Source organism: Staphylococcus sp. HMSC036D05 (assembly GCF_001836225.1).
Classification (GTDB): Bacteria; Bacillota; Bacilli; order Staphylococcales; family Staphylococcaceae; genus Staphylococcus; species Staphylococcus caprae.
Genome location: NZ_KV827781.1, coordinates 227,682 through 285,352, shown reverse-complemented (window position 1 = coordinate 285,352; position 57,671 = coordinate 227,682). Strand labels below are relative to the sequence as shown.

Below are 57,671 nucleotides of genomic sequence, written 5' to 3'. Positions count from 1 at the left end.
TTCAATAATATTGTAACATAAAACGTCTCTTAACAATTACTAAAAGACCGTATTACTCAGTAACAAGTTCAATGATTTTTAAGATTTGACTAGCTAGCATATATAAATCATTTGTTGAAATTCTTTCAGATGTTGTGTGGATGTTTTCATAACCTACACCTAATATGACGGATGGAATACCATATCTATTCATAATATTACCATCAGAGCCACCGCCAGCAATGCAAGTGTCCCCTTTAAGACCTAAAGCAACGGCACTTGCTCTAGCAAATTTTGTTACGTCCTCATCATCTTCAACTTTAAATCCTGGATAGCTCGTTTCGATTTCAACATGTGCTTCTCCGCCGAATTCTTTAGCTGTCGCCTCAAAGGTTTCTTTCATATGTTGGACTTGTGTGTGAATACTTTCATCATTATGAGAACGTGCTTCAGCTTCAAGAATGACTTCGTCCGCAACGATATTTGTAGCCGAACCACCGTGGAATTTCCCAATATTAGCTGTAGTTAATTCATCGATTTGACCTAATTTCATTCTGCTAATAGCTTTAGCTGCAATATTAATCGCACTAACACCTTTGGTTGGCGTACTCGCATGCGCAGTTTTACCTTTAATGGTTGTGTAAATCTTCATTTGAGTAGGAGCGCCAACTACAGTTGTTCCTACATCCTTACTTGCATCGACTGCATAACCAAAGTCGGCATCTAATAATTGAGTATCTAACGCTTTAGCTCCAACTAATCCTGACTCTTCACCTACAGTGATGACAAATTGAATTTGACCATGAGGTAAATCTCGTTCTTTAATTTGTTCAATCGTTTCAATTAAAGCAGCTAATCCAGCTTTATCATCAGCGCCTAGTACCGTTGTTCCATCAGAATAAATGTATCCGTCATCTTTAACTTGAGGCTTGATATTTATTCCTGGCACGACTGTATCCATATGACTCGTAAAATAAAGTTTCGGAACTTTCTTATCTGAAATGTTACTTGGTAATGTACATATTAAATTATTAGCTCCTAAACCTTCTATACTTGAAGCATGATCCTCTTTGACTTGTAAGCCTAAACTTTCAAATTTATCTTTTAAGATAGGTTGAATCGTTTGTTCATTGCCTGTTTCTGAATCAATTTTCACTAATTCTAGAAATGTGTTAAGTATACGTTCTTTGTTAATCATGAATGCAAAATCCCCTTTCGTATATAAACTTATTTTAACTGACTTTAAAGTTTATCAAAAATAAATTGATTGCTTTTTAGAAATAAATCATTTATGGTTACTTTATAATAACGTATTTTGAATCGCGTTTGATGTTTAGAAGCGATTTGACCATATGTGGAGGAATTTAGAATTGAATAACAAAGTTTTACGTATCATTATTGTTGTCATGCTCGTTGCAGTCGTTTTAGCTTTATTATTGACAAGTTTAGCACCAATAATGAATTAATGAGAAAACCGTTACATTAGACTCAATCATCAAGTTTAATGTAACGGTTTAATTTATATTTCACTATGCAGTTTTAAAGAACCAAATTGAGATTTAATATTCAAATACTCTTCCAGTTCATTCAAGATTTGAATAATATTAGCACGTGAATTTAATGCTTCGTGTGTAGTTGGTAGTGGTAATTTGTCGAGGGATAGTCGAATCTCATAAAGCGAATGGAGTCGCAAAGCTGTATAATCGTTACTATTAACGTTGCTACCAATCTCTGTCATTAATTGAGATATTTTACCAAGTATAGGATCATCAGTTGATATGCTTTCGATAAGATGGGTCATTCTTTTTAATAACTCAACTTGCTCTTCTCTCATATCAAAATAGTGATAATAAGAGTTTTCATTTCTAACAAAGTGATTTTTAACATCCCTAAAAGCTAATGACTTCGCCTTTTTAATATTAAATAATAAAGCTTCAAATTTTATATCTAATTGATCTTTACGTATAGAACAAGCGTTACTAAATATCGTAAATACATCTGTGATTTGATGTTCGATATCGTTTTTATATCGTTTTAATTTTTTATCTAAACTAGGCATCATAAGGTTCATAATGAACGCAATACCTAATCCTACTGTTAATAACAATATTTCATTAATAATGAGGTGGCCATTAATTGCTTTAGCATTAAATACATGCAGTAAGATAACGCAACTCGTTATCACACCTTCTTGCGCGTTAAGCACAACTGTTAAAGGTATAAATAACAGTACAATGAGTCCTAATACTAATGCATGTTGACCTAATAAACTAAATATAGCAGCGCCTAAAAACAAAATTAATAAACATGAGACTAAACGTGAAATAATAGCTTGAACAGAATGCATTTTAGTATGTTTGATACATAGCACAACTAAAATTGCACTTGAAGCATAGTTGTCTAATCCTAGTAGTTTACAAATGATGACGCCGAGCGTCATACCCACAGCGGTTTTAAGAGTTCTAAATCCAATCTTATAAGGATTTAACTTTAACATGGGTTACTTGCCTCTTATCTTTCTTCACAATATTTATCGAATAAGCCTTGCAGTTGATTGATAACATCCATAACATCATGACCTTCGATTTGGTGACGTTCGATCATTTCTGTGATTTTACCGTCTTTAACTAAAGCGAAAGAAGGGCTTGATGGTGCATAACCTTCGAAATAATCTCTTGCTTGTTGTGTCGCTTCTTTATCTTGACCAGCGAAAACTGTTACTAAGCGGTCCGGTAATTTATCATAATGTAAAGCATGTGTCGCAGCTGGACGTGCAATACCACCAGCACAACCACAAACTGAGTTAACCATGACTAATGATGTGCCATCTTGTTTTAATACATTATCTACTTCATCAGCAGTTGTTAATTGTTCGTAACCAGCATTTTCAATTTCGTTACGTGCTTGTTCTACAACCCCGTTCATATATAAATCAAAATTTAAATCCATATTAGGTCACCTTTCATTCCATTGTTAATTTTAACTTCTTTTATTCTACTAATTAAAAGTGCATTGTTCAACAAGCTTGATTGATGAATTTATTTAGTGTGTATGAAACTGATAATAAATCAATGTAATGTCATCACGTATTTGATGAATAAAAGTTGAACGAAGTATGTATATAAACATAAAAAAAGTTCTAAGAGGCTTAGACATAACGAGTTCGATTTCACCTAAATCCTAAACGTTTGTGTCTTATTCTCTTAGAACTATTATTTTGGGAGGAACTTCCTAATTTGAGATTAAATATTTATTAAATATTTATCATTATAGGCAATGACTTAATAAATATTAGTGTTTTCAATTGAGTATTGTTCAATACGTTTTTTAATATGGTTCATAAATTGGCCAGTTTGTAGTCCATCTAAGATTCGATGATCTATTGAAATACACAAGTTAACCATATTTCGAATTGCAATCATATCATCGATGACAACTGGCTTTTTAACCACAGACTCAACTTGTAATATCGCAGCTTGAGGATGGTTAATAATTCCCATAGAAGATACAGAACCAAATGAACCTGTGTTATTGACAGTAAATGTACCGCCTTCCATATCTTTTTGCGTAAGCTGTCCATGACGTGCTTTGTTAGCTAAATCGTTGATTTCACGTGCAATACCTTTGATAGATTTTTCATCAGCGTGTTTGATGACTGGAACATATAACTTGTCTTTGTCTGCAACCGCGATGGATATATTAATATCTTTATGAATAACGATTTCTTCGCCTTGCCATGTACTATTAAGTAAAGGATGTGCTTTCAATGCATCTGCAACTGCTTTAACGAAGAAAGCGAAGAATGTTAAATTATAGCCTTCATTTTGCTTGAATGTATTTTTATGATGGTTTCTTGTTTTAACTAAATTTGTAGCATCTGCTTCAATCATCATCCAACCGTGTGGTATCTCAGTCACACTTGTCACCATATTTTGGGCGATAGCTTTACGTACGCCTTTAACTGGAATTGTACTACCTTGATTATATGTTGGACTTTGATTGTTTTGACTTTGTGATTGATGCGTTGTTTCATTTGAAAATTGAGTATTGCTATTTTTCTCTTCGTTGTTAGTTTCAGTTTCATTTGAGCGGCTAACTGTTTCAGGATGTTCAATGGCATGTTGAATATCTTTTTTAGTTACGCGGCCTTCGAAACCAGTACCTTGTACTTGAGTTAAATCGATATTGTGTTCAGATGCTAACTTAAATACAACGGGTGAGAAACGACCATTATTTTTCGGTTTCACAGAAGATTCTTCTTTTTGATCTTTATTATCACTTGATTGCTTGCTTTGTGTCACCTCGTTACGTGCGCCATCATTTTCAGGTTGAGTATCATCGGTTTGACTTAATTCAGATTCGTCTTTTTCATTACCGGTATCAATTTTACAAATGACAGCATCAACATTCACCGTTTCGCCTTCATTTACAATGAGTTCAGTTACAACACCTGATACTGTAGAAGGAACTTCGGCAGTCACTTTGTCAGTAATGACTTCGCATAGTGGCTCGTACTCGCCTACTTCATCTCCAACAGAAACCAACCATTGTTCGATAGTACCTTCATGTACACTTTCACCTAATTTAGGCATTTTAATTTCCAATTGACACCCTCCTTAGAATTCCGCTAATTCTCGCATTTTATCTTGTATTTTTTCAGGACTCATCATAATTTCATTTTCGAGGACAGGTGAAAATGGCATAGATGGAACGTCAGGTGCCGCTAATCGCATGATTGGCGCATCCAAATCAAATAGACAATGTTCAGCAATGATTGCTGAGACTTCTGACATTACACTACCTTCTAGATTATCTTCTGTTACTAAAAGGACTTTACCTGTTTTACTTGCGCGTTCAATAATCGTTTCTTTATCAAGTGGATAGACGGTTCTTAAGTCTACTACTTCCACATTAATACCATCTTCTGCTAAAATATCAGCCGCTTGTAAACAGTAGTTAACCATTAAACCATAACAGAATACTGTTATGTCATCACCTTGTCTTTTAACATCAGCCTTACCAAGTGGCACTGTGTAATATGCTTCAGGAACTTCTTCTTTTAAGAATCTGTATGCCTTTTTATGTTCAAAATATAATACTGGATCATTAGATTCAATCGATGATAATAACAGGCCTTTAGCATCATATGGTGAAGAAGGAATAACAATTGTTAAACCAGGCGTAGAAGCAAAAATGCTTTCAATACTTTGTGAGTGATATAATCCACCGTGCACGCCACCACCAAATGGTGCTCTTATTGTAATAGGACAACCCCAATCATTATTAGAACGATATCTCATTTTAGCGGCTTCACTAATAATTTGGTTCGTTGCCGGTAAAATAAAATCAGCAAATTGAATTTCAGAAATAGGACGTTTACCTATCATCGCAGCACCTATAGCAGTTCCAATAATGTTAGATTCTGCGAGTGGTGTATCAATCACGCGTTCAATTCCATATTTACTTTGTAAACCTTGTGTTATGCCGAAAACGCCACCTTTTTTACCAACATCTTCTCCAAGAATAAATGTGTTTTTATCTTTTTCGAGAGCTAAGTCATGAGCTTGTCGAATGGCTTCTAAATAAGATAATTTAGTCATTGTCTTGCACTCCTTCTTCATAGACATATGCATATGCTTCTTCAGTTGAAGGATATGGCGCTTCTTCAGCAGTCTTAGTTGCTTTATTAATGATATCTTTATGTTCTTGTTCTAACTCAGATAACCATTGTTCATCGATAATGTTATTTTCGAGTAGATACGATTTGAATTTAAGATTGCAATCTCCTTCTTTTAACGAATCACGTTCTTCTTGAGTACGATATTTATCATCGTCATCTGAAGAGTGTGGTGTCATACGAGAGGTAACAGCTTCTATTAAAGTTGCGCCTTCACCATTTAACGCACGTTCTCTAGCTTCTTTCATCGCTTTATAAACGGCAATAGGATCATTGCCATCGACATGTTCTCCGTGCATACCATATCCTAATGCACGATCAGATAAATTTTCTGCTGCATATTGAAGAGAATCTGGCACAGAAATGGCATATTTGTTATTAATAATCACGCAAATAAAAGGTAAATCATGTACACCAGCAAAGTTAAGTCCTTCATGGAAATCACCTTGATTTGAACTTCCTTCCCCTACTGTAGCAGTAGCGATGTTTTGTTTTTTATCCATTTTTAACGCTAGTGCTGCACCGACAGAATGAGGAATTTGTGTTGCGACTGGTGAACTTTGCGATAGGATTCCTTTTTCTCTATGACTAAAATGAGAAGGCATTTGTTTACCACCAGAGTTGATATCATCTCGTTTGCCAAATGCAGAGAGCATTGTATCTAATGGCGTAATACCCATGTATGTAACAAACGCTAAATCTCGATAATATGGTGAAGAAATGTCTCCTTCTTTCATGGCGTATGCCATGCCTATTTGAGTTGCTTCTTGACCTTGACCGCTAACTACAAAGGGGATTTTGCCTGCGCGATTCAGTAGCCATAATCTTTCGTCTACTTTTCTTCCTAAGTCCATCCATTTATACATATTCTTGAGGTCTTCTTCTGTAAGGCCTGCAGACTTATAATCAATCATCTTTTTTCCTCCTACTATACGTGAATCGCTCTACCTTCTACTTTTAGACCTAGTTCCATTAATACTTCTGATAAAGAAGGATGTGCATGTGTGGTTAAACCAAGTTCTAAAGAAGAGCCATTCATAAACTGTAACAATGAAACTTCATTAATTAATTCCGTTACATGAGGTCCAATCATATTAAGACCAATAATTTCATCTGTTTCTTGATTAATAATCATTTCACAAAAGCCTTTTTGCTCGCCAATATCGTCTATCATTGCTTTACCAATAGCTTTGAATGGTACTTTATAAGCACGTGCTTTAATATTTTGAGCTTTAGCTTGTTCTAAATTCTTACCTATAGAGGCAACTTCTGGATACGTATATACACATTTTGGTACCAGGTCATAATCAACAGGTATAGGTGACCCTTCAAACATGTGCTCTACTGCTGCCATACCTTCTTTAGAGCCAACGTGCGCAAGTTGAAGTTTACCTATGCAATCGCCAGCAGCATAGATATGTTTATCTTCCGTTTGTTGAAATTCATTTGTAAGGATATGACCAGCTTCGTTTGTTTTAATTTTAGTGTTGTTTAATCCAATATCGTGTGTATTGGGTTGTCGACCTATAGATATTAAAACTTTCTTTACATGGATTTGATTATCTCCAAAATGAATTGTAACACCATCATCGTCTTTTTGAATACTATTTTCATCGAGTTGAACATCTTCATGGAATGTCACGCCACGTTGTGTTAATTCGTTCTTCAATGTGGATGCGATTTGCTTACTTTCAGTTGGCAATATACGTTCGTTTGCTTCAATCACTGTTACTTTTGTTCCTAAATCATTTAAGAGAGATGCAAATTCTAAACCGATGACTCCCCCGCCTATAATAGCTAAATGTTCAGGTAGTTCTTGTAATGCTAAAATATCATCACTCGATAGAATACGTTCATGATCAAAATCAATAAAAGGTAACGACTTAGGCGTGGAACCTGTAGCGATAAGTACAAACTGATTTGGTATTAAGTCAGATTCGCCATCGTCATATTCTACAGAGATTGTTCCACTCTGAGGAGAAAAAATTGATGTTCCAAGTATTCTACCTGTGCCGTTATAAACGTCAATATGATGGTGTTGCATTAATTGATTAACACCTTGATACATTTGACTTACAATGGCATCTTTACGTTTTAAAATATTTTCAAAATTAATATTAAAATCATTTACATCAATACCGAATGATGTGGCATTCTTAATTGTATGGTGTACTTCAGCAGATTTTAATAACGATTTAGTAGGTATACAGCCTTTATGCAAACATGTGCCACCTAATAAAGATTTTTCAACGATTGCAACGTTTTTGCCTAATTGTGAAGCTCTAATAGCCGCAACGTATCCGGCAGTGCCTCCACCAAGGACGACTAAATCATATTGTTTTTCTGACATGGTCTTACTCCTTAAATACTTAGAAGACTAAATATGCAAGAACAATTGCTCACCAGTGCATTTTAGTCCCCTAATAGATTTGCTCATTTAGACATTGATACGTTTACAAATTTAATAAAATGTAACTATCAAGGTGCTAATAAAAAATAATACTTTCCTATTCTACATCAATTTGCATTGTTAATACATTTAAAAATAATGAAATTTTTGAATATCCTTAATGACAATTGTTTTAGGATAATGTGTTCAAAATTAAAATTTGAGAACTTGTGACATTTAGGATTGATGATTTTGGGCAATCATTTCCTTAGCATTTTCTCTAGTTAATTCAGTGACGCTAGCGCCTGAAATCATACGTGCGACTTCGTCAATTCTATCATCTTCTAATAATTCTTTAACTTGGGTTGTTGTTCTATCGTCATTAGAAGCTTTACTGATTAAAAGATGATGATCACTCATTGAAGCAACTTGTGGTAAGTGAGAAATGCAAATGACTTGTATATATTCGGCAATATCTCTCATTTTTTCTGCCATTTTTTGTGCCGCTTGTCCAGAAACGCCTGAATCGACTTCATCAAATAGTATCGCTGTTTGTCCGCGTGATTTAACAAAAATACTTTTTAGTGCAAGCATAATTCTAGATAATTCGCCACCTGAAGCAATTTTGTTCAAGCTTTTTAAAGGTTCTCCTTTATTCGGACTAATTAAAAATTCTACAAATTCTATACCTTCTTGATTAGGTTCATCAAGTGGTTTGAATGAAATTTCTAAATTAGCATCTTTCATTTGTAAATTTTGAATTTCTGAAACAATATGGTCGCGTAATTCTCTTGCAACACGTCTCCGTTCTTTAGAAAGTTCTTTGCCTACTTCAAATACTTCTTTATAAAGTTGACTGATTTCTTCTCTAAGTTGTGATGTGCTTTGTTCGTAATTTTCAATTTTATTAATTTCCTCTTCTAATTTACCTTGATATGCAATGAGTTCAGATATATCTTTTCCATACTTACGTTTAAGGTTGTTTAAAAGATTCATCCTAGATTCAAGTTCGTTAAGTATTTGTTCATCAAATTCAGTGTTAGCCATTTCGTCGTAAATTTCGTGCTTTGCATCTTCAAGAATATAGTAAAATTGATCGACGTCTTCTTTTAATTTTTCATATTTCTTTGGAACAATATCATTAATAGATTGTAAGTGGTTACTTAATTCATATAATCGATCTGGAATTGCATTTTCGTCAGTAAGTACTTGATGTGCACTATTTAGAGCTAAACTCAACTTTTCAGAGTTTTGAATGCGTTTTATATCGGTTTCGAGTTGTTCAACTTCGTCTTCTTTAAGTGAAGCTTCAGTAAGCTCTTCAAATTGAAATTTCATTAGATCAAGTCGTTGTAATAATGCTTGGTCTGCCGATTCCAACTCTTCTAATTCTTTTCTTTTATCTTTATATTTTGAAAAAACATCCTGATATTGATGTAACAAATTAGAATATTGATCTTCAGCATAATCATCCAACAATTTAAGATGATACTTCTGTTTAAGCAAAGATTGCGTTTCGTGTTGGCCATGTATATCTAATAGTTCTTGCATTACCTTTCTCAAATCTTGAAGCGTTACAGTTTGATTATTGATACGACAAATACTTTTACCTGAACTAAATATCTCTCTTTTTACTAGAAGAAAATCTTCATCCACATCTATAGATAAATTTTCAAGAATTGAAATGGCATCTTTACTTTCATCGATATCAAATATACCTTCAATAACGGCTTTCTTTTCGCCGTGACGCACATAATCTGAAGATGCACGCATACCGATTAATTGTCCTATTGCATCAATAATAATGGATTTACCTGATCCAGTTTCACCACTTAATACGGTTAACCCACCTGAAAAATGAATTTCAAGTTCATCTATAATCGCAAATTGCTTTATTGATAAGGTTTGTAACATAAATTCATCGCATCCTTATAATAAATTGAAAATTCGTGTTTTAATCTCTTCACTAGCTTCTTCATCACGGCAGATGAGTAAACATGTATCGTCGCCGCAAATCGTACCAAGTACTTCTTCCCAATCAATTTGGTCTAAAATTGCTCCAATTGATTGTGCGTTACCTGGAAGTGTTTTAAGTACAAGTAAGTTTCCAGTTCCTTCAATATTAACAAAGGAGTCCATAAGGTATCTTCCAAGTTTCTCCAATGGATGATATTTTCTATCATTAGGTAAACTGTATACATATTGACCTGATGGTGCTGGAACTTTGATTAATTGTAATTCTTTAATATCTCTTGAAACTGTCGCTTGTGTCACGTTTAAATCATACTCATTTAATCGTTTTACCAATTCATCTTGTGTCTCTATTTGTTCGTTTGAAATAATCTCTCTAATTTTTATATGTCTAACCGATTTTTTTGGCACAATAAACACCTCTAGTTACGAATATTTATACAATGATTTTAACACATGCATCTCATAACTACTACTAAACACTATTTATCTATTACTTTATTATATTTTTTCTTTGGCATGATAACAGTATTTATTGTAAAATTTAAACTTTTTAAAAGTAAAGTCCAGCCGTTTGTATAAAAATTAATTTATGAATATTTTTTGTATATGCGTATAAAGTTAGAATAAAAAGAAAAACGATTGATGCAATTTTTCATCAATCGTTAATTAATCTTAATGGTCTCTATTATAAAATAAATCTACAATTTCCTTTAATTGAGCAGTGTCAAATTGTGATGGTAAACAATCTAGACAATATAATGCTTGCTTCATATGATAATCTAATTTATCTTCTGCGCCTTCTTTTCCTAACAATGAAACATAAGTGCTTTTATGATTCGTTTCATCGCTTCCAACAGCTTTTCCAAGTTTTTCTTCATCACCATAAACATCTAATAGATCATCTTTGATTTGGAACATCAGTCCTAAATGTTGACTGAATTCTTCTAAGTGATCAGATGTCTCTTGATCGACTTGAGCGATATCAACTGCAGCCATTACTGCAAAAGTAAGTAATGCACCAGTCTTTGCTTTATGGATCGCTTCTAAAGTAGTTAAATCAACCGTTTTATTTTCACTTTGCATGTCTAGAGTTTGACCGCCTACCATGCCTAGATGACCACTTGCCTTAGATAACCTTTGTACTAATTTGACTTTAACTTGATCTACAATTAATTCATCGTTAGAAACCAATTCAAAAGCTTTTGTTAGAAGTGCGTCTCCAGCTAATATTGCTTTCCATTCACCGTATACTTTGTGATTGGTTAGTTTACCGCGGCGATAGTCATCGTCATCCATTGCAGGTAAATCATCGTGAATTAAGGAGTAAGTATGAATCATTTCAAGTGCTAAGGCACTTTGTACCCCTTTATCATAGTCACCTTTTAACATATTAAGTGTTAATAATAATAAAACGGGTCTAATTCTTTTGCCGCCTGCTTGAAGAGAGTACATCATGCTTTCTTCTAAATCAGTGTTTAATGATGAATTTTGAATTGACTGATTTAATTTAGTATTAATTTGTTCAATTAAATTAGTCATTGTCGGCTTCTTCATTTTCTTGATCCTCAGCTTCTTCTTGCATTAATTTATTCACTTTCTTTTCAGCATCTTTTAAAGTTGAATCACAAGCGGTTGATAATTTCATTCCTCGTTGGTACAAATCTAGTGACTCTTCTAAAGAGACAGTTTCATTATCTAGTTTTTGAACAATACTTTCTAATTCTTGCATCATTTCTTCAAAACTTTGCTTTTCTTTACTCATCATTACACCTTACTTTCTTGACAATTGCGTCGACATTTCCATCTTTCATTGTTAAAGAAATTGAATCATTTTCTGATATATCATGTGTGCTTGTAACAACCTTATCATCTTTATTCACTATTGCATAACCACGTAACATTGTATTAGTAGGACTTAAATTATTAAGATTTTCAATTTTATTTTTTAAATCTGCTTTCATTTTGGATAAATCATTGTTTATTTTTTGAGACATTCGAGAACGAAGTTGTGAAATATTTTGTTTATCCTGGTTAATATGTTGGCTGAGTATTTTTAAATTAAAATTTTGTCTTAATAACTTAAGATGCTGGTGTTGTCTTTCAATGTTTGTGAGTGTGATTTGTTTCAGTTGCTTTTCCAAATCATCACGTTTTTGAATCTGTTGATCATACAATAAAGAAGGTTGTTTAAATTTATAATAGGATGATAAATGACTTAACTGTTTCTTTTGTTGCTCAATGTATTGTTTGATAAATCGTGTCAACGAGAATTGATACTGCTTAATTTGTTGCATTAATTCATATTGATCAGGTGTTGCAATTACGGCGGCTTGAGTTGGTGTTGCCGCTCTGACATCTGCCACAAAATCACTTAAAGTAAAGTCAGTTTCATGTCCTACAGCTGAAATGATTGGTGTAGGACATTGATAGATAGCTTTAACAACCTCTTCTTCATTGAAATTCCATAAATCCTCAATTGAACCGCCACCACGACCAACAATAATAGTATCTACATTTAGAGAGTCGGCATATTGAATTTTTTCGATGATATCTTCTTTAGCCTGAGTTCCTTGTACTAAGGTACTAATTTGAATTTGTTCCACTAAGGGATATCTACTGTTAATTGTAGAATGAATATCTCTAATTGCAGCACCAGTACTTGCAGTGAGTACAGCTATTTTCTTAGGAAACTTTGGTATAGGTTTTTTGATGTTATTATCAAAATATCCCTCTTTAGCAAGTTTCTTTTTGAGTTCTTCTAACTTTTGGTATAAGTTTCCTATTCCATCAAGTTGCATTTTATTCACATAAATTTGATAGTTACCTCTTCTCTCGTAAACAGAGACTCGAGCTTCCAATAGTACTTCGTCCCCCTCTTTGGGTTCGAAACCTAATTTGGAAGCATTTCCTTTGAACATCATTGCACTAATCACAGACTCTTTATCTTTAACATTAAAGTATAAATGGCCACTTGAATGTTTCTTGAAATTTGAAAGTTCTCCTTTTAATAGAACAGATTGTAAATGAGGATCTTGATCAAATTTATATTTGATGTATTTAGTTAGAGTAGAAACACTTAAATATTCAGTCATAAATATCACTCATTTTAATTAATTTATATTACTTAAAACACCATTGATAAATTTGTAGTGATCATCGTCGCTAAATTGTTTAGTTAGTTCTACAGCTTCGTTGATAATCACTTTTTCCGGTGTGTCACTATGTAGCATTTCAAAAGTCGCCATTCTAAGAATAATGCGATCGGATTTAAGTAGACGTTCAATAGACCAATCTTTTAAATATGGTTTAATTTTTTCATCTAAAACAGATTCATGGTCTTTAACACCTGTAACCAACCAATGAATAAAATCAAAATCTAATTCTGGATGATCATCTTTAATGAAATTAATTGCTTCAGTAATTGTTAAATCTGTATCTTTCATTTCTAATTGAAATAAAGTTTGAAAAGCTTGAATTCTAGATTCTTTACGACTCATATTTTACTCCTTCAAACGTATTAATATAATTAATAAGGCTGGGACATCATTTATTATCTCAGCCTTATTTATATTGTGGCGAATATGTCTGAATTGAAAGTGTGCTTAAAGCGAGCTACACTCAATTCTAGCCATACTTGCCGTTGGATGTGGGATAACAAAATTAATTCTCCTATGTTATGTTTCTGACCCACTTCCGCATTAAAATTTATTTATTTTTCCACAACGATTTGTGTAATATGAATGTTAATTTGATTTGGTTCAATTGCTGTCATAGTCGTTATTGAATTGAAAATTGAAGCTTGAATTTTCTTTGCCGTTTTAGATATATTCACGCCATGTTTGAGTGCACAATATACATCTATATAAATACCATCATCTTTAGCTTCAATTTTTACATCTCTATAGAGGTTCTTTCGACTAATTTTTTCTAAATTTGTCTTTTTTAATTCAGCAAAATGGCCTGTAATTCCATCAACCTCTGATGTCGCAATACTTGCGATAACAGATAATACTTCGGGTGCAATTTCAATTTTTCCTAGATTAGATTGAGAATAATCTGCTACATTGACCATTCTATAACCTCCTATGATTGATTATCACTCATAATATTATATTTCTCTAAGAATTTAGTGTTAAATTCGCCACTTCTAAATATGTCATTATTTAAAAGTCTTAAATGGAATGGAATAGTTGTATCTATCCCTAGTACTAAATATTCACTTAAAGCTCGAACACCAGTCATAATTGCTTCATCTCTCGTAGGTTCGTGTACGATGAGTTTAGCTACCATGGAGTCATAATACGGTGGTATTGTGTAATTAGTATAACATGCTGATTCGATTCTTACTCCGAAACCGCCTGGTGCTAGATACTGAGTGATTTTACCAGGTGAAGGCATAAAGTCTTTATATGGATTTTCAGCATTGATACGAAATTCTATTGCATGACCATTAATAGTAATTTCTTCTTGTTTAAATGGTAAAGCTTCACCCATAGCTACTTTTAATTGTAACTTAACTAAATCCACACCCGTAACCATTTCAGTAACTGGATGTTCTACTTGAATACGTGTATTCATTTCCATGAAATAGAATTTATCATCATCAAGGTCATAAATAAATTCGATTGTACCAGCATTTTCATAATTGACAGCTTTTGCAGCTCTTACAGCAGCATTACCCATCTCTTGTCGTTTTTCTTCGCTAAGAATTGGAGAAGGTGCTTCTTCAACTAATTTTTGCATTCTACGTTGTATTGTACAATCACGTTCCCCTAAGTGAATGACGTTACCATAACTATCTCCAATAATTTGTATTTCTATATGTCTAAAGTTTTCAATGAATTTCTCAAGATATAAACCACCATTACCGAAAGCAGTTTCAGCTTCTTGTTGGGTCATACGGTAGCCAGTTTCAAGTTCTTTTTCATCACGTGCCACGCGAATCCCTTTACCGCCGCCACCTGCAGTTGCTTTAATGATTACAGGATATCCAATTTTTTTAGCGACTTTCTTAGCATCATCTATACTTTGAATAAGTCCTTCACTTCCTGGAACAACAGGAACATTCGCTTTAATCATTTCTGCTTTAGCTACATCTTTAATTCCCATTTTTTGGATAGATTGATAACTAGGTCCTATAAATTTAAGTTGACAAGCTTCGCATAATTCTGCAAAGTCTCCATTTTCAGCTAAAAAGCCATAACCAGGATGGATACCATCACAGCCAGTAGAAGTTGCTATAGATAAGATATTAGGTATATTCAAATAAGAGTCTTTAGATAAAGTAGGTCCGACGCAATAAGCTTCATCAGCAATTTGAGTATGTAATGCGTCTTTATCTCCTTCAGAATATATCGCTACTGTTTGAATACCTAAATCGTGAGCTGCGCGAATAATTCTAACAGCAATTTCACCACGATTAGCAATTAAAATCTTATTCATTATTTCACCTTAAATAACGGCTGGCCATACTCTACCATTTGTCCGTCTTCTACTAAAATTTCTACGATTTCACCTGATGTTTCAGCTTGAATTTCATTGAATAATTTCATTGCTTCTAAAATACATACAGTTGAATCATTTGAAACTTTGTCCCCTACTTGAACATAAGCATCTTCTTCTGGTGATGGTGATTTATAGAATGTACCTACCATCGGTGCATTGATTGTTTCGTAATTATCACTAGCTGATTCTTGTGTATCATTCCCTGCATCAGCTGACACTTGAGGTTGTGGTGCCGCTTGTGGTTGAGCAATTTGTTGTGCTGGTTGTTGAGCGACTTGTGGCGTAATAATTTCAGTTTCCTTTTCTTTTTTAAGATTTACTACGCTACCTTTATTATCCTCAATATTTATTTCTGTTAAGTTAGATTGATCAAGAATTTCAATTAATTCTTTTATTTCTTTAAAGTTCATTTCGTACTGACTCCTTAGGTTTGTTTTCATCTACCCGTCTATTTTACTTGAGTAAATGACTCAATTCAAGCATGTTCATACGATGACACATGGATAACTAGCATAATAACTTATGATTTTGGAAAAGGATAACCAAAATTAAAAGACTGAAGCATTTACGCATTAAATTATAAATATAAAACAATGCGCATGATTTCTTCAGTCTTAAAGTATAAATGGGCAATTTCTTATTTATTGCATAACTCATAGTTATTATTCTAAGTCCAGTTCATTAAAACTTTCCTTAAGAATTGAAACGCCCTCTTCAATTTGTTCATTTGTAATTGTTAAAGGTGGTAAAAGACGGATTACATTTGTGCCGGCAGTTAAAACAATTAAACCTTTTGTTCTTGCTTTAGAAACTATTTCGTTAATATTGCATGTCGTTTCTATCCCTATCATTAATCCTTTTCCACGAATATCAGTTACACGTGGATGATTGATGAAAGCTTTATTTAAACAATTTAATAAATATTGACCTTTATGATAAACACTTTCTAGAAAATTTGAATTATTAACAATTTCTAGCGTTTTAAGTGCTGCCGCCATTGCTAGTCTATTGCCACCAAAAGTTGTACCATGGCTACCATAACCAAACGCACCACTAATATTTCTTTTACCGAGTAGTGCACCTACAGGTATGCCATTACCTAAACCTTTAGCTAAAGTGATGATATCAGGACTTATATCATAGTGCTCATACGCAAATAACTTTCCAGTTCTGCCTATACCTGTTTGAATTTCATCTATAATCATAAGTATGTGATGTTGGTTACAAAATTCTACCAATTGCTGAATGAAGGTTTTGTTTGCAGGCCTTACACCAGATTCGCCCTGAATAAGTTCGAGCATTACTGCTGCTGTATCCTTCGTGACTAAAGATTTAAATGAAGAGAAATTGTTGAATTCAGCAAATTTAAATCCTGGAACAACAGGTTCAAAATTTAATTTGATCGCATCTTGACCAGTAGCTGACATTGAACCATATGTACGTCCATGAAAAGATTGATGAAAAGCAATGATTTCAGTTTTGCCAGTCGTTTTTCGAGCAAGTTTAATCGCTGCTTCGTTTGCTTCAGTTCCACTATTACAAAAGAATGCCACATAGTCATCAGTTCTAATTAATTTTTCAGCAACTTTTTCTTGTAGCTGACTTTTGTAAATATTTGGCGAATGCCAAATGAGTTGTAATTGTTGTTCTACGGCTTCTTTTACATCTTCGTTAAATCCTAAATTGGTTACGCCAATTCCTGATGAGAAATCAATATATGAACGACCAGTTTGATCGATTAACTCATTGCCATTTGCTTTAATAAATTCTATATTTGCACGCAAGTAATTTTTAAATAGATAGCTCATTTTATATCACCTCTGATTATCGTACCTGATTTCAAGTTGTTACTAATCATCACCCGTGCTACACCTGATTGGACAGTATGGATAGCACTTTCTACTTTCGGTATCATGCCACCTTTAATAATATTATCTCGAATTTTATCTTTTGCTTGATGGATTGTTAACGTATCTATGACGGAATTATTATCAATTACTCCAGGTACATCAGTCATTAAGATGAGTTGTTCAGCTTTCAAAGTTATTGCTAATGAAGTTGCCAAATAATCGGCGTTAATATTTAACCATTCATCATTGTCGTTGACGCCTAAACTTGCTAACACTGGAATTGCATTGTGAGAGGTGATTGTTTTGAGGATATCAATGTTAATTTCTTTTACTTTTCCAACATATCCATACAAATCTTTATTCAGAAATTCAACTTTGACTAAGTCTTTTAAAATGTCTGTACATTGAACGATATTTAAGTTGGTCGTTTTCAATTGATGGATAAGATGTTTGCCTACTTTATCTACTAAAGCATGATAAATCAAAGGTAAGTCTTTTTTAGAAGTAATTCTAATGCCATTTATTTTATGATTTGTATGATTATGTTCTTGAAGGGTTTGACTAATCACTAAACCTCCTCCATGAACTATAATAATTTGTTTATTTTGTTCATGCCATTTTACAATTTGTTCTTTAAACTCCGAGTTCAAATTTTCAGTAGCTATACCTCCAATTTTTATGACTATAATATTCTTCATGTTGCCCTCCTATGTTGTATATAATGCATTTATTTTTACATAATCATATGACAGGTCGCATCCCCAAGCTTTTCCCTCGCAATGACCATCATTGAGGTTCATATGTATAGTGACTTCATCCTTACTCATGATATCTTGCATTTCTTCTTTGTCGAAATGGATTGGAGTAGATTTAGAAAGCACGGGAATGTTTCCTATTACAATATCTATTTGATTAGGATTGAAAGTTGTGTCTGCGTATCCTGCTGCAGCAATAATTCTTCCCCAATTAGGATCTTCGCCAAAAATAGCAGTCTTAACTAAGCTCGACCCTACGATACATTTAGCTATCATACGTGCTGATTCTGAATTTTGTGCACCTGTGACATTGACTTCTATTAATTTGGTTGCGCCTTCCCCATCTTTTGCAATCTTTTTTGCTAAATCTTGCATAACATGAAAAAGCATAGCTTTAAACTTAGTATAGTCAGATGTGTTAGGTAAAATTTCTTTATTGTTTGTACATCCATTAGACATGACAATGACCATATCATTTGTTGAGGTATCTCCATCTACAGTAATCTGATTAAATGTAATCTGTACGATTTCGCTAAGCGCTTGTTGAAGTGTTTGGGTAGATATGTTTGCGTCGCAAGTAATGAATGCTAGCATTGTAGCCATGTTTGGGTGTATCATTCCAGAACCTTTAGCAACACCTGCCATCGTCACGATATCTTTATCAAATGTTTCTGTAACAACACACGTTTTTGTATCTTTATCTGTAGTTAATATTGATTTTGCGAAATCATCAGCATTACCGTTGATAACAAGCTTTGAAAAACCATTTTCAAGAATATTCATTTGCATCATTTCACCGATGACACCTGTAGAGGCTACACCGACGTATTCTTTTTTAATTTGTAGTTTTTCAGCAGCCCATTGTTGCATTGTATGAGCATCTTGTAGTCCCTGTTCACCAGTACAAGAATTAGCTATTCCAGAGTTAACGACAATTGCTTGCATTTGACCTTCATTTTCAATACAAGATTGAGTTAAAATAAGAGGTGCTGCGATGACTTTATTAGTTGTAAAAACACCTGCAACATTTGCAGGGACTTCTGATACTATCCATCCAAAATCTAATTTCTTTCTTTTAAATCCTGCATGAAGTCCGTCGGCTGAGAAACCTAATGGACTAGCAATATTACCTTCAATCACTTTCATATTTCATACCACCTAACTATAGATAAAATGGAGAAGATTCTAGACCTTCTGTTTCATTAAAGCCGTACATTAAATTTAAGTTTTGTAGTGCTTGACCTGCTGCGCCTTTTATTAAATTATCAATAACAGAAACAATTGTGAGTACTTGTGTGTGTTTGTTATATTGAAAGCCAATATCTGTATAATTGGAACCAACAACATCATGTAATTCTGGAATTGATTCTTTAATTCTTACGAAAGGTTTGTCTTCGTATATTTTTAAATAAGCATTTCTAACATCTTCAAGGTTGGAGTCTCTATTAAGTCGACAATAAATTGTTGCGACAATGCCTCGGTTAAGTGGTAATAAAGATGTAGAAAACTGAATATTCTGTATATTTGGATTAAAAATTTTTAACGCTTGAATAATTTCTGGGATGTGTTGGTGCGCATTTAACTTATAAGTAGTGTAATTATTATTAACGTTTACATAATGTGAGATGTTCGATAATGCTTTTCCTGCTCCAGACAATCCACTCTTTGCATCCACAATAATTGAATCGATATCAATTAGGCGGTTTTTTATTAAAGGAATTAAAGCCAGTTCAGTTGCAGTCGCATAACATCCAGGATTTGCAATGAACTTTTGATGATTTAAGTCAGTAAATTCTGCTAAACCATAAACAAATTGAGTCTGAATGTCTTTGTCGACAGGTGTTTTATGATACCAATTTTCATATAGATCAGTACTTAAACGATGGTCTCCTGATAAATCAATGACAGGAAAATTTGCTTCTACGAAATCTCGTGATAAGTTTTTAGCAACGCCACTTGGTGTAGCGAAAAATACTAAATCAGATTGATTCATAATATAACTACTATTAAACGGTTCTATTTTTAAGTCACATATCCCTTTTAAATGTGGAAAGATATCGGAGATTGATTTACCAATCTCTTTAGTAGCATGTATCGAAGCAACAGTGATACGTGGATGATTGAGTGCTAAGCGTAATAGTTCTAAACCTGAATAACCTGTAATACCAACAATAGATATATGCATATTTAAACCCCTTTATGTATTATTATGTAATTATATACATATATTATACTATTTTACAACGTTAAAATTGAATGAATATACATCACAAAAGAAACCCCTAAAGTTTACTACATCTATTGATGCAGCCTTTAGGGGTTGGAAAATTATAAAGTATTAAAAGTTATCCTCTAGAGATATAACTTCCATCACCAGTATTAATTACTAAAATATCACCTTCATTAACGAATAAAGGTACATTTAAAGTATATCCAGTTTCCACAGTTGCAGATTTAGTTGCACCTGTAGCTGTATCACCTTTGATACCTGGTTCTGTTTCAGTTACTTCTAGTTCAACTGTCTTAGGTAGTTCAACTCCAATGATTTCACTTTCATATGATTGAACTTGAACTTCCATATTTGCTTTTAAATAATTTAATTCATCTTTTAAGTAGTCGCCAGGTAATTCGATTTGATCGAATGTTTCATTGTCCATGAAAATATGATTATCGCCATCAGCGTATAAGTATTGCATACGACGATTTTCAATCATCGCTTGTTCAACTTTTTCGCCAGCTCTAAATGTTTTTTCTTGGATTGCACCTGTTCTTAAATTACGTAATTTTGAACGAACAAATGCTGAACCTTTTCCTGGTTTTACGTGTTGGAAATCAATTACTTTCCAAATTCCATTATCTACAGAAATTGTTAAGCCTGTTTTAAAATCATTTACTGAAATCATTCAGTCTCCTCCTCAATTATACGCGCTTACTCTAAAATAATAAGGTCTTTTGTGCATTTAGTAAAGACATCACAGCCATTTTCCGTAATTAAAATGTCATCTTCAATTCTAACGCCACCAAGACCATCGACATAAATACCGGGTTCAATTGTAACACAGTTATTGACTTGTAACTCGCCTGTGCTATTTTTAGATAATAATGGTCCTTCGTGAATATCTAAACCAATGCCATGCCCTAATGAATGACCAAATTCTTGACCAAACCCATGTGCGTCGATGTAATCTCTTGATAATGCATCGGCTTCTTGAACAGTCATTCCAGGGCGAATTTCATTAATCGCTTTAATTTGTGATGACAACACGATGTTGTAAATCTCTTTCATCTTAGGATCAGGTTCTCCTACCGCAAACGTTCGTGTAATATCAGAGCAATAACCTCTATAGTATGCTCCGAAATCTAATGTAATCATATCGCCTTTTTCGATAAGTTTATCACTTGCAACACCGTGTGGTAAGGCACCTCTATATCCTGATGCTACTATTGTATCAAAAGATGGTCCATCTGCACCTAATTCTAACATTTTACTTTCAAGCAATGCCTTGATTTCTCTTTCGCTCATACCCACTTTTACTACAGTTAAAATATAGTCATACGTTTTGTCTACAATTTCTGCAGCTTTTTGTATCAGTTTAATTTCCTCTTCACTTTTAACTTCTCTAATTTTATCGATAGAATCAGAAATACTAATTAAGGTAATCATCCCTTTATTTAATTCAACATATGTATCATAACTAATATGATGGCCTTCAAATCCAATATTAGATAATTGTGCTTGTTCTAATATATGTTTAATTTCTGTGATTAAACCATTTTGGCGATTGATTATTTCAAATTCTGGAGCTTGTTTAGTCGCCTGTTCAATATATCTAAAATCAGTAACCAGATAATTCTTATTATGCGTGATAATTAACGCACCACTTGTACCAGTGAATCCTGAAAGATATCTTCTGTTGAAATCAGACAAAACAATCATTGCATCCAAACGTTTATGATTTAAGATTTCATGAACTTGTTCCAATTTATTCATTTATATCACTCCTATGTTAACGTTTGTACATTTTTATTTTATACATTAAAATGATAGCATAATTAATAATGAGAATAATAGTTTTTGGTTTAGGGAGAATACAATGAAAAAGTTTATATTAGTGCTTGGAGCATCTTGTTTGTTAGCGGGTTGTGGGAGCCAAAATTTGGCACCCTTAGAGGATAAAACCACTAAATTACGAGATAATAACCACCAACTTAAGTTAGATATACAGCAACTTAATGAAGATATAAGTAACCAAAAATCAAAAATTGCTGGATTACAACAAGATAAAGAAAATAGTAAAAAAACGTCCTCTAATAAATTAAAAATAAAAAATTTAAAAGCATCTTCTGATTATTATGATAAAATCGCTAATGCGATTGGTGATTATAGAAATGTTGAGTCTGACGTTTCCAAGAATAAAGGTAAGAAAGATGTACAGGATAAGTTAGATAAAATTTCAAATGAAATTGATGAAGCATATTCTAAATATAAAAGTTCTATAGATAGTGATTCAAAATCTGAAGAAGATAAACAAAAAAGAAAAGAAATCAGTAAATTTGATAAAGATTTATCTAGTGCTATGGATAAAATCCGAAATGGCTATCAATCTAAAGATAGTAAACAAATTAAAAAAGGTCAGCAAAAACTTGCGACTGTAAGTTCCAATATAAGTTAATAGGAGTTTTTAAATGCGTCATATCATTTTTTATATCGTTTTAGCAATAGCTGCTTTTGGTTTAATCATGAATTTAGATGAATTTCTATTTTCTATTGTTAAAACTTTAATCAGTTTTGCAGTGATAGCGTTAATCATTTATCTTATATATTACTTCTTCTTTTTAACAGAAGACCAAAGAAAATATAAAAGAGCTGCAAGAAAATATAAACGAAGAAACAAGAAACATTAGTATATAAAAGCATTGAAGTTAATTCCATGTTCCCTTTTCAAAGTAAATTTGAGGGTGAAATACATGTAGAACAATCAACTTCAATGCTTTTTTATTATTATAATTTTATTTTCGATACATCCATTCGTCAGAACGATACTTTTCTTCTAATTCTTTGACTTCAGCCATTTGTTGGTCAGAGAGTTTTAACGGTTTGAAATCAATATTTAACCCAGTCTTGAACCCTTCTTCAAATGCTTGTTCCATCTCTTCTAGAGTGATGTGCTTTTCTGATATGTCATTGATGGCTACTGCTTTTTCTACAAAAGCCTCTTTCATTTTTGCTTTTAATCGGTCATTTTTAAAAATAAACATATCAAATAACTCGTCTATATCAATATCTTGTAAAATAGACCCGTGTTGCAAGATAACCCCTTTTTGTCTTGTTTGAGCACTTCCAGCAATTTTTCTACCTTCTACAACTAATTCATACCAACTTGGTGCATCAAAACAAACGGAACTTCTTGGTTGTTTTAATTTTTCACGTTCTTCTTTTGAACGAGGTACAGCAAAATAAGTTTCAAAACCTAAATTTTTGAATCCTTCAAGCAAACCCTGAGAAATTACACGATAAGCTTCAGTTATAGTTGAAGGCATATTTGGATGAGATTCAGGTACAATAACGCTATAAGTTAATTCTTTGTCATGTAAAACGCCTCTACCCCCAGTTTGACGTCGAACTAAACCAAATCCTTTTTCTTTAACTTTTTCAATATCTATTTCTTTTTGTAGTCTTTGGAAATAGCCTATTGAAAGTGTTGCAGGATCCCATGTATAAAATCGTATTACAGGATCAATTTCTCCTCTTGAAACAAAATTAAGCAGTGCTTCATCCATAGCCATATTGTAATATGGATCTTGGCTACCTGTATTGATAAAATTCCAAGTTTCAGTCATAAAAAAACCCCTAACAAAATGTTTGCAATCTAAACCATTAAGTATATCTATGTATATTAAGATTATATGATTAAAACATAAACTCACACGTAAAAATATTTTGATAAATTGCCCTAACAGTCTTATAATTATAATATCGGTTAATTAGGGAGGATGCAAGATGAGTATCTCTTTGTACATTGCAATTGGAATCATAGTGATTATCATTGCATATATGGTCGTCCAACAGATTTTTAATAAACGAGCTGTAAAAGAATTAGACCAAAATGAATTCCACAAAGGCTTGAGAAAAGCTCAAGTAATAGATGTTCGGGAGAAAGTGGATTATGATTATGGACATATTAATGGTGCACGAAACATTCCAATCACAATTTTTAAACAACGTTATCAAGGATTAAGAAAAGATCAACCTGTTTATTTATGTGATGCAAATGGAATTGCAAGTTATCGTGCCGCTCGTATATTAAGAAAAAATGGATTTAAAGATATCTATATGCTAAAAGGCGGATATAAAAAATGGACAGGTAAAATTAAATCGAAAAAATAATTTTACGATAACATTTATCCGTGAATTAAAATTTACCCTCGAAGATGATATGACAATGTCATCATTTTCGAGGGTATCTTTATATCTATTTGAATATACAAAGTTCGTTGTGAACTTGGATTAAGTGATACTTTAAGATAAGAGAAAAATCCAGTATTTGATTATAGAAGAAGCCAATAAATGAACTTGATTTAAAAATTCATTTATTGGCTTTAATTTTTTAGGGGCGACGTTTCCCCTATTTATTTAGTGTTCGATAGTCTTTTCTTCTTTTAATTCTTCAAATTTAAGAATTGGTTTACGTGCTGCTGTAGTTTCATCTAATCTATCAATGATAGTAGTATGTGGTGCTTCCAGTACTATATCTGGGTTTTCTTTGGCTTCCTCAGAAATTTGAATAAGTGCATCTATAAAGTGATCTAATGTCTCTTTAGATTCTGTTTCAGTCGGTTCAATCATCATGCCCTCTTCAACATTGAGTGGGAAATAGATTGTTGGTGGATGTACACCAAAGTCCAGTAACCTTTTAGCCATATCTAAAGTACGTACACCATATTGTTTTTGTTTGTTTCCACTTAACACGAATTCGTGTTTGCAATATTGTTCATACGGAATTTCAAAGTGGTCTTTCAAACGTGCTTTAATATAATTTGCATTGAGTACTGCAGCTTCTGAAACTTCTTTGAGTCCTTCTGCACCCATTGTTCTAATATAAGTATAAGCTCTTAAATAAATACCAAAGTTACCATAGAATGGTTTCACTCTACCGATGGAATTTTGAATATCATTATCGTATTTATAAAAATCTCCATCTTTGATAACCATTGGTTTAGGTAAGTAACTGGCTAGTTCTTTAACAACCCCAACTGGTCCAGAACCAGGTCCGCCACCGCCATGAGGTCCGGTAAACGTTTTGTGTAGGTTTAAGTGAACTGCATCAAATCCCATGTCGCCAGGTCGAACTTTATCCATAATTGCGTTTAAGTTCGCGCCATCGTAGTAAAGTAATCCACCAGCTTCATGAACGATTTCTCTAATCTCCATAATATTTTTCTCGAAAATACCCAAAGTATTTGGATTAGTTAACATGATGGCAGCAGTGTTGTCATTAACCACTCGTTTTAAATCTTCAATGTCAACCTCGCCACGTTCGTTTGATTTAACTGTTACTGATTTAAATCCAGCAAAAGATGCTGAAGCTGGGTTTGTACCGTGTGCAGAGTCTGGTACGATGACCTCGTCTCTGTGGCCTTGACCATTGTTTTCATGATACGCTTTGAAAATCATTAAAGCTGTCCATTCACCGTGTGCACCAGCAGCTGGTTGTAGCGTTACTTCATCCATTCCAGTGATTTCTTTTAATTCTTCTTGCAAACTATAAATAATTTCTAAAGAACCTTGGATATGTTCCTCTTCTTGAAGTGGATGGGATTCGCTAAATCCGGGTATTCTAGCAACCTTTTCATTTACTTTAGGATTGTATTTCATTGTACATGATCCTAGAGGATAAAAACCTGTATCAACACCAAAGTTTTTATTTGAAAGTTCAGTGTAATGACGAACTAAATCGAGTTCTGCAACTTCTGGAAACTCAGCTTTCTCTTTTCGAACAAATTTATCATCTAAAACAGAAGAAATTGAAATGTCCTCAATATCACTTTGTGGTAATGAATATGCATATCTTCCTTTTTTAGATCTTTCAAAGATAAGTGGGCTTGATTTTCTAACCATTTAATTCACCAGCTTTCTGAACGAATGTATCAATTTCATCTTTGGTTCTTAATTCGGTTACGGCTACAAGCATATGATTCTTGAAATCGCTTGATACTTCACTTAAATCAAAGCCACCGATATAACCTTCATCCGCTAATTTTAAATTTACTTCTTTGATTGGTTCGTCAAATTTAACTACAAATTCATTAAATGAATTACCATCTAAAACTTCAAATCCTTGAGCTTTAAATTGATTTTTTGCGTAATTTGCATGTTTTAAATTTTGAACTGCTATGTCATAGATACCTTGTTTACCTAATGCTGACATAGCAATAGAAGAAGCTAAAGCATTTAATGCTTGGTTAGAACAAATATTTGAAGTAGCTTTATCTCTTCTAATATGTTGTTCTCTAGCTTGTAACGTCAATACAAAGCCACGATTGCCTTCTTCATCTTTAGTTTGTCCTACTAAACGACCAGGTACTTTACGCATCAATTTTTTAGTTGTAGCAAAATAACCACAATGTGGACCACCAAATTGAGTAGGAATACCGAAAGGTTGTGTATCCCCTACGACGATGTCAGCGCCAAAAGCTCCGGGAGGTGTTAATAAGCCTAAAGCGAGTGGATTGGCGTATACGATGAATAATGCTTTCTTATCTTTAATAAAGTTGTTTATTTTTTCAAGATCTTCAATTGAGCCGTAGAAATTTGGGTATTGAACGGCTACAGCAGCTGTATCATCATCAACAGCTTGTTCTAACTTTTCTAAGTCTGTAATTGTTCCATCTAGGTCGATTTCAACCACTTCAAATTCTTTACGTGTTTTAGCATAAGTATGGAGGACTTGTAATGCTTGATAATGTAATCCCTTTGAAACAACGACTTTGTTCTTTTTAGTATGGCTGAATGCTAAAATACAAGCTTCCGCAAAACTTGTCATACCATCATACATTGAGGAGTTTGCAACATCCATTTCTGTTAATTCACAAATTAAAGTTTGAAATTCAAAAATAGCTTGTAACTCACCTTGAGAAATTTCTGGTTGGTATGGTGTATAAGCCGTATAAAACTCTGATCTAGAAATCATCGCATCTACAACAGCGGGAGTGTAATGATCATAAACACCAGCGCCTAAAAATGATGCATGTGTTTCCTTTGTGATATTTCTGTTTGCAAGAAGGTTAAGTCTTCTAACTAAACTTGTTTCTGCTTCACCCTTTTCAATATTTAAATTTCTATCTAATATAATATCGGCTGGGACATCACCAAATAATTCTGAAATTGATTTTGCTCCAATAGTATCTAGCATTTCTTGCTTGTCTTGATCTGTTAAAGGTATATAACGATGACTCACTATTTACACCCCTCTGTTTATTTAGTAATTTGATTCTTCTTCACAATTTTAGCTTTAACTTGTCGTTTACGAACTTGAACAAGCACTTCTTTTCCCATTTCAAAAGCATCTCTATCGATAATAGCAAGAGCAATTGACTTACCTGATGAAGGAGATTGGGTACCTGAAGTTACTTCTCCGATTTGATTACCCTCAAGGTTTAGTACCTCATACCCCGTTCTCGCAATACCTTTGTCGAGTAATTCTAGTCCAACAGTTCGTTTAGTAGAACCATTTTCCTTTTGGTCTTTTAGTACTGATTTACCTATAAAGTTGTCTTCGATAAGTGGTTTCGCTGCAAATGCAATTCCACCTTCATAAGGCGTAATAGATTCAGTTAAATCTTGACCATGTAATGGTAAACCTGCTTCAAGACGTAGTGTATCACGAGCGCCTAATCCACATGGAACTACATTATATTTGAGTAATTGATTCCATATATCCACTGTGTCTTCAGATTTACAGTAAATTTCAAAACCATCCTCACCTGTATAGCCTGATTGAGAAAGAATTACCTTTTTACCAAACAAATCGACATTTTGTTTAAACTCAAACATTTTCATATCGCTAACATCGATATCTACATTTTCGTTAACAAGGTCTCTTGCTTTAGGCCCTTGTATAGCAAGTTGACCATATTCATCAGAAGTATTATTAACCTTAACATCAAAATTTTCACTCTGTTTAGAGATCCAATTAAAATCTTTGTCAGTATTTGCTGCATTAACAATTAATAAAAATCGATCATCTGCTAATTTATATGTAACTAAATCATCAATGATGCCACCTTCTTCATTACATAAAGCAGTATACATTGCTTTATTATCTGTAAGGTTGTTCGCATCGTTTGATAAGATATATTGAACAAATTGAAAGGCTTCATTACCAGATATTTCTATTTCGCCCATGTGGCTTACATCAAATAAACCTATTTCATATCTAACAGCATTATGCTCTTCTTTAATACTTGAAAATTGAACAGGCATCACCCATCCACCAAATTCAACTATTTTTGCACCGCTATCTATATAATTTTGATACAAAGGCGTCTTTTTTAATTCTTCAGTCATTTGAAAACCTCCTATAAATATTTAAAAAACAGAATAGCTTAAAAGCTACCCTGTTTAAATAATCCATCCAGGAACGCGTTACAGTATTATCCTTTTGCCTGAGAGTTTCGTTATATAATTTGATATAACTTGCACCTTCGGCGATAAAGTTAAATTTTAACAATATTCTAAAAACATTAACTAGAATATTACATTATATTTTACTTTATTCTCTCTAATACTGATCAATCGCTAGATAATTTTTCTATAATTTCCTCATAAATCTCTGAAACTGTAAGTCCACTATTCACCTTGATGAATGCGATTTCATTATATCTTGAAATCCTTGATAAATACAAGGCATTTAGTTGTTCAAGCGTCTTGTTTTTGGCGTTTGGTCTATGTGGATCACTCACAATGCGACGATAAATAACATCGATATTACAATCTAGCCAGATAACATGTCTTTGCATTTTAAGTAGTGCTAATGAGTCGCTATTCTCAATTATACCTCCACCTGTTGAGATAATATCAAAAATATCTAGACACTCTTTTAAATACTTAAATTCTAATTTGCGAAATTCATGCTCGCCTTTGTCATTGAAAATATCTGGAATTGATTTCTCTTCATTTAATTCAATGTATTGATCTAAATCAACATAACTTAAATTTTGTAATTCAGAGAGATATTGTCCAATAGTTGTTTTACCAGTGCCCATAAAGCCAATGAATATAATAGGTACTTTATTCTTCATCAATTTTAATCTGCCTTTTTTAACTTATTAACGATAACTTTATTGTAGTAAATATCTAAGTTATGTATTGTCTTTAATTTTAAACCATATTGAGTCATATAAAAAGATATAATTAATAAATAAAATGAAAAAATTACTATTAAATATAAGCTAATGAACGCCTTTTGTTTATAAAATGATGGTTTTGTCTTTCGTATTGTTCGTATCTCCTATCTTTAATTCTATTTTTATTGTTTTATTGTTCGTTTTTATGATTTTGCTAGAAACGACATTATTCAATAGCGTAATGTTTCCTTTATGGTTAATGTTTTTATAAATTTTATTGTGGTTAAATATATATCTAATCTCTTCTTCCTTACCTCGAATAATTAATTTCGATGAATCTTCAATGCTAATATGATTGTTATATTGTTGCGCTTCTTTCAATATATCTCGAGAAAAGAATTCAAACTCTATATCGTCATTGTCTTGCGCTAAATTCAGATAATGGGAAGTAAGATGTATGAGAGTTGGTAATAATGAAAAGCTAAGAAGTACTAAAGACAAGGTAAAGAGTAATTCGATAAAAGTAAAAGCAGGTATTTTATAGTGAGACACAAGTTTCAATCTTAAATTCTTTATCTTTACCACAAATTTTGTCATGAGATAATTGAATTTCATATTGTTCTATCACGATTCCTTGTTTGAGTTGATTTTCGTTGAAATGAGAAATGCTAGTAAGTATGATTTTTTTAATTTCTAAGGTTTTTAAATTGAGTTGATAAGTTTGATTAAATGAGGAAAGCGATGGCACAAAAATGAGTGTAATAATTCCTATAATAAAAAAGGCAAGTAAACCATCTAGTAATAAAGATGCTTTAAGTTTAAATTTGAACATATCTTATACGTCCCTTTTCAATGTGTAAAATTATTTTGTAAGTATGTTGATTCATGGCAATAATAATTGAGCCAAAATGGTTTATGTTACCATCTTTATTAAAATTTAATGTTTTAATTTTCGCTATATTTACTATTTTGCCGTGTGGAATATTAAACTTATATTTGTTGCCTTTTTCTTCGACAACCCGAATGATATTAGAATTATTAGTAAATACTAAAGCGATAGAACGATTTGAACTTATTGCTTTAGATTTAAAATAATTAAGTTTTGTAATGAAGTGTTTAATTTCGTATTCTTCATTAACTATTTGTAAGTTGATAAGGCTTCTAGACCATAAAGTCGTGACTGTTAATATACTTATAATAAATAATATAAAAATCATTTCTATAAGTGTGAAGGCGTTTATTTTACTAATTCGCAACTGCTTCACCGTTAGCTATACTAATTGTTTGCCCTGATTTGCAATTTTTCTGTCCTTCTTTAATGAAACCGTCGGAAATTAATTCTTGTATGTTACTCGGGTTACGATTATGTTTTAATGCGTATGCTTCAATTTGACTATTTACCATTTTAACTTGTGCATCGCAACCAGTAGATTGTATATGTGCTGTTTGCTTAGCAATATTAGGGATTATTAAAATCAGTAATAAACTGATAATTAAAAGTACTAGTAACATTTCAATAAGTGTAAAAGCTTTGGATTTTTTAAATTTTTTTAATAAGTTCATAATGACTTCTCCTTTACTTAATCGTTTGCATAAGTTCAAACATAGGTAGCATGATGACGAGATATAAAGACACAATAAACAATCCTAAAATAAAGAAAATAACTGGTTGAATCAATTTAGTTTGTTTTATGACTTTATCTTCAAAATGTTGCAATAGCATTTGACTATATAATTTAAGCTCTATATCTAACTTTCCACTTTTTTCTCCCTGCTCGATAAATTTTATTAAATCATTTTTAAAGCATTTTAAATTTTTTAATATAAGCGGAAGTGTTCTTCCGTTATCAGCTCCTTCTAATAATTGACTTCCCAAGTATTTAAAGAATTCGTTGTTTTGTTCATTTTGATAGATAAAGACGATACGTTGGAGACTAACACCGTTTTTATAGAATAATGAAAGTTCATTAGAAAACTGATAAGTTCTATATATTTTGTAATAAGAATTTAAAATTGGAATTTTGAGGATGTAATCTATTTTTTTATCAATGGGTAATTTATTTAAAAGAGTGATGAATGAAAAGTAAATGATCATTGATAAAATTAGAAATAGAAATAAAAAGTTTGGAAGTTTCGTTATGATAAAAGTAAGTATATTTTGAAAGGTAGATAATTCTACATTCATCGTAGAATATAATTGTTGGAACTGTGGAATAACTGTCATATTCAAAACGATAAGCATCACTAGGAAGATGCTAATTAATACTATGGGATATTGTATGGTTTTAATGAGTGCTTTTTTAGCTTTATAATTCCTCTTCATATAATCAATTGAATCTGTTATCGCATTCTCAAGTTTTCCATATTGTTCTGCGAATTTAATTTGATTAAGGATGATTTCAGGATAGCCTATTATTTTTAAAATTTCATAACATGTTGCGCCTGTTTGTAATGATTCAATGATATTTTGACCTATCGTTTTATTTTTATAAGGGAAGTGTAAATTTAGAAAGCTGAAACTTTCAAATAAAGTAAAGCCATTTTGTAATAATTGATTAAGTCGTTGAAGCAATTCAATTAACTGAGGCTCGGTAAGATTTTTTCGCTTTTTAAATTTAAATATATTTGTCGACAATCTCTTCACAGATAATACCTTCCTTAGACATATTACTTAGATGTGTGGACAAATTTGTGAAAGTCTTAGGTAATGCGTGGTTATGTTCAAAGAAATAATTGACTTGATTTTGGTGCATCACTTCACATACTAATTGTCGTGACTTTGCAGTCGTTGTAATTAACCTTTGATTAGATATTAAACTAATAGATTGACATAACTCTTGTACAGTTGCTCCCATCTCTAGCAGTCTGAGTAAGGCTCCTTTACAATCATTTGCATGTAATGTAGTTAATACTAAGTGACCACTTAAACTAGCTTGAATGACGCACTTTGCTACGTATGCATCTCTAATTTCTCCTATTAAAATGACATCAGGATCACATCTTAATATAGCTTTAAATGAATTAGCATAATTAATACCTGCTTTTTCGTTAACTGATATTTGAGTGATACCATCTAGTAATTGTTCAACCGGGTCTTCAATAGAAATAACATTTAAATTCAGATTTTTATGTGCATGCATGACCATTTGATACATCAATGTACTCTTTCCTGAACCTGTGGGTCCACTGAATAGCAACAATCCTTGTTTTTTATTCATTAAGTGTTTAAAATCATTGAATTCGTAAGACTCTCTTTTTTGTTGAAAATATTGAGGAACGATTCTGATGACACAACTTTCATTTCCTAATGATAGCGGAAGCGTAGAAATCCTAAGATAATATATATTCTTTAATTTATAAATATATCTTCCGCTTTGAGCAACTTGTTGGGTAGAGACATCTAATCCTGATTTAAACTTCATATAGATAAGTAATTTACTATAGATAGGATGAGCTAACGTATCATAATTAATCAATTGATCGTTGATTCTAAGTTTGATGAGTGTATGATGCTCACTTGGAATAAAATGAATATCACTGACATTGTTATTGATGGCATGATTTACAATTTCTTGAAATAACATTTTCATAAAAACACCTCCTACATATAACAACGTAGGAGGTGTAAAAATTACTTTATTGATTTATCCATTTAAAAATGGATTTAATTGTTCGTCATCCACTGTAGTATAAGGACCATGACCTGGGAATAATGGAAGGTCGCCTTCTAATTCAAATAATTTATCTTTAATAGAGTCGACTAAAGTTTCGTAATCTCCTTTATAAAGATCTGTGCGTCCAATACCATTATTAAATAAAGTGTCGCCTACTACAGCAAATTCATCAAACACATATGTTAAACTTCCTGGTGAATGTCCTGGTGTGTGTAATACATTAAATTTAAAACCTTTAATTTCGGCAGGCCCCTCATGAATACTTAAAGGTTTCGCATTGCTAACTACTTGTGGCATACCATATTGTTTGAATTTAGAAGCACCGTTTTTCTCCGGATTCTGTAAAAAATCAAACTCATCTTCATGCATATATACAGGTACATCATATTTTGTAACTATATCGTCCAATGCACCGATATGATCATAATGTGCATGTGTAAGTAGCACAGCCTTTAAAGGTTTATTTATCTGGTTTAATTTTTTAATAATTTTATCACTTTCACTTGAAGGATCAATTAAAATAACGCTATTATCATTTTCAATGAAATACGTATTTGTATCCACTAAACCAAGAGTCAAATTGGAAATTCTCATTATTTATTCACCACTATTATCTAAATGTTTTTGAACAGATTTAAGTTTATCATTCATTTTTCTAGATTTATCACGACGGTCGTCGATACGTATATTCGTACATACTCTGTCTAAACCTTTATCAAAAGGTAATTCATGAATTGCTTGAATGACTTCGAATAAATCTTTTAAGTCACCTTCTATAAGCGTGTTCATTGGTGTAAGTTGATAATCAATTTTACCTTGTTCTTTAAATTCTTTCAGTTTAGTTTGTATTTCTGCGATGTATTTACTTACACTTGGTCCTTCTGTGCCGACTGGAATAACTACAACGTCTACGATTGCCATTATTTTACACCTTCTTTATCTAGAACATAAGTCTTAATTAACCCTGCAGCTCCAGTAATACCTGCGTCGTTTCCAAGTTTTGCCTGAACGATTTCGGTTTCAAATTGAGCTGGAGTAAATGTTAGATTGTTATATTCTGTTTTGATATTTTCAATTAAAATCGGTCCTGCAGTAGACATGCCACCACCTAAGACAATATATTTAGGATTGCTTGTAACACTAATAATACTGCATAAATAACCAATGTAATTAGCTACCTTTTCAGTGATAAATATACAGAATTGATCTCCTGCTTTAGCGGCATCAAAAACAGCTTTAGCAGTAACATTATTATCCTTAATTAATTGTAAAATTGATGATTTAAAAGTAAGTTTAGGATAATAGAAATTCACTAAATTAACGACACCAGTTGCAGAAGCTACTGTTTCAATACATCCCGATTTTCCACAATTACATTTAAAGCGTTGATCGAAGTCTGCTCTCATATGACCGATTTCAGCGCCTGATCCATTATGACCGTGAACAATCTCTCCATTAGATATGATACCACCACCAAGACCAGTTCCTAAAGTAATTGCAACAACATCATCAGCACCCTCGCCGGCACCTTTATGCTTTTCACCTAAAGCGGCAACATTTGCATCATTATCCACATAAACGGGGCAGTCTACATATTTCTGGAAAATCTTTCTCACATTTACATTTCCAGGCCAATGTAAATTTACAGCACCATTCACAACACCGGTTTCAAAGTTAACAGGTCCAGGTACACCAATTCCTACACCCTGAACATCTTCAAAATTGAAATTAAACTCTTGTACTTTTTGAACAAAAGAATCATAAATGTTTTTTAATAATAATTCACCAGTATGATCGCTAGTATCTGTATGAATTGACCATTTATGTAATTGCTCTAGTTGTGTATCGAAAATTCCCAATTTACAAGTAGTACCACCGATGTCGGCCGCTAAAATAATATTTGTCATTTATGTTCATTCCTTCTCTGATTAATTATCAAAATACATTTTAGATATTCATCTTTAGATAATAACTGATAGTTATATAAAGACTTTATTTCTTGTAACATCATTTCATGCATATCCTCAGGATCTTTAAAATAAATGATGAAACCATATTTCTTAAGTAACTGTAAAACATCATAAAAATTATTTATCTTTCGAGTCACTAGATTCACTCAACTCTTTTTGTAAGTTTTTGTAGTTAGTATTACTAGGGTCGCTTTTTACTGCCTTTTTCACATATTTTAATGCTTTCTTATTATCACTAAGAGAGCGATTAGCTATTGCTAATTCATAATTGAGTATGCCTGAATTGGGATAGCTTTTTAAACCTCTTTCCCATTCTGCTATCGCTTCTGATTGTGAACTTTCAGTCGCTGTGATTAGTCCGCTTAAATAATATGTTTCATCGTCAGCATATTTTTTATTTAAAGTTTGAGTAACCACACTTTTAGCTTCGCTATAGTTGCCAGCTATCATTTGATCTTTTATGAGTTTGTCATAAATATTATCTTCTTTAATCGTAAATATCCTAATTTGCAAAGCAACAAAAATAGTTAATAAAATTATTAAAAATATCCAAAACAACTGACGATTATTTTTAAAATAATATCCAATCAGTGTGATTAATAATCCACCGATAAAGCCGCCTAAATGAGCCATAATATTGATATTAGACATGAAAAGCGACAGACCAACTAGGATAACCAATGCAATGAGTAATTGACCAATAACTTTTTTATCGAAGGTTTTACTTAAATACATTATTGCAAAAATAGCCCCAATTAATCCAAAAATTGCACCACTAGCACCAACGGAAATTGTTGATGTGTTAAAAGAAAGTGATACAAAATTACCAAACAACCCTGAAATAAAGTAAATGATTAACATTCTCCATGAACCCACAATGGATTCAACAATTTTCCCAAAAATAAATAGAGAAAGCATATTCATTAAAATATGTTCAAAATTAAAATGTAAAAACATGGAAGTGATTAAACGATACCATTCTCCATGAACGACATTAAAATGTACAAGTCCACCAACATCTAATAATTTAACATCAGAAAATCTATTAAGATATAAAATCATACATAGCCAGATAACAACATTTATAATAATTAAAAGGTAAGTTGCAGGTGTGAATCTATGCATGTGTTTATCTAAAGGATTATTTGTTAATACTTTTCGTCTATAGTGAGAATAAGTCTTTTTATCATTGTTATTGATAAGCATTTTATGGATGACGAAATTTGGAGTGATTTGTTTTATATCTTCTTCATTTTTGATTATAAAGAAGTTGAGTTTTATAGGATCATTTTCGCTTATTTTTTCTTCAGAAAATTCCCTATCAGTAAAGTAATAAAAATTGTAAGAACTTGGTTTAAACCCAATCTTTTGCGCTAAATCATCTTGATGGTCTAGAATCCTAGATTTATCAAATCTAACTTCTTGAGTCGTACTTACATCTTTTCTAAAAATAACTACTGATTGTTTGCGTTTATGGACCAACCAAATTTCTGCATCATCTTTATCTCGACTTATTACATCGTAGTTTAGATATCTAATCCAGTAATATAAGGTCTTCCAATAAAGTTTCTCAATATTCATTTATTCCTCCACTACATCATTGTTATAAATAATTAATTGATCTACAGGTTGATCGAATGATTCTTTGTTAAATGTAGTAAGTTGAAAATCATATAGCAAGCTAACAGTTTGCGTTTTGTATTGGTTTAAAAATTTATCGTAATAGCCCCCACCATAGCCAATTCGATATCCACTTTTTTCAAAAGCTACACCGGGTACTACTAATAAATCCATATAGTTAGTAAGTTCAGAATCTGAAATAGAATGATAAATACCTTTATCATCTTTTTCGATTTCATTTAGAGATAATAGACGTTTAAAAGTCATCAATCCCTCTTTATAATTTGTTTCTGGAACGTAAACTTTTTTATTTTGTTTAATAGCCGTTTCGATTATTTGATAGGTATCGACCTCGTGAGTCATCGATAAAACAAATCCTATGCTTTCAGCATCTTGATAAGCTTTCGTATTAAATAACTCATTTGCTAACCATAGGTCTGCAACAGCTTTTTTATCTCTGTTAAAACTTTTTAGTTTTTCAATTGTTGCTTGACGTATATGTTTTTTACCCAACATTTTCACCCACTTTGTTCAATTCATATTATAACGTTTATCCATAATGATGTCATTAAGTTGCTATGTATTCGAGTATATAAAAACTACCCACAAAATGAAGATTTTGTGGGTAGTTAGCTAAATTAATTATTTAGTTTCACGGTGTAAAGTTTGTTTATTATCACGTGCACAGTATTTTTTCATTTCAATACGTTCAGGATTGTTTCGTTTGTTTTTAGTTGAGATATAGTTTCTATCTCCACATTCAGTACAAGCTAATGTAACGTTTACGCGCATGATTATTCCTCCTTACCTTTTCTAAATACGACCTTATCATTATACCAATTACAAATGTAATTGCAAAGAATAATTTTTTGATATTACGTGTAAACTTATTCCTCATCATCGTCAGAATTACTATCTGAGTCTGAATCATTATTTTGTTGATCGCTTTTAGTTTGCGATGATTTATTGGAATCGTTGTTATCTTTTTTCTCTCTATCTCTAAAGTAATAGTTAATAACGTCTCTTCCTAAATCTCCACCATTTAACCAAGGTGGTGGGACGGGTTGATTGGTATAGACGATTGAGAATGAAAGTTTTGGATCTTTAATAGGTGCGTAACCAATATAAGTAGAGTTAACTCTTGGTTCACCATTTTGGAATACCTCAGCTGTACCCGTTTTACCTGCTGATGGTACGACAGTATTTCTAAAGCTGGCATATCCTGTACCATCTTTTTCATTAAACGCCATTTTGAATCCATCTTGAACTTCTTTGATTTCATTTTCAGAGTTATTCACCCTATTAAGAACATTGCCTTTAATTTTACGTTTTAAAGGACCTAATTCATCCTTATTCGTTGATTCGTGAATCGCTAAACCTATGTGTGGTTGGATTCTATAACCATTATTTGCAATTGTTGAAACGTATTGTGACAACTGCAATGGTGTATACGTATCATATTGTCCGATAGATAAATCTAAGTAGTTACCAGGATTATTTGTTAGTGGTTCGATTTGACCTGGTGTTTCATTTGGTAAATCTACACCTGTTTTAACTCCGAGACCAACTTGATTTAGTCCTTTTCGTAACTTTTGACCTGCCGTTGCAATGTCATTAGGTAATGGCATACCAGAATAATAAGGATCACCTGCTAATTTTAATGCTGTCTTAAACATAAAGACGTTAGAAGAATGCATAAGTGCTTGCTTATCATTAATTGTCACTCGACCATCTTTGTTAAAGTAAGATCGTTTAGTTAGACCGCCTTGGAAGTGTAATGGTTCATCGACCATTGTTTCTCCTACTTTAATGGCATGGTTTTGATAACCAGCTAATAGCGTACCACCTTTGACAGATGAACCAACTGCATATTGTGCAGTGAAGTTTCCAATATCAAAGTCTTTAAGTTTACCTTGCTTGTCAATTTGCTTACCAGCTATCGCAAGAATGTCACCATTTTTAGGATTTTGTACTACTATGAGCGCATTATCCATATCTTTGGCGCCTTGACTTCTCAACGTGGAAATTTCTTTTTCCAATAGAGATTCAACTTTCTTCTGTAAGTCAATATCAATGGTTAATTGTAAATCATGACCCCTTTTTCCTGGGTTGACGACTTCAGAGTTGATGACTTTACCAGATTTATCCGTAGTATATTTCATTTGTTTTTTAGTGCCTTTAAGAACATCTTCATATTGATATTCTAAATAAGATTTGCCTACTCTGTCGTTTCTTGAATAGCCTTTAGAAAGATATTGTTCTGTCAATTCTTTTGGAATACCTTCTGAAGAAGTTGAAACGCCTCCGAATATACCTCTTAAAGTATCTCCGTATGGATATTTTCTATCCCAGTCCATAGATGTGTTTACTCCAGGTAACTTTGAAAGTTGTTGAGATACAGCAGCGTATTCTTTTTCAGTTACCCCATCATTTTTAATGGTTTGAGGATCTAACGTAGAACCAGCATTCATCTCACGATAAATAGCTAGAATTTGTAAATCTTTTTTACTTAATTCATCTAATTGTTTTTTACCAATTTTATCTCTTTGTTGATTGTCATATTGTTCTTGAGTAATGCTACCATTCTCTAATAATGACTGCTCTTTTTTCATTAAACGTTTTGCTTGTTCCGGATGGATTTGAACCCAGAAATCTTTTTTGTCGCGCTCTGTAATTTTATCCGTGTTCATCTTAATGAGACCAGATAATTTTTTAGCTGTATCAAGCATTTCTTGTTGTGTTGTCTTTCTGTTTCGTGTATATGTAATTGACATCTTTGAAGCATTATCAACAAGGACTTTACCATTTCTATCTAAAATGCGCCCTCTTGGTACTGATTCGTTAACTGTTATGTTTTCATCGTTCTTAATTAATTGTTTGTAATGTGATCCTTGTGCTATTTGCAAATAACCTAACCGTAACACTAGAATTGCGAAGATTAATACGATAAATCCAAATACAAAATTAATCCTCTTGTTCATGGTGTTTCTGGTTTTTTCATCATTTGATTTTTCTTTTAATCTTTTCAGCAAAACAACCTACCTCTATTCAACGTGTCTCATACAAATGATATATGATATTAGATTATTTTTCTATCATTTTGACAAAAAAATAACGGTCTCTCAATTGAGACCGTCAATCTTGTAGCAAAATTATTTTGCTGCTTTATATAATTCGTCAACTTTTTCCCAGTTAACAACATTCCAGAATGCACTGATATAATCTGGACGTTTGTTTTGATATTTAAGGTAATAAGCGTGTTCCCAAACATCTAAACCTAAGATTGGTGTTTTACCTTCAGTTAATGGGTTATCTTGGTTTGGTGTAGTTACGATTTCTAATTGATCGTTGTTTACTACTAACCAAGCCCAACCAGAACCGAAACGAGCTGCTGCTTTGTCAGCGAATTCTTTTTTGAATTCATCTAAAGAGCCCCATTGTTCTTTGATTTTGTCTACAACTTCACCTTTTTCTTCAGAATTAGGTGATAATAATTCCCAGAATAATGAGTGGTTTAAGTGACCGCCACCATTGTTACGTACTGCTGTTTGAATATCAGAAGGTACGCTATCTAAATTTGCAACAATTTCTTCGATTGATTTAGCTTCTAAATCTGTTCCTTCAACTGCTGAGTTTAATTTAGTTACATATGTGTTATGGTGTTTGTCGTGATGAATCTCCATAGTTTGTTTATCGATGTGTGGTTCTAATGCATCATATGCATAAGGTAATTTTGGTAATTCAAAAGCCATAAATAATCATCCTCCTAAATTGTCTGTACAATAATCATAACAAGTAGCTTTTATAGCAACAATGAATATGCTTACAACACATTCAAATCTAACTACCAATTATTTTTATTACATCTTTAATATATCTCAAATCTGTGAAATTTAAACATAGAAATACTTAAAAATTAATCTTTTATTAATAATTCAGACTATCGGCCTATGTTTTGATGATGTAATCTTTTAAAAATAAAACCATCAACTTAAATAGCTGATGGTTAGAAATTATGCTTTACGTTGACATGTTTCGCATACACCATAAACTTCTAATTTATGTGTGTGTATCGCAACGTTAGGTAAAAATTGTTTGATTTGCTCAATTGGACAAAAGTCTATCACCTTTGTGTCTCCACACTGTTCACAAATAAAGTGATGATGGTGGTGATTGGTACAAGCAATTCTAAATTTCATTTCACCTTCTAATTCAGTACTTTCAATAATACCTAAATCTTTAAATAGATGGAGGTTTCGATAAACTGTATCGAAAGAAATGCCTGGATAGTCTTTATCCATTTTTTGTTGAATATGCTTGGCATTTAGATATTTGTCTTCTTCTACAAATATATCCAACATATCTTTACGCTTATCTGTATATTTAAGTCCATTATCTTTTAAAATTTTAATAGCATCATTTGTATTCATTTGAAATTGCTCCCTTTTTGAACTTAACTTTTAACTTTTGGTAAATCATTGTTATCATCAGCATAATTACTAATAATACTACAATAACACCACCAGGTGAAATGTTCATATAAAATGCTAAAACTAAACCTAATATGACTGCTGATTCGCCAAGGACAACACTGAGTGCAATGAGCTGTTTAAACCCTTTAGTTAAACGCATAGAGATGGCAATCGGAAGTGTAATCAATGCACTTACTAACAATATCCCTACAACTCTCATTGAAGCTGAAATGACCATAGCTACAATAATAATAAATAAGAATTGAATCCATTTAGGTATACCAATAACCTTACTATATTCTTCATCAAATGATAGTATGAACAACTCTTTATAAAATAATGTAATAAATAGTACGACGATGATTGTAATAACGATTATTGTAGTTAAATCACTTAAATTAACAGCACTAATAGAGCCAAATAGAAGTCCCACTATCTCTTGATTGAAACCATCTGCTAATGAAATAAAGATCGCACTTAGCGCAATACCGGCACTCATTATAATAGGAATCGCTATTTCTTGATAATTTGAAAACGATGTTCTTAACTTTTCAATTAAAAGTGCTCCAATAACCGCAAAAATTATCCCGAACCACATTGGGTTAATGAGAGACAAAGCTGGTATTACTGTGAGTATAAACATTCCAAATGAAATCCCCCCTAAAGTGACATGGCTGAGAGCATCAGCTATAAGTGATAACCTTCTTACAACTATAAAAGCACCTATTAAAGGTGCGATAAACCCTATTAAAATGCCGCTAATCAGAGAGTACCTCATAAAATCAAAATTTAATAACGCGTCTATCACAAGTTACACTCCTTAATATTTAATTTCATGAGCTTTTTTCCTCATCGTTATTGCAACACGCTCTGTTATGTTGATGATCAACGAATTGAATTGGATGACCATAGATTTTAGATATTTCTACTTCATCTAATGATTTAAAATCTTCTGTTGTGCCATGAAAATGAAGATGTTTGTTCAGACATGCAACCTCCGTAGCTGTATCTGCAACTACTCCAATATCATGTGTCACCAGAATAATAGTGATACCTTCTTTTTTGAGCCTATCTAATGTTTCGTAAAACTCGTTCACATGTTTCGCATCAATACCATTGGTTGGCTCGTCTAAAACTAATACACTCGGATTTGAAATCAGTGCCCTAGCAATTAATACACGTTGCTGTTGGCCTCCTGATAATTCGGCAATATTTTTATTGATTAAGTGAGAAATGTTTAATCGTTTTAATACATCTTCCACTTTTTTATTATCACTTTTATTAAATTTCTGGAAAAGTTTCTTTGTCTTAGTTAAACCACTTAATACAACTTCTTTTACACTTGCTGGAAAACCTGCATTAAATGCTGTTGCTTTTTGGGAAACATAACAAATCTTTAAAGATGATTTGTTGCCTTTATACAAATGACCCTCAACAAATATTTCTCCTTTTTGTAAAGGTAACAGCCCTAAAATGATTTTAAGTAAAGTTGACTTTCCAGCACCATTTGGACCAACGATGGCAAGAAATTCTCCTTTGTTAATTTTAATATTTATATTTTCTAATACATGCTTATTGTCGAAATAATAATCTATATTTCGTAATTCGAAAACTGGCGTCGTCATGTTTTCACCTCGCATATAACTATACAGCTTTGCAAATGTTATGTAAATAGTAATGTTTACGACTAAATAAAAGAAGCGAGATTGAAATCATTTATCAAATGGTATGATTTCATTATCTCGCTCCGTCGAGTGTTTCATGTATTAGGAAAAAGCTATTTATTGATTTAAAATTTTATTTTTAAGATCTGAATCAAATTGTTGTGCTTTTAACATTTCGATTTCAAATTTATAAGGTGGTTTTTTATTTTTCTTATCTTCACCAACATAAGGTGTTTCTAAAATTTTAGGAATATCTTTAAATGCATCATGGTGGACAACATAGTTTAAAGCGTCGAAGCCAATATGACCAAAGCCAATATTTTCATGACGGTCTTTATGTGCGCCTATTTCATTTTTACTGTCATTAACATGTACAACTTTAATACGGTCTACGCCTATGATTTTATCAAATTCATTCAACACACCATCGAAGTCTTCTTTGACATTATAACCAGCATCATGTGTATGGCATGTGTCAAAACAAATTGACAAACGATCATTATGTGTCACGCCATCAATTATTTGAGCGATTTCCTCGAATGAGCGACCTACTTCTGAACCTTTACCGGCCATTGTCTCAAGTGCAATTCGCACATCGTTATCGTGTGTTAAGACTTCATTAAGACCTTCGATAATCTTTTTAATACCTACGTCTGCACCAGCGCCTACATGAGAGCCAGGATGTAGTACAATATCTTTTGCACCAATCGCTTGCGTACGTTCAATTTCATTCTGTAAAAAATCTACACCTAAGTTGAATACTTCAGGTTTCGTCGTATTAGCGATGTTAATAATATAGGGTGCATGAACAATAATATTAGATAAACCATATTCTTTCATGGCCTCATGTCCTTTTTCTATATTTAAATCTTCGATGCTTTTTCTTCTCGTATTCTGAGGAGCTCCAGTATATATCATAAATGTAGATTCACCGAATTTATGGGCTTCTTCCGCAGAGCCTTGTAACATCTTTTTACCACTCATTGAAACATGAGAACCTAATAACATGTCATTCACCTATCCTTTATTATTTTTACGTTTTTGTCTATTTTGTCTTTTACTATAAAGCTTTCTCTCTTGACGTTTCATTTTTTCTACTTCTTGCTTAAACTTCTTCTTATAGCCTGGTTTAACTTTTCTTTTCGATTTACTTCGAACTTTATGTTTAACTTCGTTTGTTAGATGGTCATCTTTGCGTTGTCTTGTTCGTCTTGTATCATGTGCTTTAATCGGTTTTAGTTCGCCATTTTTAATGTCTACATTTTCAAAATGATAGCCTTTATCTTCGATTAATGAGATATTATGCTCTTCATCAGGACTATAAAGCGTAATTGCTACTCCTTTATAATTACCCCGTCCTGTTCGTCCTACACGATGTGTAAAGAAATCAATATCATTTGGTACGTCAAAGTTAATCACGTGACTCACGCCTTCGATATCGATACCTCTTGAAGCAAGATCACTTGCAATCACGTATTGGAAGTCTAGGTTTCTAATACGCTTCATTTGTTGTTTACGTTCTCTAGGTGTTAAGCCCCCGTGAATCATACCAACTTTAATACCTTCATTATTTAAAGAATTTGCAAGTTCGTTTGCATTTTCTCTACTATTACAGAAAATGATACATAAATACGGATTTAACATATCGATAAGACTTAACGTTTTATCGATTTTGGCAGTACCTTTTGTAGGTATAAGATAAAATTCAATGTTTTTCTTATTTTGAGACTTACTATCAACCTCAACGAATTCAGGTTGACTTAAATATTTATTTAAAAATGGTTGCAATGATTTAGGAATAGTTGCACTAAATACTGCAATGTGAGCCTCGTCATCTAATCTTGCTGCGATATAATCTACATCTTCAATTAAACCTAAATCAATCATTAAGTCAGCTTCGTCCACAATTAAATTGCTGGCAAGGTGCGCATGAAGATATCCGCCTTGTGCAAGATCATTAATCCGTGTAGGTGTACCAATAATTAATTGGGGTTGTCTATTACAACGTTGTTTATCTTTTTCGATATCTGTACCGCCGATAAACAATTTAACACTTACCTCTTGTTTGAATTTACTCAGATGACTAGCCGCTTGAAATAATTGTTGAGCGAGTTCTCGTGTTGGTGCAACGACAATGGCTTGTGGTTCTTGAACATCTACATCAATCTTTTGCATTAAAGGTAATAAGAAAGAATGTGACTTTCCTGTACCTGTTTGTGATTGACCAATCAAGTTAGTACCTTTCAATATTCTAGGGATAATTCTATTTTGTATTTCTGTAGGTTTTTCAAAATTAAGGTCTTGAACCGCTTTAATTAAACTTTCGTCTAAATTAAAATGCTCAAATGGATGTTTTGCCATGATATGGCCTCCTTTAAAGTCTAATAAGCAATATATTATTTATAAGTGAATGGATCGGTGTTAATATCTGAGGCTTCGATAGGTAACTCATCTTTATACTCAAATAGCCAGTCTTCTAGCAACGATTTTAAGCCTTGCTTCATTACAAATTCGCTATAGTGGTTAATATCTAATAAATTAACACCTTGTATTTTAGCATCTAATGCGTCGTGATGTTTGATATCTCCAGTTACAAATACATCAGCACCCAATTTTTGCGCTTCATATTCAAAACCAATTCCTGAACCGCCTATCATAGCAACTTTGTTAATGACTGCGTCAGGATGACCCGTATATCTTAAACTATTAATATTTAATTGCTCTTTAGTGTAACTAGAAAACTCATCTAAAGTCATCGTATGAGGAAGCTCACCTATGATACCTAAACCATACTCGCTTCGTTTCTGCAGTTTAATAAAATCATATACGGGTGTTTCATAAGGATGATAATTTATAATTGCCTGTTCGGTGATTTGTTTTTCATTTTCAGAAATCATAAATTCGAGTTTAATCTCATCTACATATTCTATACTATCGAGTTGACCGAGATAAGGATTGGCTTCTCCAACAGGTTTAAATTGTCCCTTTCCTGCGCTTTCAAAGAAACAGTATTCATAGTTTCCTTCTTTAGCTAAGCCGAGTTGATTGAGTTGGTCTTTAAAGTTTTCGACATTTTCTTTAGGGATAAAAGTTTGAACCTTATAATACGTCGTATTTTGTTGGTTAATTAGTTTAATATTATTTAAACCAAGAGTGTCTGCTAGCATCTTATTTACGCCATTTGGATTTACATCTAAATTTGTATGCATTGCGATAAGGTTAATATCGTTTTGAATTAGTTTGCGTATAATCTTGCCGTAACCAGTTTGAACGATATTTTTAATCCCTTTGAAGATAAGTGGATGATGTGCAATGATGGTATTTATATTTTTGTCTATCGCTTGATTGACGACGTCTTCAGTACAATCTAAGGCGGTTAATATACCATTGACTTGTTGGTTTTCATCGCCGATTAGTAATCCGACATTATCCCATGATTCCGCTGTGGAAAATGGCACATGTGTGTCTAAAATAGATATGAGTTTACTCAATTTCATTATCTAACACCTCTTGTATGAGATTAATTTCACTTTCAATTTCTTTAAGTCTCTCATGATGTGTTGATGAATTCAATTGTGACTTAATATGATAGAGTGCTTCGAGTTCTCTATTCCACTTTTTATAGAAATAATCATTCTTTTCCTTTAATAAATATGGGCCGAATTTTGATTCTTTTGTAGAGAGTGGTTTCAAAGATTGATTAAATTCTGCTACTACAATTTCATAAATATGCCCTTTTTCTTCAAGAATGACCTCATCTATAATTTCATAATTGAGTGACGTTAAGACATTTCTCAAGATTTGTGTTTGAATATTACTTTGTAAGATAAGCCTTGGATGATATGTTAATTTTTCTTGCCCTTCTTTTAAAATTGAAGCAATAAGAGGTCCACCCATGCCGCAAATCGTTATATTATCAATGTTATCAGCATGATTGATAACGGCTAAACCGTCACCTAAGCGGACGTCGATTGATTCATTTAAGTCATTTTCAGCGACATTATTCACCGCAGCCTTATACGGTCCTTTAATGACCTCACCAGCAATTGCACTTGTACATATCTTGTTTTGTATTGCATAAATAGGTAAATAAGCGTGATCTGAACCAATATCAGCTAGTGTTCCTTGCTTTAAAAATGAGCACACACGCAATAATCGTTGATTTAAATTAATCATGTTTAAACTCCTCATATGTATTAAAAAAGAGTGGGATTGAATTCAGTATATTGAAAATTGAATTCATTATCCCACCCTTTCAAGTGTGATGATTCGATTGGGCGAGGTAGAAAACGATGTTTATTCATTCATAGACACTTGCCCAACTTTATTATTTTAATCCATGAAATCTTTAAGTCTCTTACTACGACTAGGATGTCTTAGTTTTCTTAAAGCTTTAGCTTCAATTTGACGAATACGTTCACGTGTAACACCAAACACTTTACCAACCTCTTCAAGTGTTCTTGTACGTCCATCGTCTAAGCCAAATCTTAAACGCAACACGTTCTCTTCTCTATCAGTTAATGTATCAAGCACATCTTCAAGTTGTTCCTTTAATAATTCATATGCGGCATGGTCTGAAGGACTCTGTGCTTCTTGGTCTTCAATGAAATCTCCTAAGTGGCTGTCATCTTCTTCGCCAATAGGTGTTTCAAGAGAAACTGGTTCTTGCGCAATTTTTAAGATTTCACGTACTTTTTCAGGTGGTAAATCCATTTCTTCACCAATTTCTTCTGGTGCAGGGTCACGACCTAAATCTTGTAATAATTGACGTTGAACACGTATTAATTTATTAATCGTTTCAACCATATGGACAGGAATACGGATTGTACGTGCTTGGTCAGCAATCGCTCTTGTAATTGCTTGTCTAATCCACCAAGTTGCATATGTTGAAAATTTAAACCCTTTACTAAAGTCGAATTTTTCAACGGCCTTAATTAAGCCCATGTTACCCTCTTGGATTAAATCTAGGAATAACATACCTCTACCTACATATCTTTTAGCAATACTAACAACTAAACGTAGGTTGGCTTCAGCTAATCGTGATTTTGCGATTTCATCACCTTGTTCAATTTTCTTAGCTAATTCAATTTCTTCTTGAGCGCTTAACAGATTGACTCTACCAATCTCTTTAAGGTACATACGGACTGGGTCATTAATTTTGACACCAGGAGGAGCACTTAAATCATTGGGGTTTAATTTTTCATCTGTATCGGAGCTATCTTTTTCATTAACAAGAGTAATATCATTATCATTAAGTTGATCGAAGAAATCATCCATTTGATCAGAATCCATTTCGAAATTCTGTAGTTTTTCAGCAATTTCTTCATGGCTTAAATGACCTTCTTTTTTACCCTTATCAATTAATTGTTTTTTAACATCTTCTAATGTTAAAGTCGGATCAATTGTTTGTTTTTTAATTTTCACTTGGTTATCAGACATGAAAAGGCCTCCCGATTTTAATAAATACTGATAATCTTTCAATAACTATATATTATATCAATTAAATATGATTTGTATATTGTAAATATTGAATTAATCACTTTCAATTAAGCCATTTTAATATTTTATATAGGCACTTCATCAAGATTTTAATTAAAAATCAATCATACATTTAAAAATTGTGACATAGTTTTACTACCCACTCAACCTTATTAGTAACCATTGTTTAGAATGTGTGAGTGTGTTCATTATTGTATCGCTTTTATATTATTACGCTTTTCAATTTCACTATATTTACATTCTACTTTTATTCTTATTTACGATAAGTTGTAAATAGTATTTTTGCAATTCTACATCACCTATACGAGATGCTTCTCTTAATTTATGATTTAATGCTTCAATTGACTCTTCGCCACTATTGCTATTAATAATGTCTATGTAGTCCTCTATTTCATTTTCATAAGGTTCATCATTAAGATTATATTGTTCTAGTTCAATGAAAGCCTCTCTTAAATCATTAGATTCAATATATTGCATTACGTCACTTATACTATAATAATCTTGTTCTGAAAAATAGTCATGCAAAATATTAAATATACTCTTAAAATATTTATTTGTAAAGTCATCATTACTAATCTTTTGGTAATAATTTAAGAATGTATCTTTATCTTTCATAAAATGTTTAAGCAGTGCCCTTTCTGCTTTCTCATGCTTCGATAAACGATTAAATAATTGAGTATGTGCCTGTGATGAAGGACCATAAGTACCGTAATCCGCTGGTGGTGCTTGTGGCGTTGCATTTACGCCTACTTCATGTTGAATGGTTTCTGGATTTATTTTGAAAATGTCAGCCACATCGTGTATGAGTTTATTTCGAAGTATTGTTGATTGGACAAGTGAAATGTCATTCGTCGTTTCTTTAAAATATCTTTCGTAAGCTAAGTCATTATTATTGATTTCATCTTGATGTGTTTGAACTTTAAATAAAACGAATGATTTTTTATCTTTTTGAACAAAATTTAAAAATGTGTCATTACCATATTTTCCAATATATTCATCTGGATCCATTCCAGAAGGTAATTGAACGACATACACATTTAAACCTTGTTGTAAAAGCGTTTGTCCAGTTTTCAAAGTAGCCTCTTTACCGGCGAAATCTCCATCAAACATTAATGTGATATTATGTGTTAATTTCTTAAGAAATGTAACATGTTCTTGAGACAATTGTGTCCCCATGCTTGCTACAACTTGTTTTAAACCGGCATAATCTGACTTAATAACATCCATAAATCCTTCGAGTAGAATAATTTCATCATTTTTTCGTATTGATTTACGGGCTTTATCTAAATTATATAAGAGTCTTCGTTTTTGAAAGATAGGCGTTTCTGGACTATTTAAATATTTAGGTTCTTGTCCAGTATATGTTCTTCCTGAATAACCAACAATTCGTCCTTGGGCATTTTTTAAAGGGAACATGATTCTATTTCTGAATCTATCATAATAACTGAAATTCTCTTCGTTACGAGATAACAAACCAGCTTCATAAGCAAGTTCTATATCATAACCCTTTTTCTCTAGAAAGTCATGACAAAAGTGTGAGTTATCTGGAGCGAACCCAATCTCTCTTTCTTTAATTAATTCATCAGTAAACCCACGTTCTCTTAAATAATTTAATGCTTCTTCGCCTTCTACAGTCTTCATTAGAGCATAATGGTAATATTCTTGAATAAGCTCATGCATCTCAATCATTTTCAGATCATCTGAGGCCATTTGAGATTCTTGATTCTGTTGTGTGTTGCCAATATCAACTTGTATATTGACACGTTCACCCAACTCTTTAACTGCTTCTACAAATGGTATATCTTTAATTTCTTGCGTAAATTGGAAAACATTGCCACCCTTTTTACAACCGAAGCAATGACATATTTGTTTATCCTCAGAAACTGTGAAAGAAGGTGTCTTTTCATCATGAAAAGGACACAAACCAATGTAATTGCGCCCTCTTTTTTCAAGTTTTACATATTCACTTACTAAATCTAAAATGTCTGTCTTATCTTTAATTTCATTAATGACCGATTGATCTATACGCAAAGGGAATCACCTATTAAGTATTAGTCATATCATTATATCTTTTTTACTAGGAAAATGAAATCATTTCGATTTACTTTCTTCAATTAAATATATAATATCATTTGCTGTTTCTTCAATAGCTTTATCTGTGACATCAATCACAGGGCAACCTACTTTAGAAACGAGCTCATCAAAGTAATCTAATTCTTCTTGAATACGTGCTTCTGTCGCATATCTAGCAGTATCTCCTAAACCTAGTTGTTTTAATCTTTCTTTACGGATACGATTAAGCTTTTCTTCACTAATTTTTAAAGCAATACATTTAGATGTATCTATTTCAAATAACGCATCTGGAGGTGTGACTTCAGGAACAATTGGAATGTTCATCACTTTATAACTTTTATGTGCCAAATATTGAGATAGCGGTGTTTTAGAAGTTCTTGAAATACCTAACAGTACAATATCTGCCTTAGGTAAACCTTTAGGATCTTTACCGTCATCATATTTAACTGCAAACTCAATTGCGTCAATCTTCTTAAAGTAAGCGTCATCTAGTCGATGTACGATACCTGGTTCGTAATAAGGCGTTTCATCAATTGACTCTGATAATAAATCCATTAATGGTCCCATGATATCAACTGATTTCAAAGAAAATTCTTCTACTTTGGCAAGCATATATTTCTTTATTTCTGGTTTAACTAATGTGTAAACAATGATAGCGCCTGTATCACGCGCAACTTGAATCACCTCTTCAACATTCTCAAAAGATTCAATGTAAGGATAGCGAAGGAATTCATGTTTACATTGTTTAGGATTAAACTGGGAAACACCTGCTCTAGCAACTAATTCTGCTGTTTCTCCTATCGAATCTGAGGCTACAATTATCTTTATATTATCCATGTATTTACCACCTATTCTTTAAATAATGATACGAATAATTTAGTTATCGTTGTTTTAGAAATTCGACCAGTGACTTCATATTTGTCATTGTCTTTTTTTCTAACAATGGGGAGTGCGTCAATTTCTTTTTCAATCATTTGATTGGCAGCATAAATGACGAGCTCGCTTTCTTCAAGAAATGTAATATGAGGCATTCGAGTCATATTTACGCTTATCGGCATTGTATGTATATCTTCGCCAATCATTGATGCCCTGAGTAAATCCTTTCTTGAACAAACGCCAATGAAATCATTGTCTTTATTTGTGATAAATAATGTACCTGCATCTTCTAAAAAGATTGTACAAATTGCATCATAAACAGACATTTCCTCTTTTAAAATTACAGGTTGAGACATATAATCTTTAACCACGTATTGTCTTAGTTGTTCATTAATAATTTTATTTTTAGATTTGCCCGAATAGTAATAACCGACTCTAGGTCTTGCTTCAATAAAACCTGACATTGTCAGTATTGCTAAGTCAGGACGTAAAGTAGCGCGAGTGAGATTGAGCTTTTCAGCAATCTGTTCACCCGTGATAGGTCCTTTGGTTTTGACGATATCAATAATTTGTTCCTGTCTTTTACTAAGTTCTATAGGTCCTCACCCCTCTTGAATACTTCTTATTATAACTTTTATTATAAATTGCTACAAATACATAGAAATACTTGCTATTAAAAAATCTTTCAATTAGAATAATGTTGAAGCGAGTTAAGGATGGTGTGAGCTTAACATTGATAAATTGGCGCATGACTAAATGAATGAAATAAAAGCGAGTGTCTACACTAATTTGGGTGGAACCGCGGGTTAAATGTAAGTAAACATTTGTATTTCATGTACAAATGACTAAAAATACTTTTAAACTCGTCCCAAGATAATATGACATATTTGATATGTATATTGTCTTGGGGCGTTTTTATGTGTAAGGAGAGTTTTTATGGTAAAAGATATGGAAACAATTGTTCAACTAGCGAAACATAGAGGTTTTGTCTTCCCAGGAAGTGACATCTATGGTGGTTTATCAAATACTTGGGATTACGGTCCTCTAGGTGTGGAACTTAAAAACAATATTAAAAAAGCATGGTGGCAAAAATTTATTACTCAATCACCTTATAATGTGGGTATTGACGCTGCTATCTTAATGAATCCTAAAACTTGGGAGGCATCAGGTCACTTAGGTAACTTTAATGATCCGATGATTGATAATAAAGACAGTAAAATTCGTTATCGTGCAGATAAATTAATTGAAGATTACATGCAAAAAGAAAAAGGCGACGAAAATTTCATTGCTGATGGATTAAGTTTTGATGAAATGAAGAAAATCATTGATGATGAAGGAATTGTTTGTCCAGTAAGTGGTACAGCGAATTGGACTGATATTCGTCAATTCAACTTAATGTTCAAAACATTCCAAGGTGTTACTGAAGATTCAACAAATGAATTATTCTTACGTCCTGAAACAGCACAGGGTATCTTCGTTAACTATAAAAATGTTCAACGTTCAATGCGTAAGAAATTGCCTTTTGGTATTGGCCAAATCGGTAAATCATTCCGTAATGAGATTACACCTGGTAACTTCATTTTCAGAACAAGAGAATTCGAACAAATGGAACTTGAATTCTTCTGTAAACCTGGTGAAGAAATTGAATGGCAAAACTTCTGGAAAACATTTGCAAGTCAATGGTTAAAAGATTTAAATATTACTGAAGAAAATATGCGTTTAAGAGACCATGATGAAGATGAATTATCTCACTACTCTAATGCGACAACTGATATTGAATACAGATTCCCATTTGGTTGGGGAGAACTATGGGGTATCGCAAGTCGTACGGACTTCGACTTACAAAAACATAGTGAACATTCAGGCGAAGATTTCAAATATCATGATCCAGAAACAAACGAGAAATACGTTCCATATTGTATCGAGCCTTCATTAGGTGCGGATCGTGTAACATTAGCCTTCTTATGTGATGCATATGAAGAAGAAGGTGTTGAAGGAAGTAAAGATGCACGTACGGTTATGCACTTCCACCCTGCTTTAGCACCATATAAAGCTGCAGTATTACCTTTAAGTAAGAAATTATCTAGTGAAGCAATTAAAATATTCGAACAATTGAGCCAAAACTTCTCTATTGATTTCGATGAATCACAATCAATTGGTAAACGTTATCGTCGTCAAGATGAAATTGGTACGCCATATTGTATTACATTTGATTTCGATTCACTAGAAGATAATCAAGTCACTGTACGTGATAGAGATTCAATGGAACAAGTACGTATGCCAATTTCAGAATTAGAAACATTCTTAGCTGAAAAAATTAAATTTTAGTATTAAATAATATTTCAAAGATAAATCATTATTTGCATTTACTCTCTTATCGAGCACATCTTTTGTGTTGCAGATAAGAGAGTTTTTTAAGTATGAAAAATCCACACTATGCCGCTTTTCTAAATAAAACGGTTTAGTGTGGATTGTTTTCTAGTCTTTTAAGTTGGTTAATTAACTTCTGGCTTTTAAAAAACATGCCGGCATATTCTCTGTAAAGCATAATAATGAGTTCTGACATTTCGTCTAAAATTTCTTGATGAATACTCAGAGAATTCATCTTATTGATAGGTAATTTTTGCAGTATATCTAATAGATAAAGCGAGCGATTTGTTAATTTCAAGGCGTGTGGGTCTTGATATGCTACTTCTTGAGAAATAGCTCCATCAAATTTGAAACTATAGCCCATTAATTTGGATTGGTCATCATTACCTGTTATGACGCAACGATTAAAAGAGGCAGTAAAACCAAATTTTGCCATACATTTCAATAGAACTACGATAGACATCAACTGAGCTGACGTGCCTTCGCTTATTTTCGTAAGTACAAAATGAAGAAGCTCGTAATTATATTTAGATACCTCATTTTCTTCCATTGATCTTTCAATTGTTTCTGCACATAAAGAAGCATAACTACTTTCATACAAATCTAATTGTAATTCATAGTGCTGGTTAATGACATCGACAGAATTTAAAGTTCCCATACCACGCCATTTATTATAAATAAATAAGCCATACACAAACATTTGTGTATGAGCTTGTAAACCAGATTTAACTTTTTTCGCACGTCGAGCCATTAAAGGTATTTTCGCACCATACTCATTTAAAATTGTAATGATTTTATCAGACTCACCATAATCAACCGATTTAATAATGATGCCCTTTTGTTTCATTAACATGATACATTCACCGACTCTCTAATGATCAATCTTGATCTTCAATATAGCCAATCTGGCGGATAAAGTTTACTTTATTTCTCCAATCACGTTGCACTTTAACCCATAGTTCTAAATATACTTTAGAACCAAGTAACATTTCTATATCGTGTCGTGCACGTTTTCCAACTTCTTTAAGTTTTTTACCGCCTTTACCAATGACAATGCCTTTTTGAGAATCACGCTCAACATATATTGTCGCTTCGATTCTGACTCTGTCTTCGTCTTCTTTTATCATTCGATCAACATTAACGCCAATTGCGTGCGGAATCTCTTCGCTTGTTAAATGTAAAATCTTTTCACGAATAATTTCACTCACTACAAACTGTTCTGGGTGATCAGAAATTTGGTCATCCGGATAATATTTTGGTCCTTCAGGTAGATACGATTTTAGCACATCGATAAAGTGATCAACATTTAACCCTTCAAGTGCTGAAATTGGAATAATATCTGTAAAGTCCATGTATTCTTTGTATTGTTCAATCTTTGGCATTAAAGCATCTGGATGCACAAGGTCTATTTTATTTAATACTAAAAAGATGGGTGTTTTAACATTCTTTAACATTTCCATGATATATTCATCACCACGGCCAATATCTTCATTTACATTGACCATGAACATAATGGCATCAATTTCGGAAAGTGTATTTTTAGCCACTCTCATCATATAGTCACCAAGTTTATGTTTTGGTTTGTGAATACCAGGTGTGTCTATAAAGATAATTTGAGCATCATCTCTTGTCATCACACCCTGAATTTTATTGCGCGTAGTTTGAGCTTTATCAGACATGATTGCAATTTTATGTCCTATCACTCTATTTACAAAGGTAGATTTACCAACATTAGGTCTACCAATGATTGAAACAAATCCTGATTTATGTTCTTCTGTCATTAATTTAAATCCTTTCTTGAAAATCCTAATGGTAATAGTTCGCTTACAGTCGATTCTATCATTTCGCCTTTGTGATTAGTCATATATACTGGCATATCGTCATCGCAAAGTTCTTTCAATACTTGTCTACAAGCACCACAAGGAGAGGATGGTTGATCTGCGTCAACCGTCACTGTAATAGATTCGAAATCTCCAGGTCTATAACCTTCTGAAATAGCTGCGACTAAGCTAGAACGTTCTGCACAAATGCCTAAGGAGTATGCCGCATTCTCAACATTTGCACCGTGAAACGTGCGTCCATCTTTGGTTCTTAAATAAGCCCCAACTTTAAAATGACTATAAGGCGCATATGCATTATTTTGTGCCTCCCTAACTTCTTTAAAATAATGCGATTGATAGCTCATTTATTTTCCCCCTAAAATAAACTTAAAATATGTGGTACGAAAACGATTAATCCAATACACATGGCTAAAACGGATACAATTACTACACTAAACGCTGCGATATCTTTGGCATGTTTAGCATATTCATGATATTCAGTAGTAACTAAATCGACCACAAACTCGATTGAAGTGTTAATGGCTTCTAAACTCAATACTAAAGCAATAGCAAGTAATACAAACATCCACTCTGAACGATTAATATGAAATATAAATCCCATTATGATAGCAATAATTCCAGCTAATATATGGAGTAAGAAATTTTGGTCTTTTTTTAAAATGGCTGTAAAACCATCGTAAGCATATTTGAAACGTCTCATTACTAGTCTCTAGTCAATCCGTAAGAATTTAGAATTGCATCTTGTCGACCAAACATTTCTTTTTCGTCATCTTCTGTCATATGATCATACCCTAATAAATGTAAGAATCCATGTAACGCTAAAAATCCTAATTCACGTTCAAAAGAATGGCCATAACTTTCTGCTTGTTCTTGCGCAACATCAGTGCAAATAATTATGTCTCCAAGTACGCGTGGAATTTCTAAGTCATTCATATCTATATCAGGTTCATCTTCTTCTAAAGCAAATGAAATGACATCAGTCACTTTATCTTTATCTCTATAGACTTTATTGATGTTTTGAATTTCATCTTTATCTACGAAGGTAACTGATAGTTCTGCGTCACTTTCTATATTTTCCTGTTTTTTAGCAAAGGTTAGTAAAGAATCAATTTGTTCATACCATTCATCTTTGACTAAATCAGTGTGGTCGCTAAAATCTATAGTAAACATTTAATCAACTCCTTCGTAACGATCAATAATTTTACTTACTAGTGGATGTCTCACTACGTCACTTTGGTCTAATTTCATAATACTTATACCATTGACACCGTACAGTTTTTTAATTGCTTCTTTCAAGCCACTCTTCACGCCTTTAGGTAAGTCAATTTGAGTTTGATCCCCAGTAACAACCATTTTAGAACCGAAACCTAAACGTGTTAAGAACATTTTCATTTGAGCGTGCGTTGTATTTTGTGCTTCATCTAAGATGACAAACGCATCATCAAGCGTTCTTCCTCTCATGTAAGCAAGTGGCGCAATTTCAATAATTCCTCTTTCTATAAATCTTTCTGTTTGTTCTCTTCCTAATACAGTATTTAATCCATCATAAAGCGGACGTAAATAAGGATCTACTTTTTCTTTTAAATCACCTGGTAGGAAACCAAGTGATTCTCCAGCTTCAACTGCTGGTCTTGTTAGAACGATACGTTTAACGGTACCTTTACGTAATTGCTTGGCAGCGTAAACAACTGCTAAAAATGTCTTGCCGGTACCTGCTGGTCCTATACCAAATACTAAGTCATTTCTTTTCATAGCATTGATATACATTCGTTGACCCATTGTTTTGGCACGAATCGTTTTACCGAATGCATCTTTTGTAATTTCTTCATCGTATAAATCTAAAAGGTGCTGAATCGTGTTATTATCTGCCATTTTAATAGCAGCTTCTACATCTTTAAGTGTAATTGTATTTCCCAATTCTATAACTTTTAATAAATTGGTAAGAACTAATTCTGCTTTTTCTACATGCTCTAACTTTTCACCTTTAACGGCAATTTCTTGTCCTCTAGCATGTATGACGACATCAAAGTTGTCTTCAATAGTTTTAAGATGCTCATCATTATTCCCCATTAAAGCTTGTGATTGATTAATGTCGTCAATTTGAATTATTCCTGGCATAAACGCGCTCCTTTTCAAG

64 protein-coding genes and 1 riboswitch are annotated in these 57,671 nt (G+C 32.7%); of the genes, 5 read left to right on the top strand and 59 right to left on the bottom strand.

What is annotated here, in order from left to right; all coding sequences use genetic code 11:
- Window positions 1–52: 52 nt before the first annotated feature.
- Window positions 53–1,177 carry a M20/M25/M40 family metallo-hydrolase gene (locus HMPREF2580_RS06115; protein WP_070831183.1) on the bottom strand — a complete coding sequence of 375 codons (1,125 nt, stop codon included), beginning with the start codon at window positions 1,175–1,177 and terminating at the stop codon, window positions 53–55.
- 172 nt (window positions 1,178–1,349) lie between these two features.
- Here HMPREF2580_RS06115 and prli42 point away from each other — a divergent pair, with 172 nt between their 5' ends.
- Window positions 1,350–1,445, top strand: coding sequence for a stressosome-associated protein Prli42 (gene prli42 / locus HMPREF2580_RS12315; protein ID WP_152333550.1), 96 nt, complete (start codon window positions 1,350–1,352; stop codon window positions 1,443–1,445).
- Between the two features lie 53 nt (window positions 1,446–1,498).
- Here prli42 and HMPREF2580_RS06110 read toward each other — a convergent pair whose 3' ends face one another.
- The 21 genes from HMPREF2580_RS06110 to HMPREF2580_RS06010 all read right to left on the bottom strand — a co-directional run bounded on the left by HMPREF2580_RS06110 (window position 1,499) and on the right by HMPREF2580_RS06010 (window position 22,120).
- On the bottom strand, window positions 1,499–2,476 hold the full coding sequence (locus tag HMPREF2580_RS06110) for an aromatic acid exporter family protein (protein ID WP_070831180.1): 978 nt from the start codon (window positions 2,474–2,476) through the stop codon (window positions 1,499–1,501).
- Window positions 2,477–2,490: 14 nt separating this feature from the next.
- Entirely contained in the window at window positions 2,491–2,928 is a 438-nt protein-coding gene (gene brxB, locus HMPREF2580_RS06105; protein ID WP_002443031.1) for a bacilliredoxin BrxB, read from the bottom strand.
- Between the two features lie 332 nt (window positions 2,929–3,260).
- A complete protein-coding gene (locus HMPREF2580_RS06100; RefSeq protein ID WP_070831177.1) occupies window positions 3,261–4,583 on the bottom strand; it encodes a dihydrolipoamide acetyltransferase family protein in 1,323 nt (440 codons plus the stop codon).
- A 12-nt stretch (window positions 4,584–4,595) separates the two neighbouring features.
- The gene (locus HMPREF2580_RS06095; protein ID WP_070831175.1) at window positions 4,596–5,579 is read right to left on the bottom strand and encodes an alpha-ketoacid dehydrogenase subunit beta; all 984 of its coding nucleotides are present in this window, start codon (window positions 5,577–5,579) and stop codon (window positions 4,596–4,598) included.
- Window positions 5,572–6,570 (bottom strand): thiamine pyrophosphate-dependent dehydrogenase E1 component subunit alpha, encoded by a 999-nt coding sequence (locus tag HMPREF2580_RS06090; protein ID WP_070831172.1) that lies wholly within the window; start codon window positions 6,568–6,570, stop codon window positions 5,572–5,574. The genes HMPREF2580_RS06095 and HMPREF2580_RS06090 overlap by 8 nt, the downstream gene beginning before the upstream one ends.
- A 14-nt stretch (window positions 6,571–6,584) precedes the next feature.
- On the bottom strand, window positions 6,585–8,006 hold the full coding sequence (lpdA, locus tag HMPREF2580_RS06085) for a dihydrolipoyl dehydrogenase (RefSeq protein ID WP_070831168.1): 1,422 nt from the start codon (window positions 8,004–8,006) through the stop codon (window positions 6,585–6,587).
- Window positions 8,007–8,282: 276 nt separating this feature from the next.
- Window positions 8,283–9,959 (bottom strand): DNA repair protein RecN, encoded by a 1,677-nt coding sequence (gene recN, locus HMPREF2580_RS06080; protein ID WP_070831165.1) that lies wholly within the window; start codon window positions 9,957–9,959, stop codon window positions 8,283–8,285.
- Window positions 9,960–9,974: 15 nt separating this feature from the next.
- Window positions 9,975–10,427 carry a transcriptional regulator AhrC/ArgR gene (ahrC, locus tag HMPREF2580_RS06075; protein WP_037541473.1) on the bottom strand — a complete coding sequence of 151 codons (453 nt, stop codon included), beginning with the start codon at window positions 10,425–10,427 and terminating at the stop codon, window positions 9,975–9,977.
- A 264-nt stretch (window positions 10,428–10,691) separates the two neighbouring features.
- Complete coding sequence (locus tag HMPREF2580_RS06070; RefSeq protein ID WP_070831162.1) at window positions 10,692–11,573, bottom strand: polyprenyl synthetase family protein; 882 nt, start codon at window positions 11,571–11,573, stop codon at window positions 10,692–10,694.
- On the bottom strand, window positions 11,551–11,781 hold the full coding sequence (locus HMPREF2580_RS06065; RefSeq protein ID WP_070831159.1) for an exodeoxyribonuclease VII small subunit: 231 nt from the start codon (window positions 11,779–11,781) through the stop codon (window positions 11,551–11,553). Before HMPREF2580_RS06065 ends, HMPREF2580_RS06070 begins: the two co-directional genes overlap by 23 nt.
- Window positions 11,774–13,111: an exodeoxyribonuclease VII large subunit gene (gene xseA / locus HMPREF2580_RS06060; protein WP_070831156.1), complete on the bottom strand. Its 1,338-nt coding sequence runs from the start codon at window positions 13,109–13,111 to the stop codon at window positions 11,774–11,776. Before xseA ends, HMPREF2580_RS06065 begins: the two co-directional genes overlap by 8 nt.
- An 18-nt stretch (window positions 13,112–13,129) precedes the next feature.
- Complete coding sequence (gene nusB / locus HMPREF2580_RS06055; protein WP_070831152.1) at window positions 13,130–13,516, bottom strand: transcription antitermination factor NusB; 387 nt, start codon at window positions 13,514–13,516, stop codon at window positions 13,130–13,132.
- A gap of 212 nt (window positions 13,517–13,728) precedes the next feature.
- Window positions 13,729–14,091: an Asp23/Gls24 family envelope stress response protein gene (locus tag HMPREF2580_RS06050; protein WP_002443053.1), complete on the bottom strand. Its 363-nt coding sequence runs from the start codon at window positions 14,089–14,091 to the stop codon at window positions 13,729–13,731.
- Between the two features lie 11 nt (window positions 14,092–14,102).
- Window positions 14,103–15,461, bottom strand: a complete 1,359-nt coding sequence (gene accC, locus HMPREF2580_RS06045; RefSeq protein ID WP_044466723.1) for an acetyl-CoA carboxylase biotin carboxylase subunit — start codon at window positions 15,459–15,461, stop codon at window positions 14,103–14,105.
- Window positions 15,461–15,934 (bottom strand): acetyl-CoA carboxylase biotin carboxyl carrier protein, encoded by a 474-nt coding sequence (accB, locus tag HMPREF2580_RS06040; protein ID WP_002443055.1) that lies wholly within the window; start codon window positions 15,932–15,934, stop codon window positions 15,461–15,463. Before accB ends, accC begins: the two co-directional genes overlap by 1 nt.
- Window positions 15,935–16,186: 252 nt before the next feature.
- Window positions 16,187–17,332, bottom strand: coding sequence for an acetylornithine transaminase (locus HMPREF2580_RS06035; RefSeq protein ID WP_070831149.1), 1,146 nt, complete (start codon window positions 17,330–17,332; stop codon window positions 16,187–16,189).
- The gene (gene argB, locus HMPREF2580_RS06030) at window positions 17,329–18,072 is read right to left on the bottom strand and encodes an acetylglutamate kinase (protein WP_070831146.1); all 744 of its coding nucleotides are present in this window, start codon (window positions 18,070–18,072) and stop codon (window positions 17,329–17,331) included. The genes HMPREF2580_RS06035 and argB overlap by 4 nt, the downstream gene beginning before the upstream one ends.
- A 9-nt stretch (window positions 18,073–18,081) precedes the next feature.
- Window positions 18,082–19,275, bottom strand: a complete 1,194-nt coding sequence (gene argJ / locus HMPREF2580_RS06025; protein ID WP_070831143.1) for a bifunctional glutamate N-acetyltransferase/amino-acid acetyltransferase ArgJ — start codon at window positions 19,273–19,275, stop codon at window positions 18,082–18,084.
- A 16-nt stretch (window positions 19,276–19,291) separates the two neighbouring features.
- Window positions 19,292–20,314: an N-acetyl-gamma-glutamyl-phosphate reductase gene (argC, locus tag HMPREF2580_RS06020; protein ID WP_070831139.1), complete on the bottom strand. Its 1,023-nt coding sequence runs from the start codon at window positions 20,312–20,314 to the stop codon at window positions 19,292–19,294.
- A gap of 160 nt (window positions 20,315–20,474) precedes the next feature.
- Window positions 20,475–21,032 (bottom strand): elongation factor P, encoded by a 558-nt coding sequence (efp, locus tag HMPREF2580_RS06015; RefSeq protein WP_002443060.1) that lies wholly within the window; start codon window positions 21,030–21,032, stop codon window positions 20,475–20,477.
- A 26-nt stretch (window positions 21,033–21,058) separates the two neighbouring features.
- Window positions 21,059–22,120 (bottom strand): M24 family metallopeptidase, encoded by a 1,062-nt coding sequence (locus HMPREF2580_RS06010; RefSeq protein WP_070831136.1) that lies wholly within the window; start codon window positions 22,118–22,120, stop codon window positions 21,059–21,061.
- Window positions 22,121–22,223: 103 nt separating this feature from the next.
- Here HMPREF2580_RS06010 and HMPREF2580_RS06005 point away from each other — a divergent pair, with 103 nt between their 5' ends.
- Together HMPREF2580_RS06005 and HMPREF2580_RS06000 are read left to right on the top strand one after the other, a co-directional pair.
- The gene (locus tag HMPREF2580_RS06005) at window positions 22,224–22,802 is read left to right on the top strand and encodes a hypothetical protein (protein WP_049402082.1); all 579 of its coding nucleotides are present in this window, start codon (window positions 22,224–22,226) and stop codon (window positions 22,800–22,802) included.
- 13 nt (window positions 22,803–22,815) lie between these two features.
- Complete coding sequence (locus HMPREF2580_RS06000) at window positions 22,816–23,034, top strand: SA1362 family protein (RefSeq protein ID WP_002443063.1); 219 nt, start codon at window positions 22,816–22,818, stop codon at window positions 23,032–23,034.
- 105 nt (window positions 23,035–23,139) lie between these two features.
- Here HMPREF2580_RS06000 and HMPREF2580_RS05995 read toward each other — a convergent pair whose 3' ends face one another.
- Window positions 23,140–23,970 (bottom strand): lipoate--protein ligase family protein, encoded by an 831-nt coding sequence (locus tag HMPREF2580_RS05995; RefSeq protein ID WP_002443064.1) that lies wholly within the window; start codon window positions 23,968–23,970, stop codon window positions 23,140–23,142.
- Window positions 23,971–24,130: 160 nt separating this feature from the next.
- Between HMPREF2580_RS05995 and HMPREF2580_RS05990 the strand changes: the two genes are divergently transcribed.
- Window positions 24,131–24,517: a rhodanese-like domain-containing protein gene (locus tag HMPREF2580_RS05990; RefSeq protein WP_002443066.1), complete on the top strand. Its 387-nt coding sequence runs from the start codon at window positions 24,131–24,133 to the stop codon at window positions 24,515–24,517.
- A gap of 246 nt (window positions 24,518–24,763) precedes the next feature.
- Here HMPREF2580_RS05990 and gcvPB read toward each other — a convergent pair whose 3' ends face one another.
- The 30 genes from gcvPB to HMPREF2580_RS05840 all read right to left on the bottom strand — a co-directional run bounded on the left by gcvPB (window position 24,764) and on the right by HMPREF2580_RS05840 (window position 51,919).
- A complete protein-coding gene (gene gcvPB, locus HMPREF2580_RS05985) occupies window positions 24,764–26,248 on the bottom strand; it encodes an aminomethyl-transferring glycine dehydrogenase subunit GcvPB (protein ID WP_070831133.1) in 1,485 nt (494 codons plus the stop codon).
- Window positions 26,241–27,587 (bottom strand): aminomethyl-transferring glycine dehydrogenase subunit GcvPA, encoded by a 1,347-nt coding sequence (gene gcvPA, locus HMPREF2580_RS05980; protein ID WP_070831130.1) that lies wholly within the window; start codon window positions 27,585–27,587, stop codon window positions 26,241–26,243. Before gcvPA ends, gcvPB begins: the two co-directional genes overlap by 8 nt.
- Window positions 27,588–27,604: 17 nt before the next feature.
- Window positions 27,605–28,696 carry a glycine cleavage system aminomethyltransferase GcvT gene (gene gcvT, locus HMPREF2580_RS05975; RefSeq protein ID WP_070831127.1) on the bottom strand — a complete coding sequence of 364 codons (1,092 nt, stop codon included), beginning with the start codon at window positions 28,694–28,696 and terminating at the stop codon, window positions 27,605–27,607.
- Window positions 28,697–28,772: 76 nt separating this feature from the next.
- A riboswitch (glycine riboswitch) is annotated at window positions 28,773–28,924 on the bottom strand.
- Complete coding sequence (locus HMPREF2580_RS05970; protein WP_002443074.1) at window positions 28,921–29,430, bottom strand: shikimate kinase; 510 nt, start codon at window positions 29,428–29,430, stop codon at window positions 28,921–28,923. It overlaps the preceding riboswitch by 4 nt.
- A gap of 168 nt (window positions 29,431–29,598) precedes the next feature.
- Window positions 29,599–30,027 carry a competence type IV pilus minor pilin ComGF gene (locus HMPREF2580_RS05965; RefSeq protein ID WP_242317461.1) on the bottom strand — a complete coding sequence of 143 codons (429 nt, stop codon included), beginning with the start codon at window positions 30,025–30,027 and terminating at the stop codon, window positions 29,599–29,601.
- Window positions 30,014–30,307 carry a hypothetical protein gene (locus HMPREF2580_RS05960; RefSeq protein ID WP_070831121.1) on the bottom strand — a complete coding sequence of 98 codons (294 nt, stop codon included), beginning with the start codon at window positions 30,305–30,307 and terminating at the stop codon, window positions 30,014–30,016. Before HMPREF2580_RS05960 ends, HMPREF2580_RS05965 begins: the two co-directional genes overlap by 14 nt.
- Window positions 30,294–30,731 carry a competence type IV pilus minor pilin ComGD gene (gene comGD / locus HMPREF2580_RS05955; protein WP_070831118.1) on the bottom strand — a complete coding sequence of 146 codons (438 nt, stop codon included), beginning with the start codon at window positions 30,729–30,731 and terminating at the stop codon, window positions 30,294–30,296. Before comGD ends, HMPREF2580_RS05960 begins: the two co-directional genes overlap by 14 nt.
- A complete protein-coding gene (gene comGC, locus HMPREF2580_RS05950) occupies window positions 30,721–31,038 on the bottom strand; it encodes a competence type IV pilus major pilin ComGC (RefSeq protein ID WP_002443081.1) in 318 nt (105 codons plus the stop codon). The genes comGD and comGC overlap by 11 nt, the downstream gene beginning before the upstream one ends.
- A 13-nt stretch (window positions 31,039–31,051) precedes the next feature.
- Window positions 31,052–32,119 (bottom strand): competence type IV pilus assembly protein ComGB, encoded by a 1,068-nt coding sequence (gene comGB / locus HMPREF2580_RS05945; protein ID WP_070831115.1) that lies wholly within the window; start codon window positions 32,117–32,119, stop codon window positions 31,052–31,054.
- On the bottom strand, window positions 32,091–33,065 hold the full coding sequence (comGA, locus tag HMPREF2580_RS05940) for a competence type IV pilus ATPase ComGA (protein ID WP_070831112.1): 975 nt from the start codon (window positions 33,063–33,065) through the stop codon (window positions 32,091–32,093). The genes comGB and comGA overlap by 29 nt, the downstream gene beginning before the upstream one ends.
- A 54-nt stretch (window positions 33,066–33,119) precedes the next feature.
- Window positions 33,120–33,743 carry an MBL fold metallo-hydrolase gene (locus HMPREF2580_RS05935; RefSeq protein ID WP_070831110.1) on the bottom strand — a complete coding sequence of 208 codons (624 nt, stop codon included), beginning with the start codon at window positions 33,741–33,743 and terminating at the stop codon, window positions 33,120–33,122.
- Between the two features lie 3 nt (window positions 33,744–33,746).
- Window positions 33,747–34,070, bottom strand: a complete 324-nt coding sequence (locus HMPREF2580_RS05930) for an MTH1187 family thiamine-binding protein (RefSeq protein WP_002443093.1) — start codon at window positions 34,068–34,070, stop codon at window positions 33,747–33,749.
- The gene (locus HMPREF2580_RS05925; RefSeq protein WP_070831107.1) at window positions 34,070–35,056 is read right to left on the bottom strand and encodes an ROK family glucokinase; all 987 of its coding nucleotides are present in this window, start codon (window positions 35,054–35,056) and stop codon (window positions 34,070–34,072) included. The genes HMPREF2580_RS05930 and HMPREF2580_RS05925 overlap by 1 nt, the downstream gene beginning before the upstream one ends.
- Window positions 35,053–35,256: a YqgQ family protein gene (locus HMPREF2580_RS05920; RefSeq protein WP_002443096.1), complete on the bottom strand. Its 204-nt coding sequence runs from the start codon at window positions 35,254–35,256 to the stop codon at window positions 35,053–35,055. Before HMPREF2580_RS05920 ends, HMPREF2580_RS05925 begins: the two co-directional genes overlap by 4 nt.
- Window positions 35,237–36,700 carry a rhomboid family protein gene (locus tag HMPREF2580_RS05915; RefSeq protein WP_070831104.1) on the bottom strand — a complete coding sequence of 488 codons (1,464 nt, stop codon included), beginning with the start codon at window positions 36,698–36,700 and terminating at the stop codon, window positions 35,237–35,239. The genes HMPREF2580_RS05920 and HMPREF2580_RS05915 overlap by 20 nt, the downstream gene beginning before the upstream one ends.
- On the bottom strand, window positions 36,701–37,252 hold the full coding sequence (locus HMPREF2580_RS05910) for a 5-formyltetrahydrofolate cyclo-ligase (RefSeq protein ID WP_070832585.1): 552 nt from the start codon (window positions 37,250–37,252) through the stop codon (window positions 36,701–36,703). It lies immediately after the preceding gene.
- Between the two features lie 129 nt (window positions 37,253–37,381).
- A complete protein-coding gene (rpmG, locus tag HMPREF2580_RS05905; RefSeq protein ID WP_002433802.1) occupies window positions 37,382–37,531 on the bottom strand; it encodes a 50S ribosomal protein L33 in 150 nt (49 codons plus the stop codon).
- Window positions 37,532–37,626: 95 nt separating this feature from the next.
- Window positions 37,627–39,771 carry a peptidoglycan D,D-transpeptidase FtsI family protein gene (locus HMPREF2580_RS05900; protein WP_070831103.1) on the bottom strand — a complete coding sequence of 715 codons (2,145 nt, stop codon included), beginning with the start codon at window positions 39,769–39,771 and terminating at the stop codon, window positions 37,627–37,629.
- 120 nt (window positions 39,772–39,891) lie between these two features.
- The gene (locus tag HMPREF2580_RS05895) at window positions 39,892–40,491 is read right to left on the bottom strand and encodes a superoxide dismutase (RefSeq protein ID WP_070831102.1); all 600 of its coding nucleotides are present in this window, start codon (window positions 40,489–40,491) and stop codon (window positions 39,892–39,894) included.
- Between the two features lie 261 nt (window positions 40,492–40,752).
- Window positions 40,753–41,169 (bottom strand): Fur family transcriptional regulator, encoded by a 417-nt coding sequence (locus HMPREF2580_RS05890; RefSeq protein WP_002443108.1) that lies wholly within the window; start codon window positions 41,167–41,169, stop codon window positions 40,753–40,755.
- A complete protein-coding gene (locus HMPREF2580_RS05885) occupies window positions 41,156–42,019 on the bottom strand; it encodes a metal ABC transporter permease (protein WP_070831101.1) in 864 nt (287 codons plus the stop codon). Before HMPREF2580_RS05885 ends, HMPREF2580_RS05890 begins: the two co-directional genes overlap by 14 nt.
- 25 nt (window positions 42,020–42,044) lie before the next feature.
- On the bottom strand, window positions 42,045–42,851 hold the full coding sequence (locus HMPREF2580_RS05880) for a metal ABC transporter ATP-binding protein (protein WP_141756858.1): 807 nt from the start codon (window positions 42,849–42,851) through the stop codon (window positions 42,045–42,047).
- Between the two features lie 141 nt (window positions 42,852–42,992).
- A complete protein-coding gene (locus tag HMPREF2580_RS05875) occupies window positions 42,993–43,883 on the bottom strand; it encodes a deoxyribonuclease IV (RefSeq protein WP_070831099.1) in 891 nt (296 codons plus the stop codon).
- Between the two features lie 9 nt (window positions 43,884–43,892).
- Entirely contained in the window at window positions 43,893–45,236 is a 1,344-nt protein-coding gene (locus HMPREF2580_RS05870; RefSeq protein WP_070831098.1) for a DEAD/DEAH box helicase, read from the bottom strand.
- Window positions 45,237–45,271: 35 nt separating this feature from the next.
- Window positions 45,272–46,372, bottom strand: a complete 1,101-nt coding sequence (locus HMPREF2580_RS05865; RefSeq protein WP_070831096.1) for a Nif3-like dinuclear metal center hexameric protein — start codon at window positions 46,370–46,372, stop codon at window positions 45,272–45,274.
- The gene (locus HMPREF2580_RS05860; RefSeq protein WP_070831093.1) at window positions 46,359–47,051 is read right to left on the bottom strand and encodes a tRNA (adenine(22)-N(1))-methyltransferase; all 693 of its coding nucleotides are present in this window, start codon (window positions 47,049–47,051) and stop codon (window positions 46,359–46,361) included. The genes HMPREF2580_RS05865 and HMPREF2580_RS05860 overlap by 14 nt, the downstream gene beginning before the upstream one ends.
- A 156-nt stretch (window positions 47,052–47,207) precedes the next feature.
- Complete coding sequence (gene rpoD / locus HMPREF2580_RS05855; RefSeq protein ID WP_002443124.1) at window positions 47,208–48,314, bottom strand: RNA polymerase sigma factor RpoD; 1,107 nt, start codon at window positions 48,312–48,314, stop codon at window positions 47,208–47,210.
- A gap of 294 nt (window positions 48,315–48,608) precedes the next feature.
- Window positions 48,609–50,405 carry a DNA primase gene (gene dnaG / locus HMPREF2580_RS05850; protein WP_070831091.1) on the bottom strand — a complete coding sequence of 599 codons (1,797 nt, stop codon included), beginning with the start codon at window positions 50,403–50,405 and terminating at the stop codon, window positions 48,609–48,611.
- A gap of 60 nt (window positions 50,406–50,465) precedes the next feature.
- Complete coding sequence (locus tag HMPREF2580_RS05845) at window positions 50,466–51,284, bottom strand: pyruvate, water dikinase regulatory protein (protein WP_070831088.1); 819 nt, start codon at window positions 51,282–51,284, stop codon at window positions 50,466–50,468.
- A gap of 11 nt (window positions 51,285–51,295) precedes the next feature.
- Window positions 51,296–51,919, bottom strand: a complete 624-nt coding sequence (locus HMPREF2580_RS05840) for a transcriptional regulator CcpN (protein ID WP_080981459.1) — start codon at window positions 51,917–51,919, stop codon at window positions 51,296–51,298.
- 340 nt (window positions 51,920–52,259) lie between these two features.
- Here HMPREF2580_RS05840 and HMPREF2580_RS05835 point away from each other — a divergent pair, with 340 nt between their 5' ends.
- Complete coding sequence (locus tag HMPREF2580_RS05835; RefSeq protein ID WP_070831085.1) at window positions 52,260–53,651, top strand: glycine--tRNA ligase; 1,392 nt, start codon at window positions 52,260–52,262, stop codon at window positions 53,649–53,651.
- Between the two features lie 133 nt (window positions 53,652–53,784).
- On the opposite strand, the gene recO is transcribed toward HMPREF2580_RS05835, so the two are convergent.
- From recO to HMPREF2580_RS05805, 6 genes are read right to left on the bottom strand one after another with little or no spacing between them, the layout of a single operon-like run.
- Window positions 53,785–54,540, bottom strand: coding sequence for a DNA repair protein RecO (gene recO, locus HMPREF2580_RS05830; RefSeq protein WP_161792489.1), 756 nt, complete (start codon window positions 54,538–54,540; stop codon window positions 53,785–53,787).
- 31 nt (window positions 54,541–54,571) lie between these two features.
- Entirely contained in the window at window positions 54,572–55,474 is a 903-nt protein-coding gene (gene era, locus HMPREF2580_RS05825) for a GTPase Era (protein WP_002443137.1), read from the bottom strand.
- On the bottom strand, window positions 55,474–55,878 hold the full coding sequence (cdd, locus tag HMPREF2580_RS05820) for a cytidine deaminase (RefSeq protein WP_002443139.1): 405 nt from the start codon (window positions 55,876–55,878) through the stop codon (window positions 55,474–55,476). The genes era and cdd overlap by 1 nt, the downstream gene beginning before the upstream one ends.
- 11 nt (window positions 55,879–55,889) lie before the next feature.
- Complete coding sequence (locus HMPREF2580_RS05815; RefSeq protein ID WP_002443141.1) at window positions 55,890–56,234, bottom strand: diacylglycerol kinase family protein; 345 nt, start codon at window positions 56,232–56,234, stop codon at window positions 55,890–55,892.
- Window positions 56,235–56,236: 2 nt separating this feature from the next.
- On the bottom strand, window positions 56,237–56,704 hold the full coding sequence (gene ybeY, locus HMPREF2580_RS05810; protein ID WP_002443144.1) for an rRNA maturation RNase YbeY: 468 nt from the start codon (window positions 56,702–56,704) through the stop codon (window positions 56,237–56,239).
- Entirely contained in the window at window positions 56,705–57,652 is a 948-nt protein-coding gene (locus tag HMPREF2580_RS05805; protein WP_002443146.1) for a PhoH family protein, read from the bottom strand. It abuts the gene before it with no gap.
- Between the last annotated feature and the right edge of the window lie 19 nt (window positions 57,653–57,671).

Bases quoted from the DNA above. Each gene is read 5' to 3' on its own strand.
- HMPREF2580_RS06115 (WP_070831183.1), bottom strand. From the start codon at position 1,177: ATGATTAACAAAGAACGTATACTTAACACATTTCTAGAATTAGTGAAA.
- HMPREF2580_RS06110 (WP_070831180.1), bottom strand. From the start codon at position 2,476: ATGTTAAAGTTAAATCCTTATAAGATTGGATTTAGAACTCTTAAAACC.
- brxB (WP_002443031.1), bottom strand. From the start codon at position 2,928: ATGGATTTAAATTTTGATTTATATATGAACGGGGTTGTAGAACAAGCA.
- HMPREF2580_RS06095 (WP_070831175.1), bottom strand. From the start codon at position 5,579: ATGACTAAATTATCTTATTTAGAAGCCATTCGACAAGCTCATGACTTA.
- HMPREF2580_RS06090 (WP_070831172.1), bottom strand. From the start codon at position 6,570: ATGATTGATTATAAGTCTGCAGGCCTTACAGAAGAAGACCTCAAGAAT.
- lpdA (WP_070831168.1), bottom strand. From the start codon at position 8,006: ATGTCAGAAAAACAATATGATTTAGTCGTCCTTGGTGGAGGCACTGCC.
- recN (WP_070831165.1), bottom strand. From the start codon at position 9,959: ATGTTACAAACCTTATCAATAAAGCAATTTGCGATTATAGATGAACTT.
- HMPREF2580_RS06070 (WP_070831162.1), bottom strand. From the start codon at position 11,573: ATGAAGAAGCCGACAATGACTAATTTAATTGAACAAATTAATACTAAA.
- HMPREF2580_RS06065 (WP_070831159.1), bottom strand. From the start codon at position 11,781: ATGAGTAAAGAAAAGCAAAGTTTTGAAGAAATGATGCAAGAATTAGAA.
- xseA (WP_070831156.1), bottom strand. From the start codon at position 13,111: ATGACTGAATATTTAAGTGTTTCTACTCTAACTAAATACATCAAATAT.
- nusB (WP_070831152.1), bottom strand. From the start codon at position 13,516: ATGAGTCGTAAAGAATCTAGAATTCAAGCTTTTCAAACTTTATTTCAA.
- HMPREF2580_RS06050 (WP_002443053.1), bottom strand. From the start codon at position 14,091: ATGGTCAATGTAGCAGATTATTCTCAATCTAATCTAGGAAAAATTGAA.
- accC (WP_044466723.1), bottom strand. From the start codon at position 15,461: ATGAATAAGATTTTAATTGCTAATCGTGGTGAAATTGCTGTTAGAATT.
- accB (WP_002443055.1), bottom strand. From the start codon at position 15,934: ATGAACTTTAAAGAAATAAAAGAATTAATTGAAATTCTTGATCAATCT.
- HMPREF2580_RS06035 (WP_070831149.1), bottom strand. From the start codon at position 17,332: ATGAGCTATCTATTTAAAAATTACTTGCGTGCAAATATAGAATTTATT.
- argB (WP_070831146.1), bottom strand. From the start codon at position 18,072: ATGAAGAATATTATAGTCATAAAAATTGGAGGTATAGCTACTGAAAAT.
- argJ (WP_070831143.1), bottom strand. From the start codon at position 19,275: ATGAAAGTGATTGAAGGTAATATTGCTAGTCCATTAGGTTTCTCAGCC.
- argC (WP_070831139.1), bottom strand. From the start codon at position 20,314: ATGCATATATCTATTGTTGGTATTACAGGTTATTCAGGTTTAGAACTA.
- efp (WP_002443060.1), bottom strand. From the start codon at position 21,032: ATGATTTCAGTAAATGATTTTAAAACAGGCTTAACAATTTCTGTAGAT.
- HMPREF2580_RS06010 (WP_070831136.1), bottom strand. From the start codon at position 22,120: ATGAATAAATTGGAACAAGTTCATGAAATCTTAAATCATAAACGTTTG.
- HMPREF2580_RS06005 (WP_049402082.1), top strand. From the start codon at position 22,224: ATGAAAAAGTTTATATTAGTGCTTGGAGCATCTTGTTTGTTAGCGGGT.
- HMPREF2580_RS06000 (WP_002443063.1), top strand. From the start codon at position 22,816: ATGCGTCATATCATTTTTTATATCGTTTTAGCAATAGCTGCTTTTGGT.
- HMPREF2580_RS05995 (WP_002443064.1), bottom strand. From the start codon at position 23,970: ATGACTGAAACTTGGAATTTTATCAATACAGGTAGCCAAGATCCATAT.
- HMPREF2580_RS05990 (WP_002443066.1), top strand. From the start codon at position 24,131: ATGAGTATCTCTTTGTACATTGCAATTGGAATCATAGTGATTATCATT.
- gcvPB (WP_070831133.1), bottom strand. From the start codon at position 26,248: ATGGTTAGAAAATCAAGCCCACTTATCTTTGAAAGATCTAAAAAAGGA.
- gcvT (WP_070831127.1), bottom strand. From the start codon at position 28,696: ATGACTGAAGAATTAAAAAAGACGCCTTTGTATCAAAATTATATAGAT.
- HMPREF2580_RS05970 (WP_002443074.1), bottom strand. From the start codon at position 29,430: ATGAAGAATAAAGTACCTATTATATTCATTGGCTTTATGGGCACTGGT.
- HMPREF2580_RS05960 (WP_070831121.1), bottom strand. From the start codon at position 30,307: ATGTTCAAATTTAAACTTAAAGCATCTTTATTACTAGATGGTTTACTT.
- comGC (WP_002443081.1), bottom strand. From the start codon at position 31,038: ATGAACTTATTAAAAAAATTTAAAAAATCCAAAGCTTTTACACTTATT.
- comGA (WP_070831112.1), bottom strand. From the start codon at position 33,065: ATGAAAATGTTATTTCAAGAAATTGTAAATCATGCCATCAATAACAAT.
- HMPREF2580_RS05935 (WP_070831110.1), bottom strand. From the start codon at position 33,743: ATGAGAATTTCCAATTTGACTCTTGGTTTAGTGGATACAAATACGTAT.
- HMPREF2580_RS05930 (WP_002443093.1), bottom strand. From the start codon at position 34,070: ATGGCAATCGTAGACGTTGTAGTTATTCCAGTCGGCACAGAAGGACCA.
- HMPREF2580_RS05925 (WP_070831107.1), bottom strand. From the start codon at position 35,056: ATGACAAATATTATTTTAGCGGCCGACATCGGTGGTACTACTTGTAAA.
- HMPREF2580_RS05915 (WP_070831104.1), bottom strand. From the start codon at position 36,700: ATGAATATTGAGAAACTTTATTGGAAGACCTTATATTACTGGATTAGA.
- rpmG (WP_002433802.1), bottom strand. From the start codon at position 37,531: ATGCGCGTAAACGTTACATTAGCTTGTACTGAATGTGGAGATAGAAAC.
- HMPREF2580_RS05895 (WP_070831102.1), bottom strand. From the start codon at position 40,491: ATGGCTTTTGAATTACCAAAATTACCTTATGCATATGATGCATTAGAA.
- HMPREF2580_RS05890 (WP_002443108.1), bottom strand. From the start codon at position 41,169: ATGAATACAAATGATGCTATTAAAATTTTAAAAGATAATGGACTTAAA.
- HMPREF2580_RS05880 (WP_141756858.1), bottom strand. From the start codon at position 42,851: ATGCGAGGTGAAAACATGACGACGCCAGTTTTCGAATTACGAAATATA.
- HMPREF2580_RS05875 (WP_070831099.1), bottom strand. From the start codon at position 43,883: ATGTTATTAGGTTCTCATGTTTCAATGAGTGGTAAAAAGATGTTACAA.
- HMPREF2580_RS05870 (WP_070831098.1), bottom strand. From the start codon at position 45,236: ATGGCAAAACATCCATTTGAGCATTTTAATTTAGACGAAAGTTTAATT.
- HMPREF2580_RS05865 (WP_070831096.1), bottom strand. From the start codon at position 46,372: ATGAAATTGAGTAAACTCATATCTATTTTAGACACACATGTGCCATTT.
- HMPREF2580_RS05860 (WP_070831093.1), bottom strand. From the start codon at position 47,051: ATGATTAATTTAAATCAACGATTATTGCGTGTGTGCTCATTTTTAAAG.
- rpoD (WP_002443124.1), bottom strand. From the start codon at position 48,314: ATGTCTGATAACCAAGTGAAAATTAAAAAACAAACAATTGATCCGACT.
- HMPREF2580_RS05845 (WP_070831088.1), bottom strand. From the start codon at position 51,284: ATGGATAATATAAAGATAATTGTAGCCTCAGATTCGATAGGAGAAACA.
- HMPREF2580_RS05835 (WP_070831085.1), top strand. From the start codon at position 52,260: ATGGTAAAAGATATGGAAACAATTGTTCAACTAGCGAAACATAGAGGT.
- recO (WP_161792489.1), bottom strand. From the start codon at position 54,540: ATGAAACAAAAGGGCATCATTATTAAATCGGTTGATTATGGTGAGTCT.
- era (WP_002443137.1), bottom strand. From the start codon at position 55,474: ATGACAGAAGAACATAAATCAGGATTTGTTTCAATCATTGGTAGACCT.
- cdd (WP_002443139.1), bottom strand. From the start codon at position 55,878: ATGAGCTATCAATCGCATTATTTTAAAGAAGTTAGGGAGGCACAAAAT.
- HMPREF2580_RS05815 (WP_002443141.1), bottom strand. From the start codon at position 56,234: ATGAGACGTTTCAAATATGCTTACGATGGTTTTACAGCCATTTTAAAA.
- ybeY (WP_002443144.1), bottom strand. From the start codon at position 56,704: ATGTTTACTATAGATTTTAGCGACCACACTGATTTAGTCAAAGATGAA.
- HMPREF2580_RS05805 (WP_002443146.1), bottom strand. From the start codon at position 57,652: ATGCCAGGAATAATTCAAATTGACGACATTAATCAATCACAAGCTTTA.